The 54,253-nt window shown below is 67.9% G+C and carries 57 protein-coding genes and 1 tRNA gene (2 of these 58 only partly in view); 28 read left to right on the top strand and 30 right to left on the bottom strand.

All coding sequences use genetic code 11. The annotated features are described in order from the left end of the window. The 3 genes in view from ACVOME_RS04020 to ACVOME_RS04030 are tightly spaced (at most 9 nt apart) and all read right to left on the bottom strand, a layout consistent with a single transcriptional unit that may run on beyond the window. Positions 1–392 carry the 5' portion of a histone deacetylase family protein gene (locus tag ACVOME_RS04020; protein ID WP_065176230.1) on the bottom strand. 547 nt of this gene lie to the left of the window's left edge, so only the first 392 of its 939 coding nucleotides appear in the window; it begins with the start codon at positions 390–392; the stop codon falls past the left edge of the window. A 9-nt stretch (positions 393–401) separates the two neighbouring features. Then, positions 402–956: a cob(I)yrinic acid a,c-diamide adenosyltransferase gene (locus ACVOME_RS04025; protein WP_065176231.1), complete on the bottom strand. Its 555-nt coding sequence runs from the start codon at positions 954–956 to the stop codon at positions 402–404. 8 nt (positions 957–964) lie between these two features. Then, positions 965–1,549: a hypothetical protein gene (locus tag ACVOME_RS04030; RefSeq protein WP_481504768.1), complete on the bottom strand. Its 585-nt coding sequence runs from the start codon at positions 1,547–1,549 to the stop codon at positions 965–967. 109 nt (positions 1,550–1,658) lie between these two features. Here ACVOME_RS04030 and ubiH point away from each other — a divergent pair, with 109 nt between their 5' ends. Together ubiH and ACVOME_RS04040 are read left to right on the top strand one after the other, a co-directional pair. Next, entirely contained in the window at positions 1,659–2,867 is a 1,209-nt protein-coding gene (ubiH, locus tag ACVOME_RS04035; protein ID WP_065176232.1) for a 2-octaprenyl-6-methoxyphenyl hydroxylase, read from the top strand. Continuing rightward, entirely contained in the window at positions 2,864–4,045 is a 1,182-nt protein-coding gene (locus ACVOME_RS04040) for a UbiH/UbiF family hydroxylase (protein WP_481504769.1), read from the top strand. Before ubiH ends, ACVOME_RS04040 begins: the two co-directional genes overlap by 4 nt. A gap of 224 nt (positions 4,046–4,269) precedes the next feature. Here the strand turns inward: ACVOME_RS04040 and ACVOME_RS04045 are convergent, their stop codons facing one another. The 6 genes from ACVOME_RS04045 to ACVOME_RS04070 all read right to left on the bottom strand — a co-directional run bounded on the left by ACVOME_RS04045 (position 4,270) and on the right by ACVOME_RS04070 (position 9,662). Then, positions 4,270–4,668 (bottom strand): EF-hand domain-containing protein, encoded by a 399-nt coding sequence (locus ACVOME_RS04045; RefSeq protein ID WP_065182845.1) that lies wholly within the window; start codon positions 4,666–4,668, stop codon positions 4,270–4,272. 71 nt (positions 4,669–4,739) lie between these two features. Continuing rightward, the gene (gene rlmM, locus ACVOME_RS04050; protein WP_065176234.1) at positions 4,740–5,807 is read right to left on the bottom strand and encodes a 23S rRNA (cytidine(2498)-2'-O)-methyltransferase RlmM; all 1,068 of its coding nucleotides are present in this window, start codon (positions 5,805–5,807) and stop codon (positions 4,740–4,742) included. Continuing rightward, positions 5,791–6,351, bottom strand: a complete 561-nt coding sequence (locus ACVOME_RS04055; protein ID WP_065176235.1) for a nucleoside deaminase — start codon at positions 6,349–6,351, stop codon at positions 5,791–5,793. The genes rlmM and ACVOME_RS04055 overlap by 17 nt, the downstream gene beginning before the upstream one ends. Positions 6,352–6,445: 94 nt before the next feature. Beyond that, positions 6,446–7,168, bottom strand: a complete 723-nt coding sequence (locus ACVOME_RS04060) for a DUF6348 family protein (protein WP_065182846.1) — start codon at positions 7,166–7,168, stop codon at positions 6,446–6,448. Between the two features lie 48 nt (positions 7,169–7,216). After that, on the bottom strand, positions 7,217–7,870 hold the full coding sequence (locus tag ACVOME_RS04065; protein ID WP_346480689.1) for a hypothetical protein: 654 nt from the start codon (positions 7,868–7,870) through the stop codon (positions 7,217–7,219). Positions 7,871–7,913: 43 nt separating this feature from the next. Further along, positions 7,914–9,662: a glutamine--tRNA ligase/YqeY domain fusion protein gene (locus ACVOME_RS04070; protein ID WP_065176238.1), complete on the bottom strand. Its 1,749-nt coding sequence runs from the start codon at positions 9,660–9,662 to the stop codon at positions 7,914–7,916. Between the two features lie 208 nt (positions 9,663–9,870). Here ACVOME_RS04070 and ACVOME_RS04075 point away from each other — a divergent pair, with 208 nt between their 5' ends. Together ACVOME_RS04075 and msrA are read left to right on the top strand one after the other, a co-directional pair. Beyond that, a complete protein-coding gene (locus ACVOME_RS04075; RefSeq protein ID WP_053519109.1) occupies positions 9,871–10,134 on the top strand; it encodes a putative signal transducing protein in 264 nt (87 codons plus the stop codon). Positions 10,135–10,164: 30 nt separating this feature from the next. Next, a complete protein-coding gene (gene msrA, locus ACVOME_RS04080; protein WP_053519160.1) occupies positions 10,165–10,830 on the top strand; it encodes a peptide-methionine (S)-S-oxide reductase MsrA in 666 nt (221 codons plus the stop codon). 574 nt (positions 10,831–11,404) lie between these two features. Here msrA and ACVOME_RS04085 read toward each other — a convergent pair. The 5 genes from ACVOME_RS04085 to ahpC form a co-directional block, all read right to left on the bottom strand. Further along, positions 11,405–12,361 (bottom strand): transaldolase, encoded by a 957-nt coding sequence (locus ACVOME_RS04085; RefSeq protein WP_065182848.1) that lies wholly within the window; start codon positions 12,359–12,361, stop codon positions 11,405–11,407. Positions 12,362–12,410: 49 nt separating this feature from the next. Continuing rightward, positions 12,411–12,815, bottom strand: a complete 405-nt coding sequence (gene rnk, locus ACVOME_RS04090; RefSeq protein WP_053519113.1) for a nucleoside diphosphate kinase regulator — start codon at positions 12,813–12,815, stop codon at positions 12,411–12,413. Positions 12,816–12,937: 122 nt separating this feature from the next. Continuing rightward, positions 12,938–13,903 (bottom strand): LysR substrate-binding domain-containing protein, encoded by a 966-nt coding sequence (locus ACVOME_RS04095; protein ID WP_065175982.1) that lies wholly within the window; start codon positions 13,901–13,903, stop codon positions 12,938–12,940. An 84-nt stretch (positions 13,904–13,987) separates the two neighbouring features. After that, complete coding sequence (gene ahpF, locus ACVOME_RS04100) at positions 13,988–15,580, bottom strand: alkyl hydroperoxide reductase subunit F (RefSeq protein ID WP_481504770.1); 1,593 nt, start codon at positions 15,578–15,580, stop codon at positions 13,988–13,990. Positions 15,581–15,802: 222 nt separating this feature from the next. Further along, the gene (gene ahpC / locus ACVOME_RS04105; RefSeq protein WP_005408159.1) at positions 15,803–16,366 is read right to left on the bottom strand and encodes an alkyl hydroperoxide reductase subunit C; all 564 of its coding nucleotides are present in this window, start codon (positions 16,364–16,366) and stop codon (positions 15,803–15,805) included. Positions 16,367–16,720: 354 nt separating this feature from the next. Here ahpC and prmC point away from each other — a divergent pair, with 354 nt between their 5' ends. Together prmC and pip are read left to right on the top strand one after the other, a co-directional pair. Further along, positions 16,721–17,578, top strand: a complete 858-nt coding sequence (gene prmC / locus ACVOME_RS04110; protein WP_065182850.1) for a peptide chain release factor N(5)-glutamine methyltransferase — start codon at positions 16,721–16,723, stop codon at positions 17,576–17,578. Positions 17,579–17,626: 48 nt separating this feature from the next. Then, a complete protein-coding gene (gene pip / locus ACVOME_RS04115) occupies positions 17,627–18,568 on the top strand; it encodes a prolyl aminopeptidase (protein ID WP_065175985.1) in 942 nt (313 codons plus the stop codon). 78 nt (positions 18,569–18,646) lie between these two features. Here pip and ACVOME_RS04120 read toward each other — a convergent pair whose 3' ends face one another. Then, positions 18,647–19,531: a LysR family transcriptional regulator gene (locus ACVOME_RS04120; RefSeq protein WP_065182851.1), complete on the bottom strand. Its 885-nt coding sequence runs from the start codon at positions 19,529–19,531 to the stop codon at positions 18,647–18,649. 105 nt (positions 19,532–19,636) lie between these two features. Here ACVOME_RS04120 and ACVOME_RS04125 point away from each other — a divergent pair, with 105 nt between their 5' ends. Next, the gene (locus ACVOME_RS04125; RefSeq protein WP_481504771.1) at positions 19,637–21,049 is read left to right on the top strand and encodes an MFS transporter; all 1,413 of its coding nucleotides are present in this window, start codon (positions 19,637–19,639) and stop codon (positions 21,047–21,049) included. A gap of 112 nt (positions 21,050–21,161) precedes the next feature. On the opposite strand, the gene ACVOME_RS04130 is transcribed toward ACVOME_RS04125, so the two are convergent. Genes ACVOME_RS04130 through ACVOME_RS04145 form a run of 4 tightly spaced genes read right to left on the bottom strand, consistent with a single transcriptional unit; the run spans position 21,162 to position 24,031 of the window. Next, the gene (locus tag ACVOME_RS04130) at positions 21,162–21,959 is read right to left on the bottom strand and encodes an N-formylglutamate amidohydrolase (RefSeq protein ID WP_459040699.1); all 798 of its coding nucleotides are present in this window, start codon (positions 21,957–21,959) and stop codon (positions 21,162–21,164) included. Then, entirely contained in the window at positions 21,952–22,506 is a 555-nt protein-coding gene (locus ACVOME_RS04135; RefSeq protein WP_053519128.1) for an NUDIX hydrolase, read from the bottom strand. Before ACVOME_RS04135 ends, ACVOME_RS04130 begins: the two co-directional genes overlap by 8 nt. Then, positions 22,503–23,453, bottom strand: a complete 951-nt coding sequence (locus tag ACVOME_RS04140) for a 5'-3' exonuclease (RefSeq protein ID WP_065175990.1) — start codon at positions 23,451–23,453, stop codon at positions 22,503–22,505. The genes ACVOME_RS04135 and ACVOME_RS04140 overlap by 4 nt, the downstream gene beginning before the upstream one ends. Then, complete coding sequence (locus ACVOME_RS04145; RefSeq protein ID WP_053519162.1) at positions 23,450–24,031, bottom strand: nitroreductase family protein; 582 nt, start codon at positions 24,029–24,031, stop codon at positions 23,450–23,452. Before ACVOME_RS04145 ends, ACVOME_RS04140 begins: the two co-directional genes overlap by 4 nt. Positions 24,032–24,362: 331 nt before the next feature. Here ACVOME_RS04145 and ACVOME_RS04150 point away from each other — a divergent pair, with 331 nt between their 5' ends. Together ACVOME_RS04150 and ACVOME_RS04155 are read left to right on the top strand one after the other, a co-directional pair. Next, complete coding sequence (locus tag ACVOME_RS04150) at positions 24,363–26,681, top strand: DUF1631 domain-containing protein (RefSeq protein WP_128988694.1); 2,319 nt, start codon at positions 24,363–24,365, stop codon at positions 26,679–26,681. 52 nt (positions 26,682–26,733) lie between these two features. After that, positions 26,734–27,813, top strand: coding sequence for an NAD(P) transhydrogenase subunit alpha (locus ACVOME_RS04155; protein ID WP_111186078.1), 1,080 nt, complete (start codon positions 26,734–26,736; stop codon positions 27,811–27,813). A 61-nt stretch (positions 27,814–27,874) separates the two neighbouring features. On the opposite strand, the gene ACVOME_RS04160 is transcribed toward ACVOME_RS04155, so the two are convergent. The 3 genes from ACVOME_RS04160 to ACVOME_RS04170 are packed head-to-tail and all read right to left on the bottom strand — an operon-like array spanning position 27,875 to position 29,238. Then, a complete protein-coding gene (locus tag ACVOME_RS04160) occupies positions 27,875–28,327 on the bottom strand; it encodes a DUF3106 domain-containing protein (RefSeq protein WP_053519136.1) in 453 nt (150 codons plus the stop codon). Between the two features lie 3 nt (positions 28,328–28,330). Then, positions 28,331–28,657 (bottom strand): hypothetical protein, encoded by a 327-nt coding sequence (locus ACVOME_RS04165; protein ID WP_053519138.1) that lies wholly within the window; start codon positions 28,655–28,657, stop codon positions 28,331–28,333. Continuing rightward, positions 28,654–29,238, bottom strand: coding sequence for an RNA polymerase sigma factor (locus ACVOME_RS04170; RefSeq protein ID WP_080375320.1), 585 nt, complete (start codon positions 29,236–29,238; stop codon positions 28,654–28,656). The genes ACVOME_RS04165 and ACVOME_RS04170 overlap by 4 nt, the downstream gene beginning before the upstream one ends. A gap of 97 nt (positions 29,239–29,335) precedes the next feature. Between ACVOME_RS04170 and ACVOME_RS04175 the strand changes: the two genes are divergently transcribed. Together ACVOME_RS04175 and ACVOME_RS04180 are read left to right on the top strand one after the other, a co-directional pair. Then, on the top strand, positions 29,336–29,656 hold the full coding sequence (locus ACVOME_RS04175) for an NAD(P) transhydrogenase subunit alpha part 2 (RefSeq protein WP_053519142.1): 321 nt from the start codon (positions 29,336–29,338) through the stop codon (positions 29,654–29,656). Next, a complete protein-coding gene (locus ACVOME_RS04180) occupies positions 29,653–31,113 on the top strand; it encodes an NAD(P)(+) transhydrogenase (Re/Si-specific) subunit beta (RefSeq protein WP_481504772.1) in 1,461 nt (486 codons plus the stop codon). The genes ACVOME_RS04175 and ACVOME_RS04180 overlap by 4 nt, the downstream gene beginning before the upstream one ends. Before the next feature lie 93 nt (positions 31,114–31,206). Here ACVOME_RS04180 and ACVOME_RS04185 read toward each other — a convergent pair whose 3' ends face one another. Further along, complete coding sequence (locus ACVOME_RS04185) at positions 31,207–31,626, bottom strand: hypothetical protein (RefSeq protein ID WP_053519146.1); 420 nt, start codon at positions 31,624–31,626, stop codon at positions 31,207–31,209. A gap of 122 nt (positions 31,627–31,748) precedes the next feature. Between ACVOME_RS04185 and sufT the strand changes: the two genes are divergently transcribed. The 3 genes from sufT (at position 31,749) to ACVOME_RS04200 (ending at position 35,607) form a co-directional block, all read left to right on the top strand. After that, entirely contained in the window at positions 31,749–32,300 is a 552-nt protein-coding gene (gene sufT / locus ACVOME_RS04190; protein WP_004144911.1) for a putative Fe-S cluster assembly protein SufT, read from the top strand. 59 nt (positions 32,301–32,359) lie between these two features. Next, positions 32,360–33,454, top strand: a complete 1,095-nt coding sequence (locus ACVOME_RS04195) for a branched-chain amino acid aminotransferase (protein ID WP_053519148.1) — start codon at positions 32,360–32,362, stop codon at positions 33,452–33,454. A gap of 410 nt (positions 33,455–33,864) precedes the next feature. After that, complete coding sequence (locus tag ACVOME_RS04200; protein ID WP_053519150.1) at positions 33,865–35,607, top strand: S8 family peptidase; 1,743 nt, start codon at positions 33,865–33,867, stop codon at positions 35,605–35,607. Positions 35,608–35,727: 120 nt separating this feature from the next. On the opposite strand, the gene ACVOME_RS04205 is transcribed toward ACVOME_RS04200, so the two are convergent. The 3 genes from ACVOME_RS04205 to wrbA all read right to left on the bottom strand — a co-directional run bounded on the left by ACVOME_RS04205 (position 35,728) and on the right by wrbA (position 37,218). Next, the gene (locus ACVOME_RS04205; protein ID WP_053519164.1) at positions 35,728–36,213 is read right to left on the bottom strand and encodes an asparaginase domain-containing protein; all 486 of its coding nucleotides are present in this window, start codon (positions 36,211–36,213) and stop codon (positions 35,728–35,730) included. 79 nt (positions 36,214–36,292) lie between these two features. Next, a complete protein-coding gene (locus ACVOME_RS04210) occupies positions 36,293–36,628 on the bottom strand; it encodes a DUF2069 domain-containing protein (protein WP_065175995.1) in 336 nt (111 codons plus the stop codon). Then, complete coding sequence (gene wrbA, locus ACVOME_RS04215) at positions 36,625–37,218, bottom strand: NAD(P)H:quinone oxidoreductase (protein ID WP_053519154.1); 594 nt, start codon at positions 37,216–37,218, stop codon at positions 36,625–36,627. The genes ACVOME_RS04210 and wrbA overlap by 4 nt, the downstream gene beginning before the upstream one ends. A 77-nt stretch (positions 37,219–37,295) precedes the next feature. Here wrbA and ACVOME_RS04220 point away from each other — a divergent pair, with 77 nt between their 5' ends. Then, entirely contained in the window at positions 37,296–38,570 is a 1,275-nt protein-coding gene (locus ACVOME_RS04220) for a YihY family inner membrane protein (protein ID WP_053519156.1), read from the top strand. Beyond that, on the top strand, positions 38,567–39,142 hold the full coding sequence (locus ACVOME_RS04225; protein WP_065182859.1) for a TlpA family protein disulfide reductase: 576 nt from the start codon (positions 38,567–38,569) through the stop codon (positions 39,140–39,142). Before ACVOME_RS04220 ends, ACVOME_RS04225 begins: the two co-directional genes overlap by 4 nt. A gap of 427 nt (positions 39,143–39,569) precedes the next feature. Here ACVOME_RS04225 and ppk2 read toward each other — a convergent pair whose 3' ends face one another. The 4 genes from ppk2 to hemA are packed head-to-tail and all read right to left on the bottom strand — an operon-like array spanning position 39,570 to position 44,454. Then, complete coding sequence (gene ppk2 / locus ACVOME_RS04230; protein ID WP_053520281.1) at positions 39,570–40,352, bottom strand: polyphosphate kinase 2; 783 nt, start codon at positions 40,350–40,352, stop codon at positions 39,570–39,572. 46 nt (positions 40,353–40,398) lie between these two features. Then, positions 40,399–42,105 carry an O-linked N-acetylglucosamine transferase, SPINDLY family protein gene (locus ACVOME_RS04235; RefSeq protein ID WP_481504773.1) on the bottom strand — a complete coding sequence of 569 codons (1,707 nt, stop codon included), beginning with the start codon at positions 42,103–42,105 and terminating at the stop codon, positions 40,399–40,401. A gap of 5 nt (positions 42,106–42,110) precedes the next feature. Further along, on the bottom strand, positions 42,111–43,193 hold the full coding sequence (gene prfA / locus ACVOME_RS04240) for a peptide chain release factor 1 (protein ID WP_053520283.1): 1,083 nt from the start codon (positions 43,191–43,193) through the stop codon (positions 42,111–42,113). Next, a complete protein-coding gene (gene hemA / locus ACVOME_RS04245; RefSeq protein WP_481504774.1) occupies positions 43,171–44,454 on the bottom strand; it encodes a glutamyl-tRNA reductase in 1,284 nt (427 codons plus the stop codon). The genes prfA and hemA overlap by 23 nt, the downstream gene beginning before the upstream one ends. A 63-nt stretch (positions 44,455–44,517) precedes the next feature. Between hemA and ACVOME_RS04250 the strand changes: the two genes are divergently transcribed. The 12 genes from ACVOME_RS04250 to flgG form a co-directional block, all read left to right on the top strand. Beyond that, positions 44,518–46,203 carry a tetratricopeptide repeat protein gene (locus ACVOME_RS04250; protein WP_481504775.1) on the top strand — a complete coding sequence of 562 codons (1,686 nt, stop codon included), beginning with the start codon at positions 44,518–44,520 and terminating at the stop codon, positions 46,201–46,203. Further along, positions 46,200–46,859, top strand: a complete 660-nt coding sequence (gene lolB / locus ACVOME_RS04255) for a lipoprotein insertase outer membrane protein LolB (RefSeq protein WP_481504776.1) — start codon at positions 46,200–46,202, stop codon at positions 46,857–46,859. The genes ACVOME_RS04250 and lolB overlap by 4 nt, the downstream gene beginning before the upstream one ends. Further along, positions 46,856–47,725 (top strand): 4-(cytidine 5'-diphospho)-2-C-methyl-D-erythritol kinase, encoded by an 870-nt coding sequence (ispE, locus tag ACVOME_RS04260; protein WP_053520287.1) that lies wholly within the window; start codon positions 46,856–46,858, stop codon positions 47,723–47,725. The genes lolB and ispE overlap by 4 nt, the downstream gene beginning before the upstream one ends. A gap of 10 nt (positions 47,726–47,735) precedes the next feature. Next, a tRNA-Gln gene (locus tag ACVOME_RS04265) sits at positions 47,736–47,812 on the top strand. Positions 47,813–47,950: 138 nt separating this feature from the next. Beyond that, the gene (locus tag ACVOME_RS04270; protein WP_053520289.1) at positions 47,951–48,910 is read left to right on the top strand and encodes a ribose-phosphate diphosphokinase; all 960 of its coding nucleotides are present in this window, start codon (positions 47,951–47,953) and stop codon (positions 48,908–48,910) included. Positions 48,911–49,019: 109 nt separating this feature from the next. Then, a complete protein-coding gene (locus ACVOME_RS04275; protein WP_053520288.1) occupies positions 49,020–49,640 on the top strand; it encodes a 50S ribosomal protein L25/general stress protein Ctc in 621 nt (206 codons plus the stop codon). A gap of 177 nt (positions 49,641–49,817) precedes the next feature. Beyond that, a complete protein-coding gene (flgB, locus tag ACVOME_RS04280; protein ID WP_053517917.1) occupies positions 49,818–50,213 on the top strand; it encodes a flagellar basal body rod protein FlgB in 396 nt (131 codons plus the stop codon). Between the two features lie 3 nt (positions 50,214–50,216). Further along, positions 50,217–50,624 (top strand): flagellar basal body rod protein FlgC, encoded by a 408-nt coding sequence (gene flgC / locus ACVOME_RS04285; RefSeq protein WP_053517916.1) that lies wholly within the window; start codon positions 50,217–50,219, stop codon positions 50,622–50,624. Between the two features lie 23 nt (positions 50,625–50,647). Further along, a complete protein-coding gene (locus ACVOME_RS04290) occupies positions 50,648–51,331 on the top strand; it encodes a flagellar hook assembly protein FlgD (RefSeq protein WP_053517914.1) in 684 nt (227 codons plus the stop codon). A gap of 31 nt (positions 51,332–51,362) precedes the next feature. Continuing rightward, positions 51,363–52,586 carry a flagellar hook protein FlgE gene (gene flgE / locus ACVOME_RS04295; protein ID WP_053517912.1) on the top strand — a complete coding sequence of 408 codons (1,224 nt, stop codon included), beginning with the start codon at positions 51,363–51,365 and terminating at the stop codon, positions 52,584–52,586. 32 nt (positions 52,587–52,618) lie between these two features. Beyond that, on the top strand, positions 52,619–53,368 hold the full coding sequence (locus tag ACVOME_RS04300; protein ID WP_481504777.1) for a flagellar basal body rod protein FlgF: 750 nt from the start codon (positions 52,619–52,621) through the stop codon (positions 53,366–53,368). A gap of 103 nt (positions 53,369–53,471) precedes the next feature. Further along, positions 53,472–54,253, top strand: partial view of a flagellar basal-body rod protein FlgG gene (flgG, locus tag ACVOME_RS04305; protein ID WP_053517910.1) — the 5' portion only. The gene runs 4 nt beyond the window's last position; the window shows 782 of its 786 coding nt (coding positions 1–782); the start codon lies at positions 53,472–53,474; its stop codon lies off the right edge, out of view.

A 54,253-nucleotide genomic window follows, 5' to 3' on the forward strand; every position in this document is an offset into this window, starting at 1 on the left:
AAGCCCATGGCCGTGCTGCTGGTGGCATGGTGACCCGGCGGGCGCACCGCGCAGAACGCCAGCGGGTCCGCGCCCAGCATCACCGCATCCACCGCGGCCACACCGGCACCGGCAGCATGCACCGCCGCGCTGGCCGAGCCGGGCGAGGTCCAGGTGTCCATGTCCAGCTGGCGCAGGGGCACGGTCTGCGGTTGCAGCACGAAGTCGAGCAGGGCGCTGTCGTGGACCCGGCTCAACTCGCCGAACTTGGCGGGTGGGGCCTCGCGCCAGTCCAGCTGGCCGGGGAATGCGCCGCGCAGGGCGTCGAGCACGCCCTGCAGCCGTTGCGGGCATTCGGGATGGCCCGGACCGGGATCGTGCAGCAGGCAGGACGGATGGGTGAAGACCAGCATCGTACGGACTCAGCCCTGCCGGTGCTGGGGCTGCCAGAGCGCCTCGCCCTGCCCATCGGCGCGGGCCAGCACCCGGGCCAGCACGAACAGCAGGTCCGACAGCCGGTTGAGATACTGCAGCGCTTCGCTGCGCACGTTCTCATGGCGGGACAGCGTCACCGTCTCGCGCTCGGCGCGGCGGACAATGGTCCGTGCCAGGTGGCAGCGTGCGGCGGCTTCGCCACCGGCGGGCAGGATGAACTCCTTCAGCATCGGCAGCGTGGCGTTGTAGTGGTCCAGCTGCTGTTCCAGTGCCGAGACATCGGCGGCATGGATCGCGGCATGGCCGGGGATGCACAGCTCGGCGCCCAGGTCGAACAGCTGGTGCTGCAGATGGACCACCAGCGCGCGCACGTCGTCCGGAAGCGGTGCGGCCAGCAGCAGGCCCAGCGCCGCGTTGGCTTCGTCGACGGTGCCGTAGGAGGCGACGCGGGCATCGTCCTTGGCTACGCGCTGGCCATCGCCCAGTCCGGTGCTGCCATCGTCACCGGTGCGGGTGTAGATGCGCGAGAGGCGATGGCCCATGGCGCAGCTCAGTGCCGGATGTCGCGACGGGCCTGCTGGAGCTTGAGCACCTGCTCCACGGCCAGTTGCAGGGCGGCGGCCAGCGCCACGTAGATCGCCGTGGTCCGCAGGTAGGGGCCGAACCACTGTGCGTAGTTCTGCGCCCAGCCCGCCAGCGTCGGCTCGGCAACGTTGCGGGTGGTCCAGTAGAAGCCCCCCTGCGCAAGCAGGTGGCACAGCGCCACCGAGGCCACCAGCAGGAGCGCACCCTTGGCCAGCACCGGCCAGCGCGCGCCGCGGTAGTTGTGGCCCAGCAGCATGCCGCCGGCCCACAGCGAGAAGTACGCCGGCAGCAGCAGCCAGTAGCCGGGCGACACACAGTAGTGCTGCCAGAAATCCAGCCCCGCGCTGCGGATCACGATCCAGTCGACCAGCACCGCAAACAGCATCAGCAGCGGAAAGGCCCAGCGCGTCCAGCGCGCCAGGTAGAAAGCGCCGATGAAGAACACCGCCCAGGAGGCATCGGGGATCGCCGCGAAGTGGTTGACCCGGGTCGCCGCCAGCAACAGCACGAGCACGGACAGGACGAAGGCACGATTGGCGGTGTCGGACATGGCGGCGGGCCCGGAGCGGATTCAGCTTTCATTCTAGCCCGCCGCGCGGGTTGGCGCAGGCAGCGTCGCGTTCGGTGTACAGCCGGGGCGAGCGCGTATCATGAACGCCATGAGTGAACGACATGACGTGCTGATCGTCGGCGGCGGACTGGTGGGTGCCAGCCTCGCCATCGCCCTGGACCGCCTGGGCCGCGACGTGGGCCTGATCGAGGCCAGCCCTGCCGGTGGACTGCCGGCGGTGTTCGACCAGCGCAACCTCAGTTTCGCCGCCGCCACCGTCAACGCGCTGACCGCGCTGGGGGTGATGCAGAAGCTGGCGATGGCGCCGGGGCCGATCCGTCGCATCCATGTCAGCCGCGCCGGTGACTTTGGCCGGGTGCAGCTCGATGCGGCCGATTACAACCGGCCGTGGTTCGGCCAGGTGGTGGTCGCACGTGACTTCGGTCATGCGCTTGAGGCACGCCTGCAGGAACTGCCGCGGCTGCGGCGTTACCGGCCGATGCGTTTCCTCGGCCTGGGCGGGGTGGTGGAGGGCTGTCGCCAGGTGCATGTGGCCGACGACGCCGGCGAGCGCACGCTGCTGGCACGGCTGGTGGTCGGTGCCGATGGCACGGCCAGTGCGGTGCGGGAGGCGCTGGGCATCGAGGTCGACCGCCACGATTTCCAGCAGACCCTGTTCGTGGCCCGCGTGCGCAGCCAGCGTGCGCCCGACGGCACGGCCTGGGAGCGCTTCACCGATACCGGTCCGACGGCCCTGCTGCCGCGTGGCGACCGCCATTTCGGCACGGTGCATGGGGTGGCGCGCGAAGACGCCGACGCGGTGATGGCGCTGGACGACGCAGCGTGGCTGCAGCGCCTGCAGCATGCCATCGGCTGGCGTGCCGGGCGTCTGCTGGAGTCGGGGCCGCGCAGTGCCTACCCGCTGATCCAGGTGCTGGCGCGTGCCCTGGCAGGCGAGCGCGCGGTGCTGCTCGGCAATGCCGCACAGACCATCCATCCGTTGGGCGCGCAAGGCTTCAACCTGGGCCTGCGCGATGCGCTGACCCTGGCCGAACTGCTGGAAGACGATGCAGGCGATGCCGGCAGTGATGCGCTGCTGCGTGCGTATGTGGCCCGTCGGGAAGAGGATCGCCAGCAGACGGTGGCGTTCTCCGGAGGACTGGCGCGCCTGACCAGCAATCCTGCGCCGTTGATGCGCCCGTTGCGCAGTCTCGGCCTGGTGGCCGCGCAGCGCGGTTCGGTGCAGTCGATGCTGGTCGGCGGGGCGATGGGTTTCCGTGGCGTCGTGCCGCGACTGTGCCGCGGAGAAGCCGCATGAACCGCCGCGCGCGCCTGGACGTGGTCATCGTGGGAGGCGGCGTGGTCGGTGCCGCGTGTGCACTGGCGCTGGCCGATGCGGGGCTGGCCGTCGCCCTGGTGGAGGGCCGTGAGCCCGCGCCCTGGCAGGCATCGCAGCCGGACCTGCGCGTGTTCGCCTTCGCGGCTGACAACGTGCAGCTGCTGGACCGTCTCGGCGTGTGGCCTGCGATCGTACAGGCGCGGGCCTGGCCGTATCGCCGCATGCAAGTATGGGATGCCGCGGGAGGCGAGGACCTGCTGTTCGATGCCGACCGCCTGGGGCGTCGCGAGCTGGGCTTCATCGTCGAGAACGGGCTGTTGCAGGATCGCCTGTGGGCGGCACTGCCGGCGGCCGGGGTGCAGCTGCATTGCCCGGCACGGGTGGAGGCGCTGGAGCAGGACGAGGAGGGGGTGCGACTGCGCCTGGATGACGGACGCAGGCTGGAAGCGGCCCTCGCCGTGGCCGCCGATGGTGCCGAGTCGACGCTGCGCGAGCTGGCGGGCATCGACGTGGTGCGCCACGACTATCACCAGCGTGGCGTGGTGGCCTACGTCGACAGCGAGCTGCCCAACCAGGCCACGGCCTGGCAGCGTTTCCTGCCGACCGGTCCGCTGGCGCTGCTGCCGGTGGCCGAGCGCCGCAGCTCGATCGTGTGGACCTTGCCTGACGAAGAGGCGGTGCGCGTGCTGGCGCTGGAGGAGGAGGCATTCAATCGCGAACTGACCCGCGCCTTCGCCGCACGGCTGGGCGAACTGCGCCTGGTGTCGCCGCGCGCCGCGTTCCCGCTGCGCCGCCAGCTGGCCCGCCACTATGTGGCCGGCCGCGTGCTCGCACTCGGCGACGCCGCGCATGTGGTGCATCCCCTGGCCGGGCAGGGCGTGAACCTGGGGCTGCGGGATGTCGCTGCCCTGCGGCAATGGCTGGCGCCGTCAGCCGAGCGCCGTGGCCAGCCGCGCCTGTCGCCGCAGCGCCTGCAGCGCTGGGCCCGCGAGCGGCGCAGCGACAACCAGGTGGCCGCCTACAGTTTCGATGCGATCAACCGCCTGTTCTCCAACGACGAGATGCACCTGACCCTCGCCCGTGGCCGCGCGCTGGGCTGCGTCGGCAAGTGGCCGCCGCTGGTTCAGGCGTTCTGGAGGCGCGCCGCCGGCGTGTGACGACCCCGTTTGGCGGTTGATCCGCCGGTAGCGCCGGGCCATGCCCGGCGAGCGCGCAGCGCGGTTCATGGAATGCGCCGGGCATAGCCCGGCGCTACCAGCAGCGGATCAATCAATCAGCGCGCCGGCCAGGTCGGCACGATCCAGCGCGGCAGCGGGACGCCGTTCGGCGGATCATCAGGCCGGTAGCGCCGGGCCGTGCCCGGCGGGATCCGTGAACCGGATCAATCAATCAGCCAGCCGGCCAGGTCGGCACGATCCAGCTTGCCGCGGCGCTTGCTGTCCAGCGCGGTGAACTCATCGGCCAGTGCAGGATTGGCCTGGGCCTCCGCACGGCTGATGAAGCCATCACCGTCGGTATCCAGCGCGGCAAAGTGGATGCGGTACTGGCCGGTCACGCTGCTGGGTTCAACCGAGCGCACCGTGACCTGGGCCTCCCCTGCGGGCATCGGGATATCGACGCTGCCGGTGACCCGTCCGGCATTCAAGGGCTGCTGGCGGATGGCACCGCCGGTCGGACCCAGCGGTTGGCTCTGCGCGGGTGTGGGCGGCAGCTGCTGCGCCAGCACGGGGGACGTGGCCAGCAGGGCAGCCAGCAGCACGGGCAAACGCGGACGGTACATGACGGACTCCTGGCAGGCGTTGACGGAAGCGTACCCGCGGCATCCTGTGCGGGCGATGACCCTGCCGCGCATCACCGCATCGGCGATGCCAGCACGGTGATCTCTTCGCGGTCGTGATAGAGCTGCTTGGCACGCACTTCCAGCGACGTGCCAGCCTGCTCCTGGAACAGGTCCAGGCACAGCCGGGTCTCGTCCCAGCGCTTCTTCATCGGCAGTTTCAGATTGAAGATGGCATGCCTGCACCAGCCTTCGCGGAACCAGGTGGCCATGCGTTCGGCAACGCGGCGCGGTTGCTCGACCATGTCGCACACCATCCAGTCCAGCGGCTGCTCCGGGTGCCAATGGAAGCCATCCGCGCGCAGGTGCTCGACCAGGCCGGTATCCAGTACGTGCTGGCGCAGGGGGCCGTTGTCGATGCTCAGCACCTGCATGTGCTGGCGGGTCAACACCCAGGTCCAGCCGCCCGGTGCCGCCCCCAGGTCGGCCGCGCGCATGCCGGGTTTCACCAGTGCCTCGCGTTCTTCCGGCGCCAGCAGCGTCAGCAGGGCTTCGTCCAGCTTCAGCGCCGAACGCGAGGGGGCCTCCGGCAGCAGTTTCAGGCGCGGAATGCCCAGTGCCCACGGTGCGCTGTCGGCGGGGTCGGCCACGCAGATGAAGGCGTGGGTGCCGTCCACGAACACCACGTGCAGGCGTGGCAGCCGTGCATTGGGCTTGTCGCTGAGCTTGCCGGCCTTGCGCAGCGCCGGGCGCAACGCGTTGCCGAACGCACGGGCGAGCCCGGACAGCGGCTTGCCGGCATCCGAATCCGGATGTTCGACCCACAGATCACCAAAGCGTGGCGCATCGGCCAGCACCTCCAGCATCGGCGTGATGCGATCGGCCGGATCCAGCTGCGGCAGTTCAGCCAGCACCACCAGCTTCTGCCGCGCGAAGATCAGGCCGCGCCACGGCAACCGCGGTGCCAACGCGGCCGCTTCGTCGCACATGAACAACACATAGCCGTCATTGCGCTGGGTACGTGCGTAGCCGGCGAACCCTGCCTCACCGGCGCGGAACTGCAGTTCGCCGGCCAGCTCCGGCTCGAAGCCCTGGCGGCACAGGCACAGCAGGCCGATGCCGGTTTCAGTAACGGGCGCCATCGCTTTCCCCATAGGCGCGCAGCACGCTGCGTGCGGCGTCGCGGTTCAGGCCCTGCACCACCTCGATGCCACGCTTGTTGAGCTCGCCCACCCAGTCGGCCGGCAGCGGGCCTTCGTCGAACGGGGTCAGTTCCTCTACATCGGCGGCACTGGCGCCGATCAGCAGGCGGTCGATGCCGGCCCACACCGTAGCGCCGTAACACTGGCAGCACGGCTGCGAGCTGGTGGCCAGGGTGACCGGCGACAGCACGGCATTCAGGCGCGGCGTCTGCAGGCGCTGCTGGGCCAGCATGTAGGCCATGTTCTCGGCATGTGCCAACGAGGTGGCATGCGGCATCACCCGGTTCACGCCGGCGGCGATCACCTTGTCGTCCGGACCGAACACCACGGCGCCGAACGGACCGCCGCTGGCGTGCTCGACGTTCTGGCGCGACAGCTCGATGGCCAGCGCGACCTTGGCCTCATCGCCCGGATATCGACGATCCAGGTCGATCTGGTCGTGGATCCAGGCGGGAAGGGTCAGGTGGACTTGCGCATACAGCATCGCGGGGGTGCCTCGTGTGGGATGGGAAAAGTGCGGTTGCTTGGGAAACCGGCGCGCAGTGTAGCCGCACCGGCCTGTACCGGGTGTGGGCGCGTCAGCCGGGTGAGCCGGTGCGGATCACCACGTACTGCTTGCGGAACTCCAGCCCGGCCTGCGGCCAACTGGCGGCATACGCGCGCAGCAATGGCAGGGCAGGGGCGAAGTCGTGGCCATTGACCCGACAATCGGCCTCGCACAGGCCATCGGCATCGCGCGAGGCGAACAGGCGGATGGCAAGGAACTGGCGCGCTTTCAGCAGCTCGTCGAAGGCGTCCATGCTCCTGGTGAACAGGCAGCAGGGGCAGGAACCGTGGTCGTCCTCACTGCATGTGGCGACCTCCACCTCCTGCGCGCGGTAGTGGGCCAGCGGCCCCAGCACGACGGTGCGCCCGTGTTCCTTGCCGTCATCACCTGCTGGATAGGTCAGGCCCATCATCGGCAGGCCCTGCGCGTCGTCGGCGCCCACTGCGGTCTGCAGGGTGGCCAGGTCCACCCGCACCCAGGCCTGGAAGCCGGACAGCAGCGAGGCCTGCTCATCGGCGCCGTTGGCGTGCTGGTACTCGAACAGGCCATCGGCGAACAGGGTGGGGTGCTGCGCCTCGATGACCGTGGAGGTCTGCCAGCCACCGTTGTCGCGCGCGTGTGCTGCCATCGCATGCGGGGTCAGGCGCAGGCCGCTGTCCAGCACCAGCGCGCCGCCGTCGACGCGGCTGGCGATGCCAGCGTCCTGCAGGACCTGCTGCAGCAGCGGGAGGAGGGCGGTGGACGTCGTGGTCATGTCAGGCCTGTGGATGGATCGGGTGGAGCATCCAGGCCGGGCCGGGTGCTAGTGATCGAGTGCTTCGCGTTCTGCGCGATATCGCCGTGCGTCGGATTGCTGCTGCGGATCGTTGCCATGATCACGCAGCCAGGTATCCAGTTCGCGGCGATAGTCCGCGCGGAAATCGGCGTTGTCCGGGCTGAAGTGCAGCTTGCGTGCGGCCACCTCCACCCGCTCGCGCGCGCTGGCACGGGCCTGGGCGATGCCGTGCGGTGATTCGGTGGTGAGGATGACGAAGTTGCGCGGAAAGCCCGGCGTGTACTTCACCACGAACGGCTGGTCCTGAGCCGGGATGCGGATCGCGTTCTCCAGCGGCCACAGCGAAGCGGTGTTGGTGTGGAACACCACCTCCACGTCGCGACCTTCGGCGGTGCGCAACACCGCTTCGTAGCGCCAGATGTACTGTTCGTTGAGCGTGGAATTGGTTTCCTCGGCCTTCACGATCACCGCTTCACCGCGCTCGCCCACCGCGTTGAGGAAAGTGGCGTTGAGGAAGCTGCCGAGGAAGATGTTGAGCATCGCCAGCGGAAACACCACGATGGCGTAGACCGGTGAACGCCGCCACCACGAGACCAGCGCGGCCAGCCCCATTGCTGCAAAGAACGTCAGCAGCGGATGCTGCGAGATGAACCAGAGCAGGGCGGACAGGGCGGTGATCATCGTCGCGGGCGTGCGGGCGCCGTGGCGGCGCCCGCGCAGGTCTTCAGGCCGACCAGGTATCGCGCAGCGTCACGCTGCGGTTGAACACCGGCTTGGCTTCGGTGTGGTCGCGGCGGTCGGCAACGAAGTAGCCGGTGCGCTCGAACTGGAACGACTGCTCCGGCGCGGCGCTGGCCGCGGCCGGCTCGACATAGCCGGTGACGGTGCGGCGCGATTCCGGATTGAGGTAGTCGCGGTAGGTCCTGCCTTCCGACTCGTCGTCCGGGTTCGGCACCGAGAACAGCCGGTCGTACAGGCGGATCTCGGCCGGAACGCCGTGCACGGCGCTGACCCAGTGAATGGTGCCCTTGACCTTGCGGTTGGCCCCTTCCATGCCGGGGCGCGACTCCGGATCCAGCCAGCCGCGCAGCTCGGTGATGGTGCCGTCGGCATCCTTGATCACCTCATCGCAGCGGATGATGCCGGCACCACGCAGGCGCACTTCGCCGCCCGGCACCAAGCGCTTCCAGCCCTTCGGCGGTACTTCGGCGAAGTCCTCGCGGTCGATCCAGACCTCGCGCGCGAACGGCACCTGACGGCTGCCGAAGCTCTCGTCCTTCGGATGGTTGCTGAAGGTGAGCTGTTCTTCATGGCCTTCGGGCAGGTTGGTCAGCACCAGCTTGAGCGGGTCGACCACGGCCATGCGGCGCGGTGCGGCGCCATCGAGGTCTTCGCGCAGCGCGCCTTCCAGCACGCTGAAGTCGATCAGCGAGTTCTGCTTGCTGATGCCCACGCGTTCGGCGAACAGGCGCATTGCCGCCGGGGTGTAGCCGCGGCGACGCAGTCCCTGCAGGGTCGGCATGCGCGGGTCCTCCCAGCCGTCCACCAGCTGCTCGGTGACCAGCGCCATCAGCTTGCGCTTGCTCATCACCGTGTAGTTGATGTTCAGGCGCGAGAATTCGATCTGGCGCGGCTTGGCGGCTTCGCGCGGCAGGCCGGCATCGACCAGCGGCTGGGTCAGTGCGTCGTCATGGGCGAAATCGACGTTGTCCACGCACCAGTCGTAGAGCGGGCGATGGTCCTCGAATTCCAGGGTGCACAGCGAGTGGGTGATGCCCTCGATCGAATCGCCCAGTGCATGCGCGAAGTCGTACATCGGGTAGATCGGCCACGCGTTGCCCGTGTTCTGGTGCTCGACATGCTTGATGCGGTACAGCGCCGGATCGCGCAGGTTGATGTTGCCGCTGGCCATGTCGATCTTCGCGCGCAGGGTGCGCGCACCGTCCGGGAATTCACCGGCACGCATGCGGCGGAACAGGTCGAGGTTCTCCTCGACACTGCGGTCGCGCCACGGCGAGGGACGGCCCGGCTCGGTCAGGGTGCCACGGTAGGCACGCACTTCCTCGGCCGACAGGTCACACACATAGGCCTTGCCCTGCTCGATCAGCTTCTCGGCGGCGAGATAGTAGGCCTGGAAGTAATCGGAGGCGTGGCGCAGTTCGTTCCACTCGAACCCCAGCCAACGGACATCATCCTGGATGGCGGCCACGTACTCCGGGTCTTCCTTGGCCGGATTGGTGTCGTCGAAGCGCAGGTTGCATACGCCGCTGAACTCGCCGGCAATGCCGAAGTTCAGGCAGATCGACTTGGCATGGCCGATGTGCAGGTAGCCGTTCGGCTCCGGCGGAAACCGGGTCTTGATCGCCTGGTGCTTTCCGCTGGCCAGGTCCTCGCGCACGATCTGGCGGATGAAATCGCGCTTTTCGTGGCTGTCGGCGGGGGTCTCGGGGCTGGCGGGGGTGTGCTCGGACATGAGGCTGGGCGAAAAAGGGCAGAAAGACCAACAGTCTAGCGCGTAAGGGGAAGGGCTGCCGGGGTTGCGCCCGCGCTACCGGGCGCAGGGGGCCCGGCCGGCAAGTGCAGCGGGCGCAAGGGGGTAGCGCCGGGCCAATCCCCGCGCGCGCCGCGGCGGCATTCAGCGCCCCGGCGTATGCTGGCGGCCTCTCCCCGGGGGCCGCCCCATGCACATCGTGTACAAGGCCGACAATCTGTTCGACGCCCACCTGGTGAAGCACGCGCTGGAAGATGCCGGCATTCCTGCCTTCGTGTTCGGCGAGCAGCTGCTGGGGGGCATGGGCGAGCTGCCGCTGTTCGGTGTATTGAGGGTCGGCATCCCCGACGCCGCGCGGGCCGAGGCTGAAGGCATCGTCGCCGGCCTGGACTTGGGCCACGCCGCCGACGCCCCCATTTCCGATGCAGACGACATTGCCGGTCTTCCGGCGTAGGAGCGCATCATGTTGGGAATCGGACAGGGCATCCTGGGCATCGGCGCCTTCAAGCAGCGCCTGCCGCGCCCGGAAGAGGCGCTGCCAGGGCGTGATCAGCCACTGCCGCTGCACAGCAACCAGCACTTCGTGAACAGTCACCCGCTGAAGGACCGCTTTGCCGGCCTGCAGCAGATCCGTTTCGCGCTTGGCTGCTTCTGGGGAGCCGAGCGCAAATTCTGGTCGGAGCCGGGCGTGTACAGCACGTCGGTCGGCTATGCCGGCGGCGTCACGCCGAATCCCACCTATGAAGAAGTCTGCTCCGGCCTGACCGGCCACACCGAAGTGGTGCAGGTGGTGTTCGATCCGAAGGTGGTGAGCCTGGAACGGTTGCTGCAGCTGTTCTGGGAAAGCCACGACCCGACCCAGGGCATGCGCCAGGGCAACGACACCGGCACCCAGTACCGTTCGGCGATCCATGCCACCGACGAAACGCAGTACGCCGCTGCGCTGGCCAGCCGCGAGGCCTACCAGGCGCAGCTGGACGCGGCCGGCTACGGCCCTATTACCACTGAGATCGTGTTCCCGGCGCCGGAGTACTACTACGCCGAGGACTATCACCAGCAGTACCTGGCGAAGAACCCGAACGGTTACTGCGGCATCGGCGGCACCGGGGTGAGCTGCCCGATCGGGCTGGATGTGGAGGCGCCGCGCTGACGCGCGGTGGTCCGCCTGCGGCGGGCAGAAGCTCAATCAACTGCCAAAGCCAAAGCCAAAGCGGCTCTGGGTTGCTGTGAGTTGGGCGGGACGGGTACAGATGGCGGGACACGCCGTAAACCCGTCCTTGGGGGCTCGGCCACGGCATCCATGCCGTGGACGGTCCCGCCATCTGTACCCGTCCCGCCTCCGATCATTTCCCGGTGACGGTGGGCAAGAGCGTTGGTTACTGACGAACTGAAAGAAAACAAAAAGGACGCGGCCTTCGCCGCGTCCTTTTTGTTTGATCCTGCGGTGTCTTTTGTAGAGCGGAGCCATGCTCCGCTCCGAGCAAGCGAAGCGCGCGACCCGCTGTTGCTCTTCTCTCTTTCTTCCGTGGCGGGCGGCCGCAGGAAATTGTCGAAGGCAGGGTGGGTAGGCTGTGCAGGGGCGTGAGCCGCATGGATGCGGCGACCGAGCTTACAGGGACGTACTTGCAGCGTCCCCTGCACGGCCTACCCACCCTGCCAAACGCATGACCCGCCTTTCGCGACCAAGCCCCCGCCGCGAGGGGCTCAGCCGTTGGCTGGAACCCTTACAGCGCCGCGCGGATCCGCTCGCGCAGCGCTTCCAGATCCTTGGCGAACGCCTCGATACCGGTCGCCAGCTTCTCGGTCGCCATCGGATCGGCAGCCAGATCCGCCGCAAACGTCGCCGCATCGATCGGGGTCACCGCCACGCCGTTACCCTCACCGGGCACCAGCTTGCGCGGCAGCTCGCCGTGATCGGCGTCGAGCTTCTCCAGCAGATCCGGCGAAATGGTCAGGCGGTCGCAGCCGGCCAGCGCCTCGATCTGTGCGGTGGAACGGAACGAGGCGCCCATCACCACGGTCGGCGAACCTCGGCGCTTGAACTCCGCATACACGCTGCGCACGAACTTCACGCCCGGGTCCTCATCGATGTTGGCCGGGGTCTGGCCGTTGGCCACGTACCAGTCAAGGATGCGGCCGACGAACGGCGAGATCAGGAACGCGCCCGCTTCGCTGCAGGCCAGCGCCTGGGTCGGGTTGAAGATCAGCGTCAGGTTGCAGTCGATGCCCTCGGCCTGCAGGATCCGCGCCGCTTCCACGCCTTCCCAGGTCGCGGCGATCTTGATCAGGATCTTCTCGCGCGGTACGCCGGCATCGGCGTACATCTGGATGAACTGGCGGGCCTTGGCCACGGTGGCGGCGGTGTCGTACGCCTGGTCAGCATCCACCTCGGTGGACACGCGGCCCGGCACCAGCGTGCTGAGCAGCGCGCCGACGCCGATGGTCAGCCGATCGGCCACCGCATGCACCACGGCCTCGCGGTCGCCGCTCTGCTGACGGCCCCAGGCCAGTTCGCGCTCGATCAGATCGGCATAGACCGGCAGGTCCAGTGCCTTCTTCACCAGGGTCGGGTTGGTGGTGCAGTCCACCGGCTGCAGGCGCTTGATCGCCTCGTAGTCACCGGTATCGGCAACGACCACGGACAGTTCGCGCAGCTGGGACAGTTTGGACGAGGTACTCATTACGGCTCCTGGTACGGGGAATCGGATCGCGCGCAGTGCGCAGCGGAGATCAGGGACGGTCGTTGTGCACTGCGGTCACGCGCAGGCGCAGCTTGCGACCACCGGGTGCAGTCCAGTCGATGCTCTGGCCGACCGACAGGCCGAGCAGGGCACTGCCGACCGGAGCCAGCACGGAAACCTTGCCTTCATCGACGTTGGCTTCGCGGGGGAAGACCAGGGTCAGGACGTGCTTCTCGCCTGAGACCCCATCTTCGCACTCCACGCGGGAATGCATCATGACGATGCCTTCGGGAATCTGGTCCGGCGCCAGCACGGTGGCCCGGTTGAGTTCTTCGGCAAGCGCGAGCGCGGCAGGCGTCTGGCTCAGCGCAGGGGCTTCGAGCATGGCCTCCAGGCGGTCCATGTCGAAGGTTGAGACAGTGATCGACGGCGGCAGGCCGCTGGCGGTGTTCATGTAAAACTCCTTGGTTGAAAACCATGCAAAAGGCGGCGCCTGCTGGGGCCGCCTGTCTGTATTGTGGGGACAAATGCGACCGGAATCGACTCCCGCCGCTCGGGGGCGGGGACGCGGGGCCGTCAGCCGTTCAGCGCGGGGCCGGAAAGGCTGGCCGGATCGGCGGCCGTGCCATTGGCGGCTTCCAGCGTGAACAGCGCATGCGGCAGGCGCTTGAACTGGCTGGCCAGCTCCATCAGGAAGTCGTTCATCGCCGAGCTGCGGCGCCAGACCATTGCAATACGGCGGCTGGGCCGGCCCTCACCGATGAAGTCGAGCAGGCGGATGTTGTTCGAGCGCGGGACGGGGGGCTGCACCGACAGGCTTGGCAGCAATGTGATGCCGACATCGGCGGCGACCATCTGCCGCAATGTTTCCAGGCTGGTGGCGCGGAACTCGGATTTCTCGTTGGCGCCGAACAGCCGGCACACTTCCAGCGCCTGGTCGCGCAGGCAATGGCCGTCTTCCAGCAGCAGCAGCTTCTGCGTGGCCAGTTCCTGCACATCCAGATGAGCGCGCTGGGCGAGCGGATGGCGACCGGAAACGGCCAACAGGAACGGCTCCTCGAACAGGAACTCGGCGTGCAGCTGATCGTCGATCACCGGCAGTGCCAGCAGCGCGGCATCGAGCTTGCCTTCGCGCAGGCGCTCCAGCAGCACATCGCTCTTCTCTTCGACCAGCAGCAGTTCCAGTTCCGGGAAACGTTCGCGGATGCGCGGGATCACATGCGGCAGCAGGTACGGGCCCAGGGTCGGGAAGATTCCCAGGCGCACCGTGCCGGCTTCCGGATCGCGGCTGCGCCGTGCCGCTTCCTTCAGCTGCTCCACCTCGGACACGATCACCCGCGCCCGTGCAGCGGCTTCCTGGCCGGCCGGGGTCAGCATCACCTTGCGGGGGGCCCGCTCGACCAGCGGCAGGCCCAGCTCTTCTTCCAGCTTGCGGATCTGGGTGGACAACGTGGGCTGGCTGACGAAGCACGACGCGGCAGCCCGACCGAAATGCTTGTGGTCGGCCAGGGCTACCAGGTACTTCAGATCGCGTAGATTCATCCTCACATCCCAGGGATAACGGACCGGCTGGCGGCGTGGTCACCCCGCAGCTGACAATGCTCCCGGCAACCCGGGAGCAGTGGATCAGGCAGCTTCGGCAACGGCCCCGCTGCTCTTGCTCACCGACGAGCGGATCAGGTGATCGAACGCGCTCAGTGCGGCGGTCGAGCCGGCGCCCATGGCGATGATGATCTGCTTGTAGGGTACCGTCGTGCAATCACCTGCGGCGAACACGCCGGGCACACTGGTCTGGCCACGGTCGTCGATGACGATCTCGCCGCGCGGCGACAGCGCCACGATGTCCTTCAGCCACTCGGTGTTGGGCAGCAGGCCGATCTGCACGAAGATGCCTTCCAGCTCCACGCGGTGGGCGTCGCCACCGATGCGGTCCTTGTAGACCAGCCCGGTGACCCGGCTGCCATCGCCCAGCACTTCAGTGGTCTGGGCGCTGGTCAGCACGGTCACATTGCCGAGGCTGCGAAGCTTCTTCTGCAGCACCTCATCGGCGCGCAGGCTGGAATCGAATTCCAGCAGGGTTACATGCGACACGATGCCGGCCAGATCGATGGCAGCTTCAACGCCGGAGTTGCCACCACCGATCACCGCCACGCGCTTGCCCTTGAACAGCGGGCCATCGCAGTGCGGGCAGTAGGCCACACCCTTGTTGCGGTACTGCTCTTCGCCCGGCACATTCATCTGCCGCCAGCGCGCACCGGTGGACAGGATCACCGAACGTGACTTCAGCACCGCGCCGTTTTCCAGCTGCACCTGTACCAGCCCATCGTCGCCGGCCGGCACCAGCGCGGTGGCGCGCTGCAGATCCATGATGTCCACGTCGTACTCGCGCACATGCTGCTCCAGCGCGGTAGCGAGCTTCGGGCCTTCGGTCTCCTTGACCGAGATGAAGTTCTCGATGGCCATGGTATCCAGTACCTGGCCGCCGAAGCGCTCGGCGGCGATGCCGGTGCGGATGCCCTTGCGCGCGGCGTAGATCGCTGCGGCCGCGCCAGCCGGGCCGCCGCCCACCACCAGCACGTCGAAGGCCTGCTTGGCGGCGATCTTCTCTGCGTCGCGCTTGCTGGCGTTGGTATCCAGCTTGGCCACGATCTGTTCGAGCGTCATCCGGCCCTGGTCGAAGACTTCACCGTTGAGATACACGGTCGGCACCGACATGATCTCGCGCTTCTCCACTTCCTCCTGGAACAGCGCGCCGTCGATGGCCACGTGCTGGATGCGCGGGTTGAGCACCGCGGCCAGGTTCAGCGCCTGCACCACGTCCGGGCAGTTCTGGCAGGACAGGGAGAAATAGGTCTCGAACCGGTACTCGCCTTCCAGGCTCTGCACCTGCTCGATCAGTTCGGCGGTGGCCTTGGACGGATGACCGCCCACCTGCAGCAGCGCCAGCACCAGCGAGGTGAATTCATGACCCATCGGCAGGCCGGCGAAGGTCAGGTGGATGTCCTGGCCGGGCGTGCCCAGGTCGAACGAAGGCACGCGGCCCTGGCCATCACGCAGCACCTGCAGCGAGATGCTGTCGGACAGGCTTTCCAGGGTCTGCAGCAGTTCCAGCATTTCCCGCGACTTGTCGCCGTCGTCGGCATGCGCGGTGATCTGGATGGGGCGGGTCACGCGCTCCAGATAGGTCTTCAGCTGCGACTGCAGGTTGGCGTCCAACATCGGGTCTTCTCCTGGATTCAGGCAAACAGGGGGCGTGGCACCGCTGTAGAAGGTAGCGGACCAGCAGGGGGTAGGGGTGAACCCAAGACAGCGACCGTGGAAGGGGCTGGCTGGCCGCGACGGGCCGGCGATGGCTGTCTTGGGTTCACCCCCACGCCGGCGATGCCGCCGGCATGGAGATGGGCCTGCCGTGGCGTGGGGCCACGGCGTGCCGGTGCTGCGTTAGATCTTGCCGACCAGGTCCAGCGACGGGGTCAGGGTCTTCTCGCCTTCCTTCCACTTCGCCGGGCACACCTGGTTCGGGTTGGCGGCGGTGAACTGGGCGGCCTTCAGCTTGCGCAGGGTCTCGGAGACGTCGCGGGCGATCTCGTTGGAGTGGATCTCCAGGGTCTTGATCACGCCTTCCGGATTGATGATGAAGGTGCCGCGCAGGGCCAGGCCTTCTTCCGGAATGTGCACGCCGAAGGCATTGGTCAGCTGGTGGGTCGGGTCGCCGACCAGCGGGAACTGGGCCTTGCCGACGGCCGGCGAGGTTTCGTGCCACACCTTGTGCGAGAAGTGCGTGTCGGTGGTGACGATGTAGACCTCAGCGCCAGCCTTCTTGAACTCGGCGTAGTGGTCGGCGGCGTCTTCGATCTCGGTCGGGCAGTTGAAGGTGAATGCAGCCGGCATGAAGATCAGGACGGACCACTGGCCCTTCAGGCTGGCATCGGAAACCTTGATGAACTCGCCGTTGTGGTAGGCGTTGGCTTCAAACGGCTGGATCTGGGTATTGATGAGGGACATCATTTTTCCTCTGGGTGAAGGGAGTGGGTGAATCGACAGGAGCTAGGTTACCGGCTCAGTTGCGATAAGAACAATCCATTGATTGCATCTATTTGATAGATGCAGCCTATCAAATTGCCATGAGCCCGCACTGAACCTTGCGTCCCTCATCCTGCAACTGCCTGTGTGACAAGGAAAATCGCCAGGGACGCGTGAAGAGGGCTGATAGCCCCTCCTTATGCCCTCGGGTGAAACCTGAACGGATTCCAGCTTTTGTAGAGCCGAGCCCGCGCCCGGCTGTGGATCTGTAGAGCCGAGCCCATGCTCGGCTGTTCCAGAAGCAGCCGAGCATGGGCTCGGCTCTACAATTGCGGAATGTCTTCCCCAACCCAACCCTCCCTGCGCCAGGTGGTGGCCGACGCCAGCGCCCGCCTGGGCGGCATCGACGCCCGCCACGAAGCCGAGCTGCTGCTGCTGCATGTGCTGGAGCGTCCACGCAGCTGGCTGTTCGCCCATGCGACCGATCCGCTGCCGGCAACGGCGCAGGCTGCCTTCGAGGCGCTGCTGGCGCGTCGCGCCGCCGGTGAGCCGGTGGCCTACCTGACCGGCCGGCGCGGGTTCTGGACGCTTGATCTGCGGGTCGATGCGGCGACCCTCATCCCGCGTCCGGAAACTGAACTGCTGGTGGAGCTGGCGCTGGAACGCCTGCCATCGGACCGCCCGCTGTCCGTGGCCGACCTCGGCACCGGCAGTGGTGCGATCGCCCTGGCCCTGGCCAGCGAGCGGCCGCTGGCACAGGTGCTGGCCACCGATGCCAGCCCCGGTGCACTGGCCATGGCTGCGCGCAATGCCGCCCACCATGAACTGCGCAACGTGCGTTTCGCTGAAGGTGGACAGGACTGGTACGCACCGCTGCAGGGCGCGCGCTTTGCACTGATTGCCAGCAATCCGCCCTACATCGCCAGCGAAGATCCGCATCTGCAGCAGGGCGACCTGAGGTTCGAGCCGGCCAGCGCGCTGGCGTCCGGCATCGACGGACTGGACGATATCCGCCGCATCGTCGCAGGCGCGCCCGAACACCTGCAGCCGGCGGGCTGGCTGTTGATCGAGCACGGCTGGGACCAGGGCGCGGCGATCCGCACGCTGTTCGATGCGGCCGGTTTCGCCGACGTGCAGACCCAGCAGGACCTTGAGCAGCGTGATCGGGTCACCCTCGGCCGGCGACCGGCCTAGAATGGGGGTTCTCCTGCCCCGGCAGGGCATCACCCTGGAGCTGCAAGCATGCGTACGCTGTACCCCGCCATCACCCCCTATGACGTCGGCACCCTGAAGGTCGACGACCGCCACACGCTGTACTTCGAGCAGTGCGGCAATCCGGATGGCAAGCCGGTGGTGATGCTGCACGGCGGTCCGGGCGGCGGTTGCAGCGACAAGATGCGCCAGTTCCATGACCCGGCGAAGTACCGCATCATCCTGTTCGACCAGCGCGGTGCCGGCCGTTCCACGCCGCATGCGGATCTGGTGGACAACACCACCTGGGACCTGGTGGCCGATATCGAGCGGCTGCGCGAGCATCTGAACGTGGACCGCTGGCAGGTGTTCGGAGGCAGCTGGGGGTCAACCCTGGCGCTGGCCTACGCCGAAACCCATCCGCAGCGCGTCACCGAACTGGTTCTGCGCGGCATCTTCATGCTCCGCCGCTGGGAGCTGGAGTGGTTCTACCAGGAAGGCGCCAACCGCCTGTTCCCCGATGCATGGGAGCACTATCTGAAGCCCATTCCGGTGGTTGAACGCCATGACCTGATCTCGGCGTTCCACCGTCGCCTGACCAGTGAAGACGAGGCGACCCGCCTGGAAGCAGCCAAGGCCTGGGCCGTGTGGGAGGGGGCGACCAGCTTCCTGCATGTGGATGACGACTTCATCAACAGCCACGAAGACCCGCATTTCGCGCTGGCCTTTGCCCGTATCGAGAACCACTACTTCGTCAATGGTGGCTTCTTCGAGGTGGAAGACCAGCTGCTGCGCGACGCGCACCGCATCGCCGACATCCCGGGCGTGATCGTGCATGGCCGCTACGACGTGGTGTGCCCGCTCGCCAATGCCTGGGACCTGACCAAGGTGTGGCCGAAGGCGAAGCTGGAAATCACCCCGGCATCGGGCCACTCCGCGTTCGAAGCGGAGAATGTCGACGCGCTGGTGCGCGCCACGGACAGCTTCGCGTAACGCGCCGGTAGCGCCGGGCCACGCCCGGCGGCGTTGCGATCTGTTGCCGCGGTTTGACTCGCCGGGCATGGCCCGGTGCTACCAGTCCCCTGCAAGCAGCGCGTCGGCCAGCACCTGCAGCTTCGGCGAGTGCTGGCGCGAAGGTGGGTAGATCAACGAGAGTTCGCGGCTGCGGCCTTCATACGGTTGCAGCACGCGCAGCAGACGGCCGTCGGCCAAGGCGTCGGCCACGGCGAAGTCCATTACCTGCACGATGCCGATACCGGCGATGGCGGCTTCCACCAATGGGTCGCCGCTGTCGAACACCATCCGCGTCGGTGGCGTGAACTCGCGCAGCTGGCCGTCCTGAAGGAACTGCCAGTCCACCAGGCGGCCACTGCGCAGGTTGCGCACGGCCAGGCAGGCATGCCCCGCCAGTGCGGCCACATCGCCCGGTGCACCGCGCCGGGCGAGGTAGTCCGGGCTGGCGACGGTCACCCAGCGCAGCGGTCGCAGGGGCCGGGCAACGATGCGCTGGTCGGCGATGGTGCCGGTACGCAGCGCGGCGTCGAACCCCTCTTCGACCAGGTCGACCAAGCGATCGCTGAGCACGGCTTCGACCTGCAGTTGTGAATGGCGCTCCAGCAGCGGCGCCAGCAGGGGCACCAGCACCTTGCGGCCGAACATCGACGGCGCACTGATCTTCAGCGTGCCTGACGGCGTGCAGGGGCGATCGGCAAGCTGCCGTTCCGCGTCCTCCAGTCCGCACAGCAGTGGCGCGACCTGTTCTACAAACTGGCGCCCATCCGGGGTCAATGCCACGTTGCGCGTGTTCCGCTGCAGCAGCTTCACGCCCAGGTCCACCTCGAGCCGGCTGATCGCGCGCGACAGCCCGGACTGGCTCAGGCCGAGCTGGCCGGCAGCGACGGTGAAGCTGCGTGCTTCGGCCACCTGCACCAGCATGCGCACCGCGTTGAGGTCCATCGATGATCCACTCATGCAGAAAATCATGACAGATATGGCGGGTGAGGGGTTTATTGATTCCGCTGCATCAATGAGACTGCGCTCCCCCTTCAGTCCAGACCATCGATGCCTCCCCTCAAATACCCGCGCTGGGCACTGACCCTGCTGGCCACCGCCCAGCTGATCATCGCCCTGGATGCCACCATCATTTTTGTCGCGCTGCATGACATGGGCCGCGCGCTGCAGATCAGCGCGCAGCAGCTGCAATGGGTGGTCAGTGCCTACACCGTGGCCTTCGGCGGCAGCCTGCTGCTGGGCGGGCGTGCCGCCGACCTGATCGGCCGCCGTCGCTTCTACCGCCTGGGCATGCTGTTGTTCGCGGTGGCTTCGCTGCTCGGCGCGCTGGCGCCGAATGCGGGCCTGCTGATCATCGCGCGCGCAGCGCAGGGCATCGGTGCCGCGCTGCTGTTCCCGGCAACGCTGGCCCTGATCAACACGCTGTATGAAGAAGGCCCGGCCCGCAACCGCGCGCTGGCGATCTGGAGCATGGCCAGTGCAGTGGGTCTTGCCTTGGGTACGCTGCTCGGTGGCGTACTCACCCAGGCCTTCGGCTGGCCGGCGGTGCTGGCGGTGATCGTGCCGCTGGCCACCGCGTGCGCGCTTGCCGCCGGTGCGTGGCTGCCGCCCGATGCTTCGCGCCCGCAGGGCCGTTCGTTCGATCTGGCCGGCTGCATCACCGTGACCCTGGGTGGCAGCCTGCTGGTGACCACGCTGGTACAGGGCCCCGAATGGGGGTGGGCGGCGCCCGCCACGCTGGGCTGCCTGGTGCTGTCGATACTGATCCTGTTCGCGTTCGTGCAGATCGAGCTGCGCAGCCGCGATCCACTGATGCAGTTCGCGCTGCTGCGCCTGCCGGGCCTTCGTGCCGCGCTCGGCCTGACCTTCGTTTTCATGAGCAGCTACGGTGTGCAGTACTACTTCATGGCGCTGTACTTCCAGGACGGCTACGGCTGGAGTCCGCTGCAGGCCGGCCTGGCATTCCTGCCGGCCACGGCGGTGTGCACCGTGGGCATCCAGCTTGCCGAGTGGACGCTGCAGCGCTGGAGCGCGCGCAGAGTGCTTGTGATCGGCAACCTGGCCGGTGCCGTCGGCATCGCCTGGGTGGCGGCGGCACTGCCGCATGCCTCGAATTTCTGGCCATTGCTGCCGGGCGTGGTGGTGTTGAGCATCGGCCAGGGCATGACCTGGACCGCGATGTGGATCGTGGCGGGTCAGGGCGTGCCGGCGGCGCAGCAGGGCGTGGCGTCGGGCATGGCGGCCACCGCACAGCAGATCGGCGGTGCGCTGGGCCTGGCGGTACTGGTGATGGTGGCCAACGCCGACGTGGCAGCTGCCGGCTCTCCGGATGCGCTGGCCGGGCTGGTGCGTGCGGAGTACGGCGCCGCAGTGTTTGCACTGCTCGGCGTGGTCATCGCGCTGGCCCTGCGCCCGGCGCCGGTCGCCCCGGCGGTCCCCGCCTGCCTGGCCAACGACGCATGATCGACCTGCAGGATGACCCGGTAGCGCCGGGCCATCCCCGGCGAGGCGCAACGCGACGGTGAATCCCCCAGTGCCGCCGGGCATGGCCCGGCGCTACCGGGCCCGGATGGCGTTACACCGATGCCAGCAGCCGTGGCTGCAACGCGCTGAAGATCCGCGCCAGCCGCTCGGCCCACGCCTGCTGCCCGGCCGCGTCGGCGATCAGGTCCTGACGGATCTCCAGTTCCACGTGCACCAGGCCGCGCCCTTCGCCGTGCACCGGTACCGCGTAGTCGCTGGTACTGCTTACCGAATACGGTTCGTTGTCACCGACCACCAGATCGCCTTCGTCGCGCAGTGCCTGCAGCAGGGCGTGGGCAAAGCGCGTGTCCTGGTGGTAGAGCACGCCGGCATGCCATGGCCGCAGCGTGCCGTTCATGGAGGGAGTGAAGCTGTGCATCATCACCAGCAGGGTCGGGCGGCCGGCTTCGCGGCGCGCATCCAGTTCCGCTTCGATGCGGGCGTGATAGGGCGCGTGGATCGCGTCGATGCGCTGCTGCCGTTGTGCGGCCGACAGGCCGGCGTTGCCCGGTACCAAGGTGTGATCGCTTGCTTCCGGAATCAGGGTCGGCGATGCCAGCGGACGGTTGCAGTCGATCAGCAGGCGCGAATAGGTCTGCTCGATGGCCCAGGCATCCAGCCGTTCGGCCAATGCACGCGTGGTGCCGGCGATGCCGATGTCCCAGCCGATATGGCGGTCAAGTTCGCGCTGCGGCAGGCCGAGGCCGGCCAGTGCGCGCGGTACCTGCTGCCCGGCGTGATCGGCCAGCAGCAGGTACGGCGAAGCGCCCTGCGGCCGGTGGATGGTGTAGATCGCCGGGTCGGCAGCGCCCAGCAATGCCGGCAAGGTGTGCAGGTCGGCGTCAGCCACGCGGACGCCCGTCCAGGTGATGTTCGATCATCCACAGCCCGGCCCAGAGCTTGGCATCGAGCTCGTAGCCTTCGCCCATCTTCTGCACCAGCCACGCGGCAGCCTGCTTGAGCGGGACCTCGTGCACCGTGATGTCCTCGCTGTCATCGCCGCCGCCTTCGCCGATCCGGCGCAGGCCGGTGGCGCGCACGAAGGCGATCTTCTCGCTGCTGGCGCCTGAGGAGGTCGGGCCGATCATCAGCACTTCGGCGTGCTCGGCGGTCCAGCCGGTCTCTTCTTCCAATTCGCGTACCGCCGAGACTTCGATCGACTCGCCGGCATGGATGTCACCGACCAGCCCGGCCGGCATCTCGATGGTCGATGCCTGCAGGGGCACGCGGAACTGCTCGACGAACAGCACCTTGTCCTCGGGGGTGACGGCGATGATGATCGCCGCCAGGCCACCGGCGTGGGTGCGTTCGCTGTATTCCCAGGTGCCGCGTACCAGCATGCGCTGGTACTTGCCTTCATAGACGACACGCGGGGCTTCGGTATTGCGCTGGCTCATGCGGGCTCGCCGGAATTGGAAAAGGAGGGAGTGGGAAGCGGGTCGGCCATGCCGGCGGCGTTGAACAGCCGGCGGCGGGTCATCGGGCCGAAGCGCAGGGTCTGGCACAGGCCGCCGAGCAGCTCCGGGTCGGCCGTCTGCCGCAGCAGGCCGGGCTGGCAGCCTTCCAGCGGCGCGTCCAGCGCGATGGTGGTCAGCTGTCGCCAGAGCAGGGCATGCTCGCGCTGCTCGCGCAGGCGCACTGCCATCTGCGCTGCGCCGCGCAGGCGCAGGAAGGGCACTTCGTCCAGGCGCTCGTACAGCACATCCAGGCTGCCGAAGTGGGCCAGCAGGACCGCCGCGGACTTGCTGCCGACGCCGCTGATGCCGGGGATGTTGTCCACTGCATCGCCGCACAGTGCCAGGTAGTCGGCGATCTGGTGCGCATGCACGCCATGCCGCGCTTTCACCCCGGCCACGCTCCAGCGCTGGTTGCGCGCATAGTCCCACTGCTCGTCGTGGTCCAGCAGCAGCTGCGACAGGTCCTTGTCGGCGGAAATGATGACACCGCGGTGGCTGCCGCGGTGCACATGCAGGGCGCTGCCGATCAGGTCGTCGGCCTCGTAGTCGTGATGGGCAAGCACGGCCAGACCGAGCGCCGCGCACAGTGCCTTGCAATGCACGAACTGGCGCTTCAGCGCCTCCGGAGCCGGATCGCGGTTGGCCTTGTACGCCGGATACAGGCGATGGCGGAAGCCGCTGTCCAGCGCCTCGTCAAAGGCGATGGCGATGTGCTGCGGACGCTCGCGTTCGAGCAGGTCCAGCAGGAAGCGCGCGAAGCCGTGCACGGCATTGGTCGGCCAGCCCTGCGCATCCTGGAACTGGTCGGGCAGCGAGTGCCAGGCACGGAACACGTAGATGCTGGCGTCGACCAGGTACAGCGCCGGCGCCGGTGCCGGCAAGGTCATGCCGGTGGCGTCCAGTCGCGCAGCAGGGCGGCTGGATCCGGACGCTCGCGCTCGGGCACGTCGGCGCGGGCGGTGCCGATATGGATGAAACCGGCGATGCGCTCGCCGTCGGCCAGCCCCAGATGGGCGTGTACGGCCGGGTCGAACGCCATCCACGCCGTCAGCCACTGGGCGCCGAAGCCCAGCGCCTGTGCGGCCTGCAGCAGGGCAAAGCAGACGCATCCAGCGGTCATCAGCTGCTCCTGCTCGGGCACCTTCGGGTCGGGGCGGGGGCTGGCCACCACCACGATCACCAGCGGCGCATGGCTGAAACGCTGGCGATCCTTCTCGAACACGGCCTCGCCGGCAGTGGGATCGCGCTGGCGGCTGCGCTCGGCCAGGAACGCGCCCAGAGTGTGACGCGCATCGCCGGCAATCTTCAGGAACCGGAACGGCACCCGCTTGCCGTGGTCGGGCACCCGCACCGCCGAGGTGAGCATACGCAGCAGGGTCTGCGGGTCCGGCCCGGGCTCGCCCAGCTGCCGCGAGGGCACCGAGCGGCGGGCATCGAGGGCAAGCAGGGCGGCGGGGTCGGGCATGGCGTCTGAACCGGTCATCACGGGCATTTGATTATAGTCGCGGTGGTCGATGACGCCGTGGCTGCGGCGTCTGTCCCCTCACTATCAAACTGTGATGAACATCATGCCACTGGCGGCAATCGGACGCCGGCTTCCTCTCGCCTCGCGGGCCTTGCACGGCTTACGATATCCCTCTTGCCGGGCCGTGGGTCACGAGGTTTGAAGTGAGGACTGTTTCACTGTCCGTGAGGGGCGGGCCGGCCTACCATCGACGTATCGGTACATGGGGTGTGCCGGTCGTCGCGATGTCCATGTTGTCTGTCGCACCAGAGAAGGTGGGGAGCCTTCCCGAATGATGAGCGCGCCCACACCGTTGGGAACGTCGGGTCGTGACCCGGCCCAGTTCCAGCTTGCCCGTGACGCCGTCCTGCCCGCGCTGTGCCAGGCCTTCGGGGCGGCACTGGCGCGCTTCGACGACGCCCTGTTCGACCGTGCCGGCAATGCCGGCGCCTCGCAGCTGCTGTTCCTTGATGCGATGCGCGAGCTGCGCCGGCGGCGCGAGGAGATAGCGGCGGCCTTTGCCGGCCATCTGCAACGCGCCTGGGCGGCTCTGGTTGCCGGAGAGCCACTGTCGGCGGATGCGACCCTGTCCGGCCCGGCCGAGGATGGCCTGAGCCTGCTGGCCGAGCACGTGCTCGAATCGCGGCTGGCGGTGCGCAACTTCGCCACGGTGCTGCTGCGTGATTTCAAGCCGGTTCTGGCGCGGCTGGACCGCCGCCTGGGCTGGCTGGCCGGCGATGTGCCGCTGGATGCCGACCTGAACCCGATCAGCCCGGAACATCTGGGCGTGGCCATCCACGAGGCCTTCGCCGGCTGCGAACTGGCGCCGGAAGTCCACCTGGTGCTGATCAAGCTGTGCGAGCGCGACCTGCGCGCGCCGGTCGGCCGCATCTACGACAAGCTGGACGAGCAGCTCGCGGCGGCCGGCGTGATGTCGCAGATGGGCGCGGTGCGCCGCACCCCGGCGGCCCCGGGCCCGCGTCCACCGCAGGGGCTGGACGATCTGGTCGAACAGCGCCCGGTGCCGGGGTTCGACAGCGATTTCAGCGATGACGAGCAGGCCGCACCGGCGTGGGCGCAGCGCTTCGCCGCGCGCTGGTCCGAGCGCCGAGGCCACCTTCAGCAGGCCGGTGGGGACGGTCCCGGCGCCGCCGGCAGCGAGGCCTATGGCCAGCAGGGGATGTTGCTGGAAGCGCTGCAGGAACTGCTGCAGCAGACGCGCCACGTGCGTGAGGACGCAACATCGGCCGCGCAGGTGGCCGTGGGCCAGCAGCGCCCGTTGAGCCAGCGCGAGATGATGTCGGTGCTGTCGCTGCTGCAGGCGACCCCCAGCGCCACGCTGCGTGCGGCGATCGGTGAGGATGGTGAGTCGCTCGCGCAGCGCCTGAAGAGCGAGGTGTTGTCCAGCGCTACCCGGCTGGGCGTCGACCCGGGCCAGACCCGCCTGGATCCGCAGGACGAGGACGCGATCGACCTGGTCGGCATGCTGTTCGACGTCATGCTGGATGAACGCGAACTGGAGGGCCGCTCGCGCGAACTGATCGGCCGCCTGGTGGTGCCCTTCGTCAAGGTCGCCATGCTCGACCGCCGCATGTTCGTGCAGAAGACCCATCCGGCGCGCAAGCTGCTCAATTCGTTGGCCGAGGCCTGCGAAGGCAACACCGGCGAGAGCCAGGCCGAGCGCATGCTGATGGCCAAGGTGGAGGAGATCATCGAGCGCCTGGTCGCCGAGTTCAACGAGAACCTGGCCATCTTCCTCACCCTGGAAGAGGAGTTCCGCGACTTCCTGGTGCAGCACCGTCGCCGCGTCGAGATTGCCGAGCGGCGCGCAGCCGAAACGCAGCGCGGCCAGGAAAAGCTGGAAATGGCCCGCACGCGCGCGGCCACCGAGCTGGATCGCCGCATAGGCGATGCCACCCTGCCACCGGCCATCGCCGAGTTCCTGCGCCAGCCGTGGCAGCACCACCTGACCCTGGCGCTGCTGCGCGAGGGCGAAGACGGTGCATCGGTCGCCGAAGCCCTGGCCCTGGGCGATGGCCTGCTGGAGGAAGTGGCCGAAGCGCGCCGGCAGATCATCGGCAAGCCCTGGCTGCAAGCCTGGCAGCCGGTGCTGGCCAAGGTGTTCGCCAGTGTCGGCGTACACGGTGATGCGGCAACCTCGGCCATCGATGCACTGCATGACACCCTGCAGGGCATCGCCGAGTCACGGCCGGAGCTGGAACGTGCGCTGCCGGAGCTGCCGCAGGTTGTCCTGCCCATGCCGCCGGTTGCGGACTCGCCGACGGTCGAACTGGGCAGCCAGGTGGATACCGACGATTTCGACAATGCCGATGCCGATCGCTTCCGCCGGATGGAGATCGGCAGTTGGCTGGACTTCGTCGACAAGGACGGCAAGGTGCAGGCCGGCAAGCTGTCCTGGGTGAGCCCGATTTCTTCCCGGCTGCTGTTCGTCAACCGGCGTGGCGTGCGCTTCTGCGTGGCTTCGCCGGAGGAACTGGCGGTGATGGTGCGGCTGGGCCGCCTGCGTGCGCATGTCGACGATGGCGCCTTCGACAGCGCCATGCAGGGCGTGATCGACCGCCTCGACCCGGGCAACGCCACCCTGCACTGAGCGGGAGCCGCCTGCTAGGATCGGGAAAACTCACCGATCAGCGGGGACCTGCATGGCCGTGGCGTTGCTGGGGATCAAGGAGACCGCGCCGGGCGAACGGCGCGTGGCGTTGACGCCGGAGACCGCGCGCAAGCTCGCCGCACTGGGCGTCACCGTCTGGTACGAAACCGGTGCGGGCGAGGCCGCCGGTTTTCCCGATGCCGCCTATCAGGACGCGGGCGCACGTGCATTCGATGACGGTCGCTGGGGCGAGATCGACATCCTTCTGTGCGTGCAGGCGCCGCCGGCGCAGGTGCTGGCCCGGCTCAAGCCGGGCGCAGCCGTGGTCGGCCTGCTGACGCCGGCCAGCGATCCGACACTGGCGGCGCTGGCCAGCGAGGACCGCCTGCTGCTGTTCCCGCTGCAGCTGTTGCCGCGCACCACCCGTGCGCAGGCGATGGATGTGCTCAGTTCGCAGGCCGGCATGGCGGGCTACAAGGCTGCGCTCATCGCAGCCGAGCGTGCACCGCGCTTCTTCCCGATGCTGACCACCGCGGCCGGTACCGTGCGTCCGGCCAAGGTGCTGGTGATCGGCGCCGGCGTTGCAGGATTGCAGGCGATCGCTACTGCGCGCCGCCTCGGCGCCCAGGTGGAAGGATTCGATGTGCGGCCGGAAACGCGCGAGCAGATCCAGTCGCTGGGCGCACGCTTCCTCGACCTGGGCGTCAGCGCGGCCGGCGAGGGCGGCTACGCGCGGGCGCTGACCGAGGAAGAACGGGCCGAGCAGCAGCGGCGGCTGGCCGACCATCTGCGCAGCGTCGATGTAGTGATCTGTACCGCAGCCGTGCCGGGCCGTCCGGCACCGACCATCGTCACTGCGGCGATGGTGGAAGGCATGGCGGCGGGCAGTGTGATCGTCGATCTGGCGGCCGAGAGCGGCGGCAACTGCGCGCTGACCCAGCCGGGGCAGTGCATCGAACACCAGGGCGTGACCATCGATGGACCACTGGGCCTGGCCAGCCGGGGTGCGACCCAGGCCAGCGAGATGTATGCGCGCAACCTGCTCAACTTCGTTGCCCTGTTCGTACGCGAAGGTCAGCTGAGCTTCGACTGGGAAGACGAACTGCTGGCAAAGACGCGCTGGCAGGCGTGAATGACATGGGGTCAGATCCCTTTGCCTCTGGCAAAGGGATCTGACCCTGCATCCCGAAGGCCTACCGCGGCTTTGCCGGTGGCGGGTTGTCCCGCACCCAGTCGCGACGCTCCTCCGGCGTCATCCGGGACCAGCGATCGCGCAGGGCGTCGCGCTGGGCAGGGGGCAGCTGGCGCATCTGCCCGAACAGTGCGCGTGCCTGTTCACGCTGTTCCGGGCTCATGTGCTCGAACCGGCGCAGGCCACGGCGGGCCTTGTCGCGCTCTTCCGGGCTCATGGACTGCCAGCGCTGGCCATGGGCCAGCATGCGCTGGCGCTGACCGGCATCGGCGCCGTTCCAGCGATCGCGCAGCGGGGCCAGCACCGCCTCGCGCTGGGCGGGGCTGAGCTGATCCCAGGCAGGCAGTGGAGCACCGGGAGCGGGCGGCGCGGGCGCATGGGTCTGCGCCAGCACCGGTGCTGCAGGCAGCAGCGCCAGGGCGATCAGCAGGGGCAGGGAGAGATGTCGCAGCATGATTCACTCCATCGCCAGGTCGGTGTCGCCCAGCCACAGGTACAGATCGGGATTCTCGTCGTACAGCGCGCTGTTGTCTTCCACTGCGGCAACGGTCGGTACCGGCGCTGGCCGCGTCGGCACGTCCGGACCGGTGAACTGCACACCGATGCCCAGCGCCACCACCAGCGAGCAGGCGCTGGCCAGCCACCAACGCCAGCGCCCACGATGGGCTGCATGGGCGCCCTGGCGGGCCTGGCGCAAGCGCGACAGCGTTGCCGGCGACAGCGCCTGCAGAGAATGCGCATGCAGGCGCCGCAAGGCGTCATCGGAGGGCAGGGAGCGGTTCACGGGGGGGTCTCCAGATAATCCTGCAGCGCCTGCCGGGCGCGTGCGAGATGGGTCTTTACTGCGCCTTCGCTGCAGCCCATGGCGCGGGCGGTGGTGGCGCCGTCCAGATCCTGCAGCACGCGCAGGGTGAACGCTTCGCGCTGGCGGGCGGGCAGCGTACGCAGCGCCTGCACCAGCTGCTGGTACTGCTGGTGCTGCTCGTGCGCCTGCGCCGGGGTAGGGCCGGGGTCGGCCCAGTCGATGTCGGCACCGTCGGCATCCTGGTTGTCGCGCCAGAACGGGAGGCGGAAGCGGCGTCGGCGCTGCAGGTCGATCACCCGCCGGCGCAGGATGCTCCAGAACAGGGGCGCCCATTCGCTGGCGGGCTTGTCGGCATAGTCCAGCATGCGCAGCAGGGCATCCTGCACGGCGTCCAGGGCATCCTCGCGCTGGCGCAGGCCGGCCTCGGCGAAGCGGAACGCGCGCGGGCCGATGCTCGCCAGGAACGCTTCCAGCGACGCCGGCAGGGCATCGGTGTCGGCGGTCGGGGGGACGGGGCTGCTCACCAGCACAGGGTACGGTTCCTTGCTCGGGGTCACCATCGACAACGCGTGAGCGCGGCCCCGGTTGACGAGGATGCGCGCCGGGTTCAGCCCATGGTTATGATGGGCCGACGAAGACAGAGCGGGAGCGTTGCTGATGAGTGACGGGTTCGTGGCGCTGTACATCTTCATGCTGGCCGCCATCGCCGGCCACGTGATCATTTCGCGGGTGCCGGTGATCCTGCACACCCCGCTGATGTCGGGTTCCAATTTCATCCACGGCATCGTGCTGATCGGCGCGATGGTGGTGCTCGGCCACGCACAGACGCCGCTGGAAAAGGCCTTGGGCTTCATCGCCGTGGTGCTCGGTGCCGGTAACGCCGCCGGCGGCTACGTGGTCACCGCGCGCATGCTGGAGATGTTCAGGCCGAGCGCGCCGCGGGCAGGCAAGGACGAACCGAAGGAGCCGCAGGCTTGAACATCAGCACCGTCGAACTGCTCGATTGGCTGGTCAAGGCCAGCTACCTGGTGGCCGCCACGCTCTTCCTGCTCGGCCTGCAGCGGATGGCCTCGCCGCTGACCGCGCGCAGCGGCATCCGCTGGGCCGGGCTGGGCATGCTGCTGGCCACCGCGGCCACCTTCTTCCTGCCCGAGCTGCACAACGTGCCGCTTATCCTGGTCGCGCTGCTGCTGGGTGCCGGCCTGGCCTGGTGGTCGGCCGGCAAGGTCGCGGTCACCGACATGCCGCAGATGGTGGCGCTGTACAACGGCATGGGCGGTGGTTCGGCGGCGGCGATCGGTGCGGTTGAACTGCTGCGCTACACCTTCCTGGCCCATCGCGATACCACCCATTGGAGCGAACAGGCGCTGGCCGACCTTGCCGCACGCCAGCCTTCCACCACCGTGCTGCTGCTGGCGGTGGTCGGCGCCGCGATCGGCGCGGTGTCGCTGTCCGGCTCCGTGATCGCCTGGGCCAAACTGGATGGTCGCCTCGACAAGCGGGTCATCTGGCCAGGGCAGCAGGCGTTGAACCTGCTGGTGGCGCTGGCGGTGGTGGTGCTGGCCATCGTCGCGGCCAGCACGCTCAGCACCTGGGCGATCATCGCCTTCTTCGTGCTGGCACTGGCGCTGGGCGTGCTGATGACGCTGCCGATCGGTGGCGCCGACATGCCGGTGGTGATCTCGCTGTACAACGCATTCACCGGTCTGGCGGTGTCCTTCGAGGGCTACGTGCTGGGCAACGAGGCCTTGATCATCGCCGGCATGATGGTCGGCGCGGCGGGCATCCTGCTGACCCGCCTGATGGCCAAGGCGATGAACCGGCCGATCCGCAACGTGCTGTTCTCCAATTTCGGTGGCGGTGCAGGCGGAGAGGCACAGGCGATCACCGGCGCGCAGAAGCCGATCGAGGCGGCCGATGTGGCGGCAATGATGGCCTTCGCCGAGCGCGTGGTGATCGTGCCCGGTTACGGCATGGCCGTGGCCCAGGCCCAGCACAAGATCTGGGAACTGGCACAGCGGTTGGGGCAGCGCGGGGTCAAGGTGAAGTTCGCCATCCATCCGGTCGCCGGGCGCATGCCCGGGCACATGAACGTGCTGCTGGCCGAGGCCGGTGTGCCGTACGACCTGATCGCCGACATGGACGACATCAATCCCGAGTTCACCAGCACCGATGTGGTGCTGGTGATCGGCGCCAACGACGTGGTCAATCCGGTCGCACGTACCGATCCGGCCAGTCCGATCTACGGCATGCCGGTGCTGGACGTGATCAACGCACGCAACGTGGTGGTGATCAAGCGCGGTCGCGGGACCGGCTTTGCCGGGATCGAGAATGCGCTGTTCTACGCCGACAACACGCGCATGCTGTACGGGGACGGCGCTGAGGCGGCGGCGTCGCTGGTCAGCGAGCTGAAGGCGCTCGACGGCGGTCATTGAGCCGTACCGGCAGCGCGGGGCATGGCCGGGCGCCTGCTGCGAGGGCCGCTGCGCTCGCCGGGCATGGCCCGGCGCTACCCGAATCAGGTGCGATCAGCGCGCCAGCCAGGCGCCGACGGCCACGCCGATCGCCAGCCACAGCCATTCCATCGCGCCATTGGCCAGGTTGATCAGCGTCCAGGCCAGATGCGGGCCCATGCGCAGCGAGGCGTCCCAGGGGTTGAGCCCCATCGAGCCGCCCATCCAGGCGCTGGCGATCGCCCAGTTCGCCACCGCCGCCACCAGCAGCGTGCCGGCCACCACCAGGGCCACGCGAAGACGGCCGGGACCGAGTGTGCCCAGACGCAGCATGAACACCAGTTCCAGAGCGGTCAGCACTGCCATCCAGCCGACCTGGCGGCCGGTCATCAGGGCCAGCAGCATCCAGGCGAGGGGAGCAACAACCAGGCCCAGCAGCAGCATGAAGGGCCAGAGCCAGGTCACGGTCCTGGCACGCGCGGCATTGGAGGACATCGAAGCTTCCTGAAAGTCACCCACAGGATACTGTGGTTTGCCGCGGTGCACCGGCGGGCGCAGGACGGCTGGGCTAGAATGCCGTCTTGCGTGGCCATGGCCACGGCCCCATATCGGTCCCCATGTATTCCCGTAGCAGCGAACCTGTCCACTTCGAACGCGATTGCGAGGCCGTGATGGTCCCGCAGGGCGACACCGTGACCCTGCCCGCCGGCAGCTATGGGTACATCACCCAGGCGCTGGGCGGCAGCTATTCGGTATTCGTCGAAGGCAACCTGTTCCGCATCGCCGGCAAGGATGGCGACGCCATCGGCAAGGAAGCACCCGCTCCGCTGGAACTGCCGGCCGACGCCACCGACGAACAGGTGGAGCAACTGGTATGGCAGCAGCTTCGCACCTGCTTCGATCCGGAAATTCCGGTGAACATCGTCGAACTGGGCCTCGTCTACGAGGTCGAGATCAAGCATCTGGACGAGGGCCAGCGCGAGATCGACGTGAAGATGACCCTGACCGCGCCCGCATGCGGCATGGGTGACATCCTGGTCGACGACGTGCGCAGCAAGCTGGAAATGATCCCGACCGTGGCCGAGGCCGACGTCGAGCTGGTGTTCGATCCGCCATGGAACCAGCACATGATGTCCGAGGCGGCCCGTCTCGAGACCGGCATGCTTTGACCCAGGGCCCGCAGTGACGCGGGCCCGGCACTACCCGCAACCAGAACAGGAATCCTCCGGTGTCCCAGTCCATCCCCAGCTTCGCCGTCACCCGTTCGGACCACCCGCGCAGCGCTGAAGAGCGCGCCACGATCCTGGAGAAGCCGGGTTTCGGCCTGCACTTCACCGACCACATGGTGGAAGTGCGGTGGGACAAGGACACCGGCTGGCACAACGCCAACGTGCGTGCCTATGGCCCGTTGCAGCTGGACCCGGCAGCGGCCGTGCTGCATTACGGCCAGGAGATCTTCGAAGGCATCAAGGCCTACCGTCATGCCGACGGCTCGATCTGGACCTTCCGTCCGGACGCCAACGGCCGTCGCCTGCAGCGCTCGGCACAGCGCCTGGCGCTGCCGGAACTGCCGGTGGAGATCTTCGTCGAGTCGCTGAAACAGCTGATCGCCGTGGACAGCGCCTGGGTGCCGTCGGCGGATGAGTCCAGCCTGTACTTCCGCCCGTTCATGATTGGCGACGAGGCCTTCCTCGGCGTGCGTGGCGCGCACAAGGCCGGCTATTACGTCATCGCCAGCCCGGCCGGTCCGTACTTCGCCAAGGGCGTGGCACCGGTGTCGATCTGGCTGTCCACCGAATATGCGCGTGCGGCCAAGGGCGGCACCGGCGCGGCCAAGTGCGGTGGCAATTACGCCGCCTCGCTGCTGCCGCAGCAGAAGGCCCAGGCGCAGGGCTGCTCGCAGGTGCTGTTCCTCGACCCGGTCGAGGGCAAGTACCTGGAGGAACTGGGCGGCATGAACGTCTTCCTGGTCTACAAGGACGGCACCCTGGTCACGCCGCAGCTGTCGGGCAGCATCCTGGAAGGCATCACCCGCGAGAGCATCCTGCAGCTGGCCCGCGACCGCGGCATGAAGGTCGAGGAGCGCAAGGTCAGCATCGACGAGTGGAAGGATGGCGTTGCATCCGGTGCGATCAGCGAGGTGTTCGCCTGCGGCACCGCTGCGGTGGTGACCCCGATCGGCCAGCTCAAGGGCGAAGGCTTCTCGGTGGGCGACCTCAACGCGCCGGCCGGCGAAGTGACCATGTCGCTGCGCAAGGAACTGACCGACATCCAGTACGGCCGCCTCCCGGACCGTCACAACTGGCTGGTCAGGCTGGGCTGATCCTCCCGCCAGGCTGTAGCGCCGGGCCCATGCCCGGCGGCGCTGTTCCCCGAAGGCCCGTCCCCGCGACGGGCCTTCGTCGTTTACAGGGAAGGCCGGCCGCCGATGTCGGCAAAGTCATCGGTGGACAGGACATCTGCCCAGTCAGGTTCGTGCGCGTGGCGCGAAAGTTCCTTCATCTTCACAAACCCTCGACCCGGAAAGTCTCAGATCGAACATTTCATGTTCCTGAAAAGACACTGAAAATATTGTGGTGTCCGGTTTGGGCCATTAGCGTCATCGGCACGGCGGATCGTAAGGGGGATCCGCTGGCTCGCCGGACTCCGGACCTCGCCAACGCAAGCCAGCCCATGGTTCGGGCCGGTGTTTCTGCCGATTCCGGCATTCACACCACTAGAAAGGGAAATACGATGTCCCAGGTAACGCAACCGCGTGTGCGTCGAGTGTGGGTGGTCCTTGGTGCTTCCGTTCTTTCATCGCTGCTGCTGGCCACGCCTGCGCTGGCCGGTGATGTCCAGCTCAGCGGGCTGCAGTCCGCGCCGACGCACCAGCGTTTCATCGTCAAGTATCGCGACGGCAGTGCGCCGGTGGCCAACACCACCGCCCTGGCATCGTCGCTGAAGACAGCGGCTGCGGGCCTTGCCAGCAGCCAGGGCCGCGCGCTGGGCCTGCAGCAGGTCCGCAAGCTGGCCGTCGGCCCAACCCTGGTCAGGACCGATCGTCCGCTGGACCAGGCCGAATCCGAACTGCTGATGCGCAAGCTCGCCGCCGACCCCAACGTCGAATACGTGGAAGTCGACCAGATCATGCGCGCGACGCTGACGCCGAACGACACCCGCTTCAGCGAACAGTGGGGGTTCGGTACGTCCAACGCCTCGATCAACGTGCGCCCGGCCTGGGACAAGGCCACCGGCACCGGCGTGGTCGTCGCGGTGATCGACACCGGCATCACCAACCACCCCGATCTGAACGCCAACATCCTGCCCGGCTATGACTTCATCAGCGACGCGGCAATGGCACGCGACGGCGGTGGCCGCGACAGCAATCCCAACGACGAGGGTGACTGGTACGCCGCCAACGAATGTGGCGCAGGCTACCCGGCCTCCAACTCCAGCTGGCACGGCACCCACGTTGCCGGCACCGTGGCAGCGGTGACCAACAACAGCACCGGCGTGGCGGGTACTGCCTTCAATGCCAAGGTCGTGCCGGTGCGCGTGCTCGGCAAGTGCGGTGGCTACACCTCCGACATCGCCGACGCCATCGTGTGGGCCTCCGGCGGCAGTGTCAGCGGCGTGCCGGCCAATGCCAATCCGGCCGAGGTCATCAACCTCTCGCTGGGTGGTGGCGGCAGCTGCTCGACCACCTACCAGAACGCGATCAACGGCGCCGTCGGCCGTGGCACCACGGTGGTGGTGGCCGCAGGCAACAGCAACACCAACGTGTCTTCATCGGTACCGGCCAACTGCCCGAACGTGATCGCGGTGGCGGCCACCACGTCGGCGGGCGCACGTGCCAGCTTCTCCAACTACGGCACGGGCATCGACATCTCCGCGCCGGGCCAGGGCATCCTGTCCACTCTCAACACCGGCACCACCACGCCGGGCAGCGCCAGCTATGCCTCGTACAACGGCACCTCGATGGCAGCACCGCACGTGGCCGGCGTGGTCGCGCTGATGCAGTCGGTCGCACCGAGCCCGCTGAGCCCGGCCCAGGTGGAAAGCATCATCAAGAGCACCGCTCGGCCGCTGCCGGGTGCCTGTTCGGGTGGCTGTGGCGCCGGCATCATCGACGCCGATGCTGCAGTGGCGGCAGCGATCAATGGCGGTGGCAACCCGAACCCGGGCGGCACCGTGCTGCAGAACAACGTACCGGTGAGCGGACTGGGTGCCGCATCGGGCGCTTCGCTGAACTACACCGTCAATGTCCCGTCCGGCAGCAGCCAGCTGCGGGTGACGATCAGCGGCGGCAGCGGTGATGCCGACCTGTACCTGCGGCAGGGCAGCGCGCCGACCGATACCGCCTACACGTGCCGTCCGTACCTGAGCGGCAACAGCGAAACCTGCACGGTCAACAGCCCCGCTGCCGGTACCTGGTACGTACGGGTGAAGGCCTACAGCACCTTCTCGGGCGTGACCCTCAACGCCCAGTACTGAGCCCAAGACCCTCTCCTGGGGCACGCCCTGGCTTCGGCCGGGGCGTTTTTGCATGGGGCCGCGCGGTGGTGCGTGCCGCCGCGTCGTGGTGGGTGCCGACCTTGGTCGGCACTCCGTTCCTCAAACCGATTCGAAGCGGTTTGCGGCAACGTTCTTGCGCACGTGCTGCGGGTCGAAAATCCGCCCGTTCATCGCGATGTAGACGCCGGCCGGCAGCGACTGTACCGCGCCGATCGCGCAGCCGATGTTGAACTCCGCGTCCGAACCGCGGAAACGTGCCGGACTGAGCGCGCCGGTCATCACGATGGTCTTGTCCGCGATCGTCGCCAGCACCTTGCCGGTCTGCACCATCGAATCGGTGCCATGGGTCACCAGCACATGCCGGGTCGGCTGCGCCGCGATGGTGGCCCGGATCAGCTCGCGGTCCTCATCGTTGATGTGCAGCGAGTCCTTGCGCAGGATCGGAATCACGTTGAAGCGGAACGTCACCCCCAGCTCGCGCAGGATCATGCCGATCTGCGGATCGCCGATCTGGTAGTCCGACTTGTCGTCGAAGTAGATCTTGTCGATCGTGCCACCGGTGGTGACGACCAGGAGCTCTTCCATCATGTGCATGCGCGAAACCAGGACAGGTGCAGCGGCGCGGGGCCGGGAACGCAGATGATACGGCCCGGGAGGCGCAGCGTCAGCGTCGCCTGCCGAAGCGCGCACGCAGGCCCGGCAGGCTGGCGGCGAAGATCACGGTCAGTGCCAGGGCAATCTCGAGCAAGGCCAGCCAGCGCGTTTCCGGGTGGCTCCAGGCGCTCATCACGCCATGGCTGAACCAGCCCAGCGCCAGCACGGAGGCCCAGAACCCTGCCTTGCGCCAGCCCAGGCGCAGGGCGATGGCCAGTGCAAGCGGTGGGGCGGTGAACACCAGCTGGGTGGCCAGCCAGTGCTTGTCGTTGATGAACCAGCCTGCAAACAGCGCGGCCAGACCCATCAGGGCCAGCAGCAGAACCGTACGCGGCGCGGCGTTCATCGGGCCAGCCGCTGCGCGATATCGGCGACGCGACGGCCCAGCGCCCGCGCCAGCACCGCCTCATCATCGGTCGGCTGCGGGTCGTCGGCCGCTCCCGCCACATGGCTGGCGCCGTAGGGCGTGCCGCCGCTGGTGGTGTGGCTCAAACCCGGTTCGGTGAACGGAATGCCGACGATCAGGCAGCCGTGATGCAGCAACGGCACCTGCATGGTCAGCAGGGTCGATTCCTGCCCGCCGTGCATTGATGCGGTCGAGGTGAACACGCCGGCGGGCTTGCCCGCAAGCGTGCCATTGACCCATTCAGCACCGAGTCCATCGAGGAAGTGCTTGACCGGCGCGGCCATGTTGCCGAACCGCGTCGGACTGCCCAGCAGCAGCCCCTGGCAGTCGGCCAGATCCTGCACGCTCACGTAGGGGGCGCCATCGTCGGGCACCGGCGGCTGTGCGGTCTGGGTCACGGCCGCCACCGGCGGCACCGTGCGCAGCCGCGCCACCATTCCCGGCACCTCGCCGATTCCCCGCGCGATCTGGCGCGCCAGCCGTGCCACCGAGCCACCGCGGCTGTAGTAAAGCACCAGGATCTCGCCCATCGTGCCCAGGTCTCCTCATCGTGTGGACGCCAGTATGGCTATCCTGCGTGCATTCCGCATCGGGTACCCTTGCGCCGATGGAACCTCTGGATACGCTCAACCTATGGATGGAACGCGCGCGCGATCGTGCGCGTGCCGCCAGCTTCGGCCGCTTCCTGTGGCACCGCTTTCTCGATGACCGCCTGTTCCAGGCGGCCGCCGCACTGGCCTACACCACGGTATTCGCCCTGGTTCCGCTGGCGATCGTGGTGTTCGGCGTGCTTTCGGCCTTCCCGGTCTTCGACCGCTGGAGCGACCAGCTCAGCGACTATGTCTTCTCCAACTTCGTGCCCAATGCCGCACGCGCCGCCGAAGGCTACCTGCGGCAGTTCTCGGCCAGCGCTGGCCAGCTCACCGCGGCCGGCTTCATCGCCCTGGTCGTCTCGCTGCTGATCACCCTCAACAGCGTGGAAGAGACGTTCAACAAGATCTGGCGGGTCGGATCGACCCGGCCCAAGCTGACCCGCTTCCTGGTCTACTGGACCGTGCTGACCCTGGGCGCGATGCTTGCCGCCGCCTCGCTGGCAGTGTCGGCACGGGTACTGGCAATGCCGCTGTTCGGGACCCAGGAGGGGCGCTGGCTGGCCGACCTGTCGCTGCGGCTGGCACCGGTGCTGATCGAATTCGTCTGCATCAGCCTGATGTTCCGGGTCGTGCCGCACCATACGGTGAAATGGCGGCACGCCGTCCCCGGCGCGATCCTGGCGGCGGTGATCCTGGAGCTGGTGAAGTGGGGCATCGGTGCCTACCTGGGCAGTTTCCAGTCCTACCAGAAGCTCTATGGCACGGTCGCGTTCGTGCCGATCCTGCTGCTGTGGATCTATCTGTGCTGGGTGGCGGTGCTGCTTGGCGCATCGCTGGCATCGTCGATGGCGGCGTTCCGCTACCAGCCGGTCGAGCTGCGCCTGCCGCAGGGCTATGAATTCTATGGGCTGCTGCGCCTGCTCGGCCGCTTCCACCAAGCACGTGCCCGGGGCAGGGGGCTGGCTGATGACGAGATCCTGCGGCTGGAGCCGATGCTGACCGACTCGCTGCTGCAGGACCTGGCCTGCAAACTGGAGGCCATCGGCCTGCTGCGCCGCGACGAGCGGGGTGAATGGCTGCTCGCGCGCGACCTGGACCAGGTCAGCCTGGCCGATCTGTACGAATGCACCCAACTGCGCATCCCGGTGGCGGAGCAGCATCTGCCCTACCGCGAAGACAGCCTGGGCCAGGCCGCGCTGGCGGCGCTGGATGAACTGCGCCTGCCTCTGCGTGAGCGCCTCAAGCGTCGCGTCAGCGATATCTATCCCGATTCCGGAGACACCCCATGACCCGCACGACTCCGCTGCTGCTGGCAGTTCCATTGGCCGTGGCGCTTGCCCTGGCGGCCTGCAAGCCTGCGCAGGACGCGACCCCGGCCAGCAGCCAGCCACCGGCCCAGGCTCCCGCACCGGCGGCACCGCCTGCGGCCGAGGACACGCCGGCCGAGCGTGTCACGGCCGAGTTCCCCACGTTGAAGATGAAGGCCGTCGATGGCAGCGAGTACGACCTGGCGGCCCATCGGGGCAAGTGGGTGGTGGTGAATTTCTGGGCCACGTGGTGCGCACCATGCCGCAAGGAGATGCCGGAGTTGTCCGCGCTGCACGCCATGCGCAGCAACATCGAAGTGGTCGGCCTGGCCTATGAGGACATCGAGGTGCCGGAGATGCAGTCGTTCCTGACCAAGCATCCGGTGACCTATCCGATCGTGATCGTCGATCCGTTCGATCCGCCGGCGGACTTCGCTACGCCGCGGGGGCTGCCGCTGACGCATCTGATCGATCCGCAAGGGCGGTTGGCGCACAGCTTCCTAGGCCCGGTTACGGCGGCCGACATCGAGAAGCAGATCGCGGCTGCGAAGTAGTGGGTGTGCCGGCAGGGCCTGCGGCCCTGCACCCGCTACGCGCAACAGCAACAGCAGACATACCGTGGGGTGGCGGGGCGGTGTCGGAGTGCGGGGACGCCGCAAGTACGTCCCTGTAGGCTTGGCAGCCGCATCCATGCGGCTGACACCCCGCACTCCGACACCGCCCCACCTCTGACAAATATCTGCAATCTGATAGATCGACGCCATGCGTGGATCTACTGAAGCTCGCAGGAAACTGTCGAAGGCGGGGTGGGTCCCGTTGCGGGGGTGTGCCCCGCCGGGGAGGCCCCGCCCCACCCCCCAGGTGGGGGGCGCCCCCCCCCCCCCCCCCCCCCCCCCCCCCCCCGCCATCCCTCAGGAAACCTGCTTCTGCTTCTGCCGTTGCTCGTAGCGGGTGCAGGGCCGCAGGCCCTGCAGACAATCCCTACTCCTCGACCGGGAAGTCCTCGATCGGCTTCAGCACATCGTAGTGCTCGCGATGCAGCTTGCCCTTCAGCTTCGGCAGCTCCGGCAGAGGCGCGTCCACGCGGGTGTCGGGCAACCGGTCAAGCAGGTTGCGTACCAGGGTCAGCCTGCCCAGCCGCTGATCGTTGAAGTCCACCAGGGTCCACGGCGCACCTTCGCGATGGGTGGCACGCAGCATGGCCTCCCGTGCTTCGGTATAGGCGCTGTACTTGCTGCGCGATTTCAGGTCGACCGGTGACAGCTTCCAGCCCTTGAGGGGATCGATATGGCGCTCGGCGAAGCGCTTCTCCTGCTGCTCCTGGTCCACGCACAGCCAGTACTTGAACAACAGGATGCCGTCATCCACCAGCAGCTGCTCGAACACCGGGGCCTGGCGCAGGAACTGCTGGTACTCGCTCTCGCTGCAGTAGCCCATGACCCGCTCGACACCTGCGCGGTTGTACCAGCTTCGATCCATCAGCACGATCTCACCCGCCGCCGGAAGGTGCCCGACGTAGCGCTGGAAGTACCACTGTGTCGCCTCGCGGTCGGTCGGCTTGGGCAGCGCCACCACCCGGCATTGGCGCGGATTGAGGTGCTGGCTGATGGCCTGGATCGCGCCGCCCTTGCCGGCGGTGTCGCGGCCTTCGAACAGCACCAGCAACCGCTGCCCGCTGTGCTGCACCCAGCGGGCCATCGCGGTCAGTTCCAGCTGCAACGGCAGCAGCAGTTCGTCGTAGTCCTTGCGTTTGAGCTTGCCCATCGTCATGCCGCGCGGAAAGGAGGGCCCAGCCTAGCGCAGCGGTTGCTCAGGCGCCGTCGACGCCCTGCCAGCCCTGCTCGTGCGCCAGCTGCTGCAGCAGTGCCGAAAGGTCGCGGGCGAAACCGGCCATGTCGAACACGCCGCTACGCGCGCGGGCCTGTGCCAGTTCGGCGCGCAGTGCGGCCAGCGCTGCCGGATCGTTGCCGAGCGCACGGGCGGTGGCGATGAACGCCGCATCGTCGGCAACGTTCATCCGTGCCAGGCCCAGGTGATGGTTGAGGCTGCCGGCCACGCGCGCGGCGAAGGTCTCGCCCGGGCAGGTGAGTACCGGACAGCCCGCCCACAGTGCGTCGGAGGCCGTGGTGTGCGCGTTGTACGGGTGTGTATCCAGGAACAGATCGGCCAGTTGATAGCGGGCCAGATACTGCGGATGCGGCAGCTTCGGCATGAACACCAGCCGCGCCGGGTCCAGACCCGCTGCCTGCGCCGCTGCCCGCAGGCGCGCATCGGCCTGGCCGGGGCCGGACAACAGCCATAGAACGCTGCCAGGCACCGCCGCCAGGACGGCGAACGCCCGCCCCATGCTGCGCGGGTTGAGCTTGTAGCTGTTGTTGAAGCAGCAGAACACCACGCCGTGTCCAGGCAGGCCGCACGCGGCGCGATCCGGTGCCGGCTCGAGCGCGCGGGTGTTGTCCGAGGGCTGGAACGCGCGCGGCAGGTACACCACGCGCTCGCTGTGGTGGGGCGCCAACGCCGCTGGCAGGACGAACGCATCGGCGATCACCGCATCCAGCCACGGTGCGCCGGATGTGCCGGGATAGGCCAGCCAGTTGAGTTGCAGCGGGGCAGGGCGCAGCGCCAGCACTTCCGGCGCGCCGCCACCGCCCCAGCCACGCAGGTCGAACAGCAGGTCGATGTCCTGTGCACGGATGGCGGCAGCGATGTCGGCATGGCGGCGCCCCGCCAGATCGTGCAGCCGGGTTGCCGCCTGCAGCCGCTGGCGGATGCGGCTGCCATCGTCCCGGTTCAGTGCGAACAGATGCAGCTGCAGTTCCGGGTGGCGGCCCAGCTGCTCGAACAGGGCAACGGTCAACAACCCGGTCGGATGTGCGCCGAAGCCGTTGGAGAGGAAGCCGATCCGCAGGGCTCCCTGCGTCCGTACCTTCACAGCGGGCATCGGCCGCACCGATGCGGCCACCGCTGCGGCGCGCGTGCGGGCGCAGGCCAGCTGCTCGGCGGCGCTGGCGTCTTCGCTGAGGAAGGCAAAGGGCTCGACCGCGCCCTGCCCGGTCGCGACCGCGCCGCGCACCTGCGCAGCCAGGGCCTCCACGTCCTGCCAGTCGCACAGGCGGCGTTGCCATGCCAGTCGCTGGGCGGCGATATAGGGTTCGTCGGGCATCAGCCCATGTGCACGCCGGTACGCGGCCGCCGCGCCCTCGGGGTCGCCGGCATCTTCCAGGGCATGGCCCAGCCACAGCGCGATGCCGGGATGCTCCGGAGCGCGCGCTGAAGCCTGTCCCAGCAGCGTCGCAGCGTCGGCGTGCGCACCGGCCATCCATGCCACGCGACCCAGCCGGGCCAGTGCTTCGGGATGGTCCGGCCGCAGCTGCAGTGCACGCCGCGCGGCCTGCTCGCCTGCGCCGATGTCGCCGGCTTCCAGTTCCAGATCGGCCAGCATCACCCAGGCGACGAAGTCACCGGGCTGGCGCGCGATCGCCTGCTGCAGTTGTTGCCGCTGCTGCCAGGCCGACATCGACGTCAGCCCGCCGACAGCTGGGCCAGGGCATCCACCTGGTGCTCGTGGCTGAGGCGCTGCAGCAGCGGGTCCAGATCGCCGGCGAGGATGTTGGGCAGGTCATACAGGGTCAGGCCTTCCACACGATGATCGGTGATCCGCCCCTGCGGGAAATTGTAGGTGCGGATGCGCTGGCTGCGATCGCCACTGCCGACCTGCAGGCGACGCGATTCGGCCTGCGCGGCGTCCTGGCGCTGGCGCTCGGCGTCGAGCAGCTGCGCCTTCAGGCGTTTCATCGCCTTGTCGCGGTTCGCGTGCTGGCTGCGTTCGGTCTGGCATTCCACCACCACGCCGGTCGGCACGTGGGTGATGCGGATGGCCGACTCGGTCTTGTTGACGTGCTGGCCACCGGCACCGGATGAGCGGAAGGTGTCGACCTTCAGGTCGGCGGGGTTGATGACGATGTCATCGACTTCGTCCGCTTCCGGAATGATCGCCACGGTGGCCGCCGAGGTGTGGATGCGGCCCTGCGATTCGGTGGCGGGCACGCGCTGCACGCGATGCGTGCCGGATTCGAATTTCAGCCGCGAGAAGGCGCCACGGCCGACCACGCGCGCCACCACTTCCTTGTAGCCGCCGTGCTCGCCGGGGTTGTCGGACTCGATCTCGACTTTCCAGCCCTGGCGCTCGGCATAGCGCGCGTACATGCGGAACAGGTCGCCGGCGAAGATCGCTGCTTCGTCGCCACCGGTACCGGCGCGGACTTCCAGGAACAGATTGCCCTCGTCACGTGGGTCGCGGGGCACCAGCAGCAAGGCCAGCTCCTGCTCCAGTTCCTGCAGGCGCGCCTGGGCCGAGGCGATTTCCTCATCGGCCAGCTCGCGCAGGTCCGGATCGGCGCGCATGCCCTCGGCGGCGGCCAGGTCGGCCTTGGCGCGCGCCTCGTCGGCCAGTGCGGTGGCGACCGGTTCAAGTTGGGCGAATTCGCGCGAAAGGTCGCGGAAACGGGTGTTGTCGGCGACCACGTCGGGTTCGGCGAGCAGGCGTTCCAGTTCTTCGCGGCGCTCGGCCAGCGCTTCCAGCTTACGGCGCAGGGTCGGCGTCATCGGTTCTCACGGGTGGGTGGCGGTAACCCGGCGTGGCCGGGAACAGGCGCTCGGCGGCGCGGGTCAGGTCGGCATCGCCGCTCAGCGCGGCCGCGCGCAAGGCAGCGGTCGGGGGGTGCAGGAGCCGGTTGGTCAGGCCGTGGGCCAGCAGTTCCATGACCTCTTCGGCCGGCTTGCCGTTGGCCAGCTGCTGACGGGCACGTTCGAGCAGCTCGGCGCGGGTGGCGTCGCCGAAGGCACGCAGTTGCCGCAGCGGCGCGTGGTGGGCGCCGGCCTGCAGGGTCTCGACGAAGCGCGATACCTGCAGGTCGATGATCGCTTCGGCTTCGGCGGCGGCCTCGCGGCGGCCGCGTCGATTGTCCTCCACCGCGCGTTCCAGATCGTCCACGGTGTATAGGAAGGCATCGTTGAGCGTGCCGACCTCAGCCTCGATGTCGCGTGGCACGGCCAGATCGAACAGCAGCATCGGCTTGTGCCGGCGTGCACGCAGTGCATTGGCCACGGTCTCGCGGCGGATCACCGGTTCGCGTGCGGCGGTGGCCGAGAACACGATGTCGGCCTCGGCCAGATGGCGTTCAAGCTCGGTCAGCGGCAGGGCCACGCCGCCATGACGGCTGGCCAGTTCCTGCGCATGGGCGAGCGTGCGGTTGGCGATCAGCAGCCGCCGCACCTTGCCTTCGCTGAGGTGGCGGGCGGCCAGCTCGATGGTTTCCCCCGCACCGACCAGCAGCACGGTGGAATCATCCAGGCGGGCAAAGGCATTCTGCGCCAGGCGCACCGCGGCCGAGGCGACCGACACCGGGTTGGCGCCGACCTGGGTATCGGTGCGCGCACGCTTGGCCACGGAGAACGTCTGCTGGAACAGCCGGTCCAGGCGCTGGCCAAGCAGACCGTGGTCGCGCGCGGTCGACCAGGCATCCTTCACCTGGCCCAGGATCTGCGGTTCACCCAGCACCATCGAGTCCAGGCCCGTCGCGACCCGGAACAGGTGGCGCACGGCGTCGGCATCAGCATGCTGGTACAGGTAGCCCTGCAGGTCGCCGGCCTGGCCGCGCAGCCACTGGTCCAGCGCCTGCGCCGAATCGGCCACCGCGTACAGTTCCGTGCGGTTGCAGGTGGACAGCAGCACCGCCTCGGCGATCTGCGGGGTGTCGCGCAGCGAACCGAGCGCGCGCGGCAAGGCATCGCCGGCGAAGGCCGCGCGCTCGCGCAGTTCCACCGGCGCGGTCTGGTGATTCAGTCCGAGCACCCACAGGGTCATTGTTCAGTTGCTTGCGATAAGCTGCTGGCCATTGGACGACATTTTAAGGCCCCGATGCCGACGATGCCCGCATTGATTCGCATCCCCAGTGTTCTGCTGCTGTCCCTGGCGTGCAGCCAGGCCCTGTCGGCGGCGCCCGCCAAGCCCCCGGCGCGGGGCGCCGCCACCGAGGAACTGGCACTGGAGCCGGTGATGGCCGGCGAGTTCGCCCTGCAGGCCGGCAAGCTGGCCGAGGCGGCGCGCTGGTACCTGCAGGCCGCCCAGCGCAGCGACGGCGATGCCGGCCTGGCCGAGCGCGCGACCCGTATTTCCATGCTGGCCAACGACGATACCAGCGCCGCCCAGGGCCTGGCCCTGTGGCAGCAGCGCGCGCCACGGTCGCTGGCCATGCGCAGCGCGGCCGGCGCGCTGGCGATGCGCCAGGGCGACGTGAAGGCGGCCCGCAGCGAGCTGCAGAGCCTGCTGCAGGACAGCGATGACCGCGGCTGGAAGTTTGCCCTGGCCGCGCTGATCGGCGGTGGACGCGATCCGGCCGTGCCGGCGCAGGTGCTGGGCGAGCTGGTCGATGCCAACGCCATCCCGCCGAAGATCGAGGCCTGGCAGGAATTCGGCCGCCTGGCGCTGCGGATGGAAAAGCCGGAGCTGGCACGGCGCATGATCGATGAGGTGGTCAAGCGCTTCCCGGAAGAGCCGCGCGTGGCGTTGCTGCGCGCCAGCCAGCTGCAGCAGGCGGGGCAGACCGATCGCGCGCTGGCGCTGCTGCGCGAGGTCGAACCGAAGACCCGCCAGGATCCGGAACTGCGCAACGCGGTGGCCATTGCCTACGACAGCCTGAACCAGCCGGCCGCCGCCGAGCGGGTGCTGGCGGTAGGGCCGCAGGACGTGCAGACCTGGGGAATGCGGGCGTCGCTGCTGGCCAAGCAGGGAGACAAGGCGGCCCTTTCCAACCTGTACAGCGAGCTGTCGCGGCAGGCCGCCAAACCGGACCCGGCGCAGCGCCTGCTGCTGGGCAAGATCGCGGAGTATCTCAAGCGTTATCCGGAAGCGGTGCAGTGGTATCACAGCGTGCCGGGCGGCGATGAACTGAGCGAGGCCCGCCTGCGGGCGGCGAGCGCACAGGCGCTTGCCGGGCGCCAGAGCCTGGCGCTGGACGAGGTACACGCGATCCAGTCCGATGCAGGCGTGGACGACGAGGTGCGCCGCGACGCCTATCTGCTGGAAGCGGAACTGCGGCAGCGCGCCAGCGACGATGCAGGTGAACTGGATGCGCTGGCCCGCGGTCTGGCCGCTTACCCGGACGAGAATGCACTGCTGTACGCGCGTGCGTTGGCCTGGGAACGCCGTGATGATATTGCCCGTGCCGAGGCCGACCTGCGCAAGATCCTGATCACCGAGCCGGAGAACGTGCCGGCGCTGAATGCGCTGGGCTACACCCTGGCCGATCGCACCGGTCGCTACCAGGAGGCGCTGGAACTGATCGACCGTGCCCGAGTGGCCGAGCCGGACAATGCCGCCATCGTCGACAGCTATGGCTGGGTGCTGTATCGCCTGGGCCGCAACGAAGAGGCGCTGGTGCAGCTGCGTCGTGCGTGGACCCTGGCCAAGGATCCGGAGATCGCCGCACACGTCGGCGAAGTGCTGTGGGTGCTCGGCCGGCATGACGAGGCCCGCCACTTCTTCGAGGAAGCGGCCAGGCTCGACCCCGACAACCGCGCGCTGCAGCGTGCCCGCGAGAAATTCAATCCATGAGTGTTTCCCTTTTCCGGCCGCTGCTGTTGGCAGTGGCGACCGTCGCCATGACCGCCTGTACGTCGCTGGGCACCCAGAAGACACCAGCGCCGGCCGTGGTCGAGACCGTGTCGGCGGAAGCGGCACAGGCCGAAGCCGCGCGGGTGGCGGCGCTGCAGGCGCAGCCGGAGTGGTCCTTCCAGGGCCGGGTAGCGGTCAGCAAGGGCAAGGACGGTGGCAGTGGACGCATCGACTGGCAGCAGGCCGGGCGGCGCTACGTGATCGAGCTCAGTGCACCCGTGACCCGTCAGAGCTGGAAGCTGACCGGCGACAGCCAGCATGGAGGCGGTCGCCTGGAGGGACTGGCCGGCGGCCCGCGTGAAGGCGAGGACGCGCAGCAGCTGCTGCTGGAGGCCACGGGCTGGGAAATCCCGGTCAACTCCCTGCCCGAGTGGGTGCGTGGGCTGGCGGTTGCCGATCCCGCCGGCGCGGGCAAGGTCGAGCGTGATGGCGAAGGTCGCCCGCGCCGCATGGAGCAGATGGGCTGGCAGATCCAGTACCTGGACTGGTACCCCGCCGAGGCCGGGCGCCCGTCCCTGCCGCGCCGGATCGAAGCCAGTAGCGGAGACGCCAAGGTTCGCCTGCTGGTGGACCAGTGGGGGCAGGGCGCGCCATGAGCGCGGGTGCGGAGGATGCGGGCTGGTCCTGGTGGCCGGCCCCGGCCAAGCTGAACCTGTTCCTTCATATCACCGGCCGCCGCGCCGACGGCTATCACGAGCTGCAGACCGTGTTCCGCCTGCTGGATTGGGGGGACCGCATCGGCCTGCGCCTGCGTGAAGACGGCCAGGTACGTCGGCAGGGTGAGGGATTGCCGGGTGTGGACGAGGCCGACGATTTGGCCGTACGTGCTGCCCGCATGCTGAAAGAGGTCGCCAACATCGACCAAGGTGTCGACATCATCGTCGAAAAGCATATTTCGGCCGGTGGTGGGTTCGGCGGTGGGTCATCCGACGCTGCCACCGTGCTGGTGGCGCTGAACCGGCTCTGGAACGCCGCTCTGGACGAGGACGCGTTGGCCGCGCTGGGCCTGCGCCTGGGCGCGGATGTGCCGGTGTTCGTGCGTGGCCGTAACGCCTGGGCCGAAGGTGTGGGAGAGCGGCTGCAGCCGATCACCCTGGCACCGGCTTGGTATGTGGTGGTCGAGCCCGGCGTTCATGTTCCGACCCCGGTCCTGTTCGCAGCCCCGGATTTGACGCGCGACAGCCCAGTGGCGAAAATAGACGACTTCGCTTCCGGGGCCTTGGTCGGGAACGCGTTCGAACCGGTGCTGCGCCGCCGCGAGCCTGCCGTCGAGGCAGCGCTTGCCGCGTTGAGCGACATCGGTACCGCGCGACTGACCGGTTCTGGAAGTGGTTGTTTCGTCGAATTCGCATCGCAGACTGCCGCACAGCAGGGGCGGGCGAAGTTGCCGAAGGAGTTGCGGGCCAGGGTGGCTGCGGGCGTTGCGCGTTCGCCGCTGCTGGATGCACTCGAGCAACACTGATTTCAAATGCAGGGGCGTCGCCAAGAGGCCCAAGGCACCAGGTTTTGATCCTGGCATTCGTAGGTTCGAATCCTACCGCCCCTGCCAATGCGGCTGTGTCCGCGCCTTCAGCGCATCATCCGCGCGGGACGTGGAAACAACCGCGGTGTTGTCAGCAGCAAGGGTCCGGCGTGGTCCTTGCCGCCACCGGATCCCCGCCACTCGTCCCCGCCCGAGACAATCATGATGCAAGAGTCCCCGAACCTGCTGGTCTTTTCCGGCAACGCCAACAAACGTCTGGCGCAGAACATCTGCAAGGAACTGGGGGTTCGCCCGGGCAAGGCGCTGGTCTCGCATTTCTCCGATGGAGAAGTGCAGGTGGAGATCGAAGAGAACGTCCGCAAGCAGGACGTGTTCGTGATCCAGCCGACCTGCGCGCCGAGCGCGGAAAACCTGATGGAACTGCTGGTGCTGATCGACGCGCTCAAGCGCGCATCGGTGAACAGCGTGACCGCCGTGGTGCCGTACTTCGGTTACTCGCGCCAGGATCGCCGCATGCGTTCCTCGCGTGTGCCGATCACCGCCAAGCTGGCGGCGAAGATGTTCAGCACCGCTGGCGCTGATCGCGTGCTGACGGTCGACCTGCACGCCGACCAGATCCAGGGTTTCTTTGATATTCCGGTCGACAACGTTTATGCCTCCCCGCTGCTGCTGGCCGACATCTGGCGCGCTTACGGCACGGAAAACCTGATCGTGGTGTCGCCGGACGTGGGCGGCGTGGTCCGCGCCCGTGCCGTGGCCAAGCGCCTGGATGATGCCGACCTGGCGATCATCGACAAGCGCCGTCCGCGTGCCAACGTCTCCACCGTGATGAACATCATCGGTGACGTCGAAGGCAAGACCTGCGTGATGGTCGATGACATCGTCGACACCGCCGGCACCCTGTGCGCCGCTGCCGCTGCCCTGAAGGCGCGCGGTGCGCTCAAGGTCGCCGCCTACTGCACCCACGCGGTGCTGTCGGGCCCGGCGGTGGACAACATCACCAATTCCCAGCTCGACGAGCTGGTGGTGACCGACACCATCCCGCTGAAGGACGCAGCGCGGGTGTGCAGCAAGATCCGCCAGCTGAGCGTGGCGGAAATGCTGGCCGAAACGATGCGCCGCATCGCCTTCGGCGAGTCGGTCAGCTCACTGTACGTCGACTGAGTTTTTCGTCCCTGCCGGCAACGGCAAGGACTTTCCCGGATGCTTCTGGTCGCGGAAGCATCTTCAATCGCCAAGCCGCAGGGCAAGGCAACAACCTGAGTAGTCGAAAATGTCGAAGACCCATGAAATCAAGGTCACCAAGCGTGAACTGCAGCGTAAGGGTGCGAGCCGCCGCCTGCGTCACGCCGGTGTGATCCCGGCCATCGTGTACGGCGGCAACGCCGAGCCGGTCGCCATCAGCCTGGACCACAACGAAATCTGGTTGGCACAGCAGAACGAGTGGTTCTATGCCTCGATCCTGGACCTGAACCTGGACGGCCAGGTGCAGAAGGTCCTGCTGCGTGACATGCAGCGCCATCCGTACAAGCAGCTGATCATGCACCTGGACTTCCAGCGCGTGAACGAGAACGAAGCCCTGACCGCTTCGGTCCCGCTGCACTTCATCAACGAAGACACCTCGCCGGCCGGCAAGGCTGCCGACGTCGTGGTCACCCACGAACTGAAGGAAGTGACCATCAGCTGCCTGCCGAAGGACCTGCCGGAGTCGATCGAAGTCGACCTGGCCGACCTGGCTGCTGGCGACGTGGTGTACCTGTCCAACATCAAGCTGCCGAAGGGCGTGGAAATCCCGGCCCTGGCGCTGGGCAAGGACCACGACGACGCGATCGTCACCGCCAAGCACGGCAAGGAAGACGCTGCCGACGCTGAAGAAGCACCGGCCGCCGAGTAATGCCCCCGCGGGGGGGGGGCCCCCCCCGCCCGCCCCCCCCCCCCCGATCCGTGTGGGGCCCCCCCCTGGGGGCCCCGCGGGGCGGGCCCCCGCGAGCGTAGCGGCGCCCCGCCCCGCCCACGACCTTTTGGCACACCGCTTGCAGCTTCCCGGGCAACGTTCCCGTGGGAGTGCATCGTGCGCAACCTGATTACCGACTACCTGGGCGTACATGCCCAGGCCATGCCGTTGCGCGAACAGCGGATGAAGCTGATCGCCAGCAATCTCGGCAATGCCGATACCCCCGGCTACAAGGCCCAGGACCTGGACTTCGACGCCGCCCTGCGCAGCGCACAGGGACAGGATGGCAACGGCCTGATGGCCACCACCCACGAGCAGCACTATGCGATCAACAACGGCCTGAATCCGTTCCAGATCGCGCGCGAGGGTGTCCAGCCCAGCCTTGACGGCAATACCGTCGATCCGGATGCAGAGCGCGCCGCCTACGGTCGCGCCGCGCTGGAGTACCGCGCATCGCTCAGCTTCGTCGAGAGCAAGGTCCGTTCCATGCTGACCGCGATCACGGGGCAATAAGCCATGAGCAACCTGCCGATCTTCGACATCGCCGGCTCCGCGCTGCAGGCGCAGTCGGTGCGCATGAGCACCATCGCCTCCAACCTGTCCAACGCCGACACCGTTGCCGGCTCGGCCGAGGCCGTCTACAAGCCGCTGGAGCCGATCTTCCAGGCGGTCACGAGCAAGGACGACCCGAACATCACCTCGGTGCAGGTGAAGGAAATCACCCGCAGCGAGGCGGCGCCGATCAAGCGCTACGAGCCCGGCCACCCGCTTGCCGACGCCGACGGTTACATCTACCAGCCCGACGTCGATCCTGTCGCGCAGATGGTCAATCTGATCTCGACCTCACGCAACTACCAGGCCGGCGTGGAGATGTTGACCACCGCCAAGGAACTGGCCCTGGCCACCCTGACCATGGGCCGCTGAGGCCCGCAGTACCGGATACCGCCATGACCACTGCCGTCAACAACCAGACCAGCCAGGACGTCTACTCCGCACTGGGCCTGAATGCTCCCAACAGCAACGCCACCAAGAAGAAGAACACCCTGGACCAGGCCGACTTCCTGCGCCTGATGACCGAGCAGCTGCAGCACCAGGACCCGCTCAAGCCCATGGACAACACGCAGATGGTCGCGCAGATGGCGCAGATGTCGACCGTGCAGGGCATCACCGATCTGAACACCACGGTGCAGGGCTTCCAGCAGTCGATGGCCAGCGACCAGGTGCTGCGTGGCGCCGCGCTGGTGGGGCACCAGGTGCTGGTGCCGTCCGAGAAGCTGGTGCTGGAGAACGAAGGCAGCGTCGAGGGCACGGTGGCCGCGCCCGGCGCCGGCATCATCACCGTGGACATCACCGATGCCAACGGTGCCAAGGTCACCTCGATCAGCGTCGAGGCCAAGGCCGCGGGCGAAACCGCATTCCAGTGGGATGGCAAGGATGCCGCCGGCAACCGCATGGAGCCGGGCAAGTACAGCGTGGTCGCCAACCATGTCGATACCGCTGGCAAGAGCACCAAGCTGTCCACCTATGTGCAGGCACCGGTGGAAAGCGTGACCGTCGGTTCCGATGGCCTGTACCTGAACCTCAAGGGCCTGGGCACGGCCCCGATCGACTACGTGCTCCGCGTCAGCTGAGCCGCCTACCCGCATCTACCAGGAGCATCCCATGGGCTTCAATGTCTCGCTGTCCGGCATCAATGCCGCCAACTCCGACCTGAGCGTCACCGCCAACAACGTCGCCAACGTCAACACCACCGGCTTCAAGCAGTCGCGCGCCGAGTTCGCCGACCTGTTCGCCGCCACCAGCTACGGCCTGTCGAAGAACGCGGTCGGCTCGGGCGTGCGCGTCTCCAACGTGGCCCAGCAGTTCATCCAGGGCAACAACGAGCAGACCGGCCGCAGCCTGGACATGGCGATTTCCGGTGAGGGCTTCTTCACCATGAACATGAACGGCCAGCGGGTGTACTCGCGTGCCGGCAACTTCCAGACCGATGCCGCAGGCTACGTGACCAACCCGCAGGGCGCGCGCCTGCAGGTGTTCGCGCCCAACGCCGACGGCACCAACTTCGACGCCGGTCGCATGATCGACCTGCAGCTGCTGACCACCGACAGCCCGCCCCGGCAGACCAGCGATGTAAAGGTTGGTTTCACCCTGCCGGCCAACGCCAAGGAACCGACGGTGCAGCCGTTCGATGCCACCAATTCCAACAGCTACAACCACTCCAGCGGCGGCATTACCGTGTATGACTCGCTGGGCGTGAGCCACATCCAGGTGTCGTACTTCGTCAAGGAAGCCGGCGTCAACCAGTGGACCGTGCACAACTTCGTGGACGGCGAACCCGCAGGTACCCCGACGCCGGTCACCTTCGACAACAGCGGCAAGCTGACCGCACCGGCCAACGGCAGGATCAGCCTCGGCACGTTCACCCCGACCACCGGCGCGGGCGAGTTGAACATGACCCTGGACGTGAGCGGCTCGACCCAGTACGGCGAGAAGTTCGCCCTGCGCAACACCCAGCAGGACGGTTACGCCGCGGGCAAGCTCAACGAAATCACGGTGTCGGACACCGGCGTGGTCTACGCACGCTACTCCAATGGCGACGACAAGCCGCTCGGCCAGGTTGCGCTGACCACCTTCAACAACCCGCAGGGCCTGGAGCAGAAGGGCAACAACGTGTGGGCGGAGACGTTCGATTCGGGTACGGCCCGTACCGGAATGCCCGATACCTCCAACCTCGGCAAGATCCAGGCCGGCTCGCTGGAGGCGTCCACTGTCGACCTGACCGAGCAGCTGGTCAACATGATCACCGCGCAGCGCAACTTCCAGGCCAACGCACAGATGATCACCACCCAGGACCAGATCACTCAGACCGTCATCAACATCCGTTGATGAGCCGCTGACCCTGTCACGGAACTCCCCGCATGGATAAAGCCCTCTACGTGGCGATGACCGGTGCCCGCGCCTCCCTGCAGGCGCAGGGAACGCTCAGCCACAACCTCGCCAACTCCGATACCCCCGGCTTCAAGGAAGCGCTGGCCAACACCGAGGCCTTCCCGATCCAGGGCCGGGGCTTTGCCTCGCGGGTCGATGCGCTGCACGTCGACGCCGGCTTCAACCGCCGGCCCGGTGCGCAGCACATCACCGGCAAGCCGCTGGACCTGGCGCTGCAGACCGGCACCTGGCTGGCCGTGCAGTCCACCGACGGCAGCGAAGCGTACACGCGCGGCGCGGCACTGTCGGTGACACCGAACGGTCAGCTGGTGACCTCCGGTGGGCGCCCGGTACTGGATGACAACAACAACCCGATCGCCATTCCGCCGTACCAGGCGATGGAGATCGGCAACGACGGCACGATCTCGATCATCCCGCAGGGTGAAGGCCCGCAGACCATGGCCATGATCGGCCGGATCAAGGTGGTGCAGGCACCGGATGAACAGCTCGAGCGCGGTCTTGATGGCCTGTTCCGCAACACCGATCCGCTGCAGCCGTTCGCCCAGGCCCTCGGGCCCACCGTGCACAGCGGCCAGCTGGAAGGCAGCAACGTCGATGCCGCTGGTGCACTGGTGCAGATGATCCAGCTGCAGCGCCAGTACGAAATGCAGGTGCAGGTGATCAAGCACGGTGATGACAACGCACGCAGCGCCAACAGCCTGCTGCGACTGGGCAGCTGACGGAATTCCGCCGGCGCCGCGTAACGGCACTGGCACACCGCTTGCACGCCGTACCCCATGGGCCGCAGCACGCGGCCGGTTTCAGCCAGACAGGACTCCGAAGATGAACCAGGCACTGTGGATCGCGAAAACCGGACTGGATGCGCAGCAGATGCGCATGTCGGTGGTTTCCAACAACCTCGCCAACACCAACACCACCGGCTTCAAGCAGGACCGCGCCAGCTTCGAGGATCTGTTGTACCAGCAGGTCCGCCAGCCGGGCGGCGCATCGTCGGCGCAGACCCAGCTGCCGACCGGCCTGCAGCTGGGCACGGGCGTGCGCGTGGTGGCCACCGCCAAGAACTTCGAGCAGGGCAGCCAGCAGCAGACCGGCCGCGCGCTGGACGTGATGGTCAATGGCCGGGGCTTCTTCGAGGTGCAGCTGCCCGATGGCAGCTCCGCCTACACTCGCGACGGCTCGTTCAAGATCAACCAGGACAGCGAACTGGTCACCAACAGCGGTTACCCGGTGCAGCCCGGCATCCAGATTCCCGAAGGCGCGCAGTCGGTAACCATCGGCAGCGACGGCACCATCAGCGTGAAGATGGCCGACGACGCCGCATCGGTGGAAATCGGTGCGCTGACCCTGACCGACTTCGTCAATCCCGCAGGCCTGCAGGCGCGCGGCGAGAACCTGTTCCTGGAAACCACCGCCTCGGGGCCGGCGCAGAACGGCAACCCGGGCCTGAACGGGCTCGGCAACGTGGTCCAGGGTGCGCTCGAAGGCAGCAACGTGAACGTGGTGGAGGAGCTGGTGTCGATGATCGAAACCCAGCGCGCCTACGAGATGAACGCCAAGGCGATCTCGACCACCGACTCCATGCTGGCCTACCTCAACAACAAGAT

It is taken from the genome of Stenotrophomonas sp. STEN008 (genome assembly GCF_056760435.1).

What these genes read in the sequence shown, in the direction of transcription:
- ubiH (WP_065176232.1), top strand. Translation starts at nt 1,659, where the DNA reads ATGAGTGAACGACATGACGTGCTGATCGTCGGCGGCGGACTGGTGGGT.
- rnk (WP_053519113.1), bottom strand. Translation starts at nt 12,815, where the DNA reads ATGAACACCGCCAGCGGCCTGCCGCCGTCGATCACTGTCTCAACCTTC.
- ACVOME_RS04045 (WP_065182845.1), bottom strand. Translation starts at nt 4,668, where the DNA reads ATGTACCGTCCGCGTTTGCCCGTGCTGCTGGCTGCCCTGCTGGCCACG.
- ACVOME_RS04205 (WP_053519164.1), bottom strand. Translation starts at nt 36,213, where the DNA reads ATGGAAGAGCTCCTGGTCGTCACCACCGGTGGCACGATCGACAAGATC.
- ACVOME_RS04300 (WP_481504777.1), top strand. Translation starts at nt 52,619, where the DNA reads ATGGATAAAGCCCTCTACGTGGCGATGACCGGTGCCCGCGCCTCCCTG.
- ACVOME_RS04140 (WP_065175990.1), bottom strand. Translation starts at nt 23,453, where the DNA reads ATGACCTTGCCGGCACCGGCGCCGGCGCTGTACCTGGTCGACGCCAGC.
- ACVOME_RS04220 (WP_053519156.1), top strand. Translation starts at nt 37,296, where the DNA reads ATGGAACCTCTGGATACGCTCAACCTATGGATGGAACGCGCGCGCGAT.
- prfA (WP_053520283.1), bottom strand. Translation starts at nt 43,193, where the DNA reads ATGACGCCGACCCTGCGCCGTAAGCTGGAAGCGCTGGCCGAGCGCCGC.
- hemA (WP_481504774.1), bottom strand. Translation starts at nt 44,454, where the DNA reads ATGACCCTGTGGGTGCTCGGACTGAATCACCAGACCGCGCCGGTGGAA.
- ACVOME_RS04125 (WP_481504771.1), top strand. Translation starts at nt 19,637, where the DNA reads ATGCCTCCCCTCAAATACCCGCGCTGGGCACTGACCCTGCTGGCCACC.
- ahpC (WP_005408159.1), bottom strand. Translation starts at nt 16,366, where the DNA reads ATGTCCCTCATCAATACCCAGATCCAGCCGTTTGAAGCCAACGCCTAC.
- ACVOME_RS04085 (WP_065182848.1), bottom strand. Translation starts at nt 12,361, where the DNA reads ATGAGTACCTCGTCCAAACTGTCCCAGCTGCGCGAACTGTCCGTGGTC.
- ACVOME_RS04275 (WP_053520288.1), top strand. Translation starts at nt 49,020, where the DNA reads ATGTCGAAGACCCATGAAATCAAGGTCACCAAGCGTGAACTGCAGCGT.
- ACVOME_RS04120 (WP_065182851.1), bottom strand. Translation starts at nt 19,531, where the DNA reads ATGGACCTCAACGCGGTGCGCATGCTGGTGCAGGTGGCCGAAGCACGC.
- ACVOME_RS04185 (WP_053519146.1), bottom strand. Translation starts at nt 31,626, where the DNA reads ATGTCCTCCAATGCCGCGCGTGCCAGGACCGTGACCTGGCTCTGGCCC.
- ACVOME_RS04070 (WP_065176238.1), bottom strand. Translation starts at nt 9,662, where the DNA reads ATGTCCGAGCACACCCCCGCCAGCCCCGAGACCCCCGCCGACAGCCAC.
- pip (WP_065175985.1), top strand. Translation starts at nt 17,627, where the DNA reads ATGCGTACGCTGTACCCCGCCATCACCCCCTATGACGTCGGCACCCTG.
- ACVOME_RS04210 (WP_065175995.1), bottom strand. Translation starts at nt 36,628, where the DNA reads ATGAACGCCGCGCCGCGTACGGTTCTGCTGCTGGCCCTGATGGGTCTG.
- ACVOME_RS04075 (WP_053519109.1), top strand. Translation starts at nt 9,871, where the DNA reads ATGCACATCGTGTACAAGGCCGACAATCTGTTCGACGCCCACCTGGTG.
- ACVOME_RS04175 (WP_053519142.1), top strand. Translation starts at nt 29,336, where the DNA reads ATGAGTGACGGGTTCGTGGCGCTGTACATCTTCATGCTGGCCGCCATC.
- lolB (WP_481504776.1), top strand. Translation starts at nt 46,200, where the DNA reads ATGAGTGTTTCCCTTTTCCGGCCGCTGCTGTTGGCAGTGGCGACCGTC.
- ACVOME_RS04170 (WP_080375320.1), bottom strand. Translation starts at nt 29,238, where the DNA reads ATGGTGACCCCGAGCAAGGAACCGTACCCTGTGCTGGTGAGCAGCCCC.
- ACVOME_RS04270 (WP_053520289.1), top strand. Translation starts at nt 47,951, where the DNA reads ATGCAAGAGTCCCCGAACCTGCTGGTCTTTTCCGGCAACGCCAACAAA.
- ACVOME_RS04225 (WP_065182859.1), top strand. Translation starts at nt 38,567, where the DNA reads ATGACCCGCACGACTCCGCTGCTGCTGGCAGTTCCATTGGCCGTGGCG.
- ACVOME_RS04235 (WP_481504773.1), bottom strand. Translation starts at nt 42,105, where the DNA reads ATGTCGGCCTGGCAGCAGCGGCAACAACTGCAGCAGGCGATCGCGCGC.
- ACVOME_RS04135 (WP_053519128.1), bottom strand. Translation starts at nt 22,506, where the DNA reads ATGAGCCAGCGCAATACCGAAGCCCCGCGTGTCGTCTATGAAGGCAAG.
- ACVOME_RS04250 (WP_481504775.1), top strand. Translation starts at nt 44,518, where the DNA reads ATGCCCGCATTGATTCGCATCCCCAGTGTTCTGCTGCTGTCCCTGGCG.
- ACVOME_RS04200 (WP_053519150.1), top strand. Translation starts at nt 33,865, where the DNA reads ATGTCCCAGGTAACGCAACCGCGTGTGCGTCGAGTGTGGGTGGTCCTT.
- ACVOME_RS04025 (WP_065176231.1), bottom strand. Translation starts at nt 956, where the DNA reads ATGGGCCATCGCCTCTCGCGCATCTACACCCGCACCGGTGACGATGGC.
- ACVOME_RS04040 (WP_481504769.1), top strand. Translation starts at nt 2,864, where the DNA reads ATGAACCGCCGCGCGCGCCTGGACGTGGTCATCGTGGGAGGCGGCGTG.
- ACVOME_RS04160 (WP_053519136.1), bottom strand. Translation starts at nt 28,327, where the DNA reads ATGCTGCGACATCTCTCCCTGCCCCTGCTGATCGCCCTGGCGCTGCTG.
- ACVOME_RS04155 (WP_111186078.1), top strand. Translation starts at nt 26,734, where the DNA reads ATGGCCGTGGCGTTGCTGGGGATCAAGGAGACCGCGCCGGGCGAACGG.
- ACVOME_RS04150 (WP_128988694.1), top strand. Translation starts at nt 24,363, where the DNA reads ATGATGAGCGCGCCCACACCGTTGGGAACGTCGGGTCGTGACCCGGCC.
- sufT (WP_004144911.1), top strand. Translation starts at nt 31,749, where the DNA reads ATGTATTCCCGTAGCAGCGAACCTGTCCACTTCGAACGCGATTGCGAG.
- ACVOME_RS04030 (WP_481504768.1), bottom strand. Translation starts at nt 1,549, where the DNA reads ATGTCCGACACCGCCAATCGTGCCTTCGTCCTGTCCGTGCTCGTGCTG.
- ppk2 (WP_053520281.1), bottom strand. Translation starts at nt 40,352, where the DNA reads ATGGGCAAGCTCAAACGCAAGGACTACGACGAACTGCTGCTGCCGTTG.
- ACVOME_RS04290 (WP_053517914.1), top strand. Translation starts at nt 50,648, where the DNA reads ATGACCACTGCCGTCAACAACCAGACCAGCCAGGACGTCTACTCCGCA.
- ahpF (WP_481504770.1), bottom strand. Translation starts at nt 15,580, where the DNA reads ATGTTGGACGCCAACCTGCAGTCGCAGCTGAAGACCTATCTGGAGCGC.
- ACVOME_RS04060 (WP_065182846.1), bottom strand. Translation starts at nt 7,168, where the DNA reads ATGACCACGACGTCCACCGCCCTCCTCCCGCTGCTGCAGCAGGTCCTG.
- prmC (WP_065182850.1), top strand. Translation starts at nt 16,721, where the DNA reads ATGTCTTCCCCAACCCAACCCTCCCTGCGCCAGGTGGTGGCCGACGCC.
- flgC (WP_053517916.1), top strand. Translation starts at nt 50,217, where the DNA reads ATGAGCAACCTGCCGATCTTCGACATCGCCGGCTCCGCGCTGCAGGCG.
- ACVOME_RS04065 (WP_346480689.1), bottom strand. Translation starts at nt 7,870, where the DNA reads ATGATCACCGCCCTGTCCGCCCTGCTCTGGTTCATCTCGCAGCATCCG.
- ACVOME_RS04055 (WP_065176235.1), bottom strand. Translation starts at nt 6,351, where the DNA reads ATGCTGTATGCGCAAGTCCACCTGACCCTTCCCGCCTGGATCCACGAC.
- ACVOME_RS04095 (WP_065175982.1), bottom strand. Translation starts at nt 13,903, where the DNA reads ATGAATCTACGCGATCTGAAGTACCTGGTAGCCCTGGCCGACCACAAG.
- wrbA (WP_053519154.1), bottom strand. Translation starts at nt 37,218, where the DNA reads ATGGGCGAGATCCTGGTGCTTTACTACAGCCGCGGTGGCTCGGTGGCA.
- ACVOME_RS04145 (WP_053519162.1), bottom strand. Translation starts at nt 24,031, where the DNA reads ATGCCCGACCCCGCCGCCCTGCTTGCCCTCGATGCCCGCCGCTCGGTG.
- flgE (WP_053517912.1), top strand. Translation starts at nt 51,363, where the DNA reads ATGGGCTTCAATGTCTCGCTGTCCGGCATCAATGCCGCCAACTCCGAC.
- rlmM (WP_065176234.1), bottom strand. Translation starts at nt 5,807, where the DNA reads ATGGCGCCCGTTACTGAAACCGGCATCGGCCTGCTGTGCCTGTGCCGC.
- ispE (WP_053520287.1), top strand. Translation starts at nt 46,856, where the DNA reads ATGAGCGCGGGTGCGGAGGATGCGGGCTGGTCCTGGTGGCCGGCCCCG.